Annotated in this window: 59 protein-coding genes, 1 tRNA gene, 1 pseudogene and 1 riboswitch (2 of these 62 running past the window's edge); of the genes and pseudogenes, 32 read left to right on the top strand and 29 right to left on the bottom strand. The window is 72.4% G+C overall.

All coding sequences use genetic code 11. The annotated features are described in order from the left end of the window. The 3 genes in view from ACFU9A_RS19000 to ACFU9A_RS18990 are tightly spaced (at most 30 nt apart) and all read left to right on the top strand, a layout consistent with a single transcriptional unit that may run on beyond the window. A protein-coding gene (locus tag ACFU9A_RS19000; protein WP_430576848.1) for a LuxR C-terminal-related transcriptional regulator crosses the window boundary here: on the top strand, positions 1–520 show its 3' portion. It extends 143 nt beyond the left edge of the window; the window shows 520 of its 663 coding nt (coding positions 144–663); the start codon falls outside the window, past its left edge; it ends in the stop codon at positions 518–520. Then, the gene (locus tag ACFU9A_RS18995; RefSeq protein ID WP_430576847.1) at positions 517–1,377 is read left to right on the top strand and encodes a DUF4097 domain-containing protein; all 861 of its coding nucleotides are present in this window, start codon (positions 517–519) and stop codon (positions 1,375–1,377) included. Before ACFU9A_RS19000 ends, ACFU9A_RS18995 begins: the two co-directional genes overlap by 4 nt. Before the next feature lie 30 nt (positions 1,378–1,407). Continuing rightward, positions 1,408–1,767, top strand: coding sequence for a hypothetical protein (locus ACFU9A_RS18990; protein ID WP_430576846.1), 360 nt, complete (start codon positions 1,408–1,410; stop codon positions 1,765–1,767). A gap of 16 nt (positions 1,768–1,783) precedes the next feature. Here the strand turns inward: ACFU9A_RS18990 and ACFU9A_RS18985 are convergent, their stop codons facing one another. From ACFU9A_RS18985 to ACFU9A_RS18970, 4 genes are all read right to left on the bottom strand, one after another. Continuing rightward, positions 1,784–2,692 carry an NAD-dependent protein deacetylase gene (locus tag ACFU9A_RS18985; protein ID WP_430576845.1) on the bottom strand — a complete coding sequence of 303 codons (909 nt, stop codon included), beginning with the start codon at positions 2,690–2,692 and terminating at the stop codon, positions 1,784–1,786. Between the two features lie 63 nt (positions 2,693–2,755). Further along, positions 2,756–4,489: a carbohydrate-binding domain-containing protein gene (locus tag ACFU9A_RS18980; RefSeq protein ID WP_430576844.1), complete on the bottom strand. Its 1,734-nt coding sequence runs from the start codon at positions 4,487–4,489 to the stop codon at positions 2,756–2,758. 33 nt (positions 4,490–4,522) lie between these two features. Then, the gene (locus tag ACFU9A_RS18975; RefSeq protein ID WP_430576843.1) at positions 4,523–5,350 is read right to left on the bottom strand and encodes a polyphosphate polymerase domain-containing protein; all 828 of its coding nucleotides are present in this window, start codon (positions 5,348–5,350) and stop codon (positions 4,523–4,525) included. Next, entirely contained in the window at positions 5,347–5,952 is a 606-nt protein-coding gene (locus tag ACFU9A_RS18970; RefSeq protein ID WP_430576842.1) for a DUF4956 domain-containing protein, read from the bottom strand. Before ACFU9A_RS18970 ends, ACFU9A_RS18975 begins: the two co-directional genes overlap by 4 nt. Before the next feature lie 178 nt (positions 5,953–6,130). Here ACFU9A_RS18970 and ACFU9A_RS18965 point away from each other — a divergent pair, with 178 nt between their 5' ends. From ACFU9A_RS18965 to ACFU9A_RS18940, 6 genes are all read left to right on the top strand, one after another. Next, complete coding sequence (locus ACFU9A_RS18965) at positions 6,131–6,631, top strand: hypothetical protein (protein ID WP_430576841.1); 501 nt, start codon at positions 6,131–6,133, stop codon at positions 6,629–6,631. Next, complete coding sequence (locus tag ACFU9A_RS18960; RefSeq protein WP_430576840.1) at positions 6,628–7,857, top strand: NRAMP family divalent metal transporter; 1,230 nt, start codon at positions 6,628–6,630, stop codon at positions 7,855–7,857. Before ACFU9A_RS18965 ends, ACFU9A_RS18960 begins: the two co-directional genes overlap by 4 nt. Beyond that, positions 7,854–8,228 carry a hypothetical protein gene (locus tag ACFU9A_RS18955; protein ID WP_430576839.1) on the top strand — a complete coding sequence of 125 codons (375 nt, stop codon included), beginning with the start codon at positions 7,854–7,856 and terminating at the stop codon, positions 8,226–8,228. The genes ACFU9A_RS18960 and ACFU9A_RS18955 overlap by 4 nt, the downstream gene beginning before the upstream one ends. Then, positions 8,225–8,647 (top strand): PRC-barrel domain containing protein, encoded by a 423-nt coding sequence (locus ACFU9A_RS18950; protein WP_430576838.1) that lies wholly within the window; start codon positions 8,225–8,227, stop codon positions 8,645–8,647. The genes ACFU9A_RS18955 and ACFU9A_RS18950 overlap by 4 nt, the downstream gene beginning before the upstream one ends. Beyond that, on the top strand, positions 8,644–9,711 hold the full coding sequence (locus ACFU9A_RS18945; RefSeq protein ID WP_430576837.1) for an aromatic acid exporter family protein: 1,068 nt from the start codon (positions 8,644–8,646) through the stop codon (positions 9,709–9,711). Before ACFU9A_RS18950 ends, ACFU9A_RS18945 begins: the two co-directional genes overlap by 4 nt. A 273-nt stretch (positions 9,712–9,984) precedes the next feature. Beyond that, positions 9,985–10,653 (top strand): PAS and ANTAR domain-containing protein, encoded by a 669-nt coding sequence (locus tag ACFU9A_RS18940; RefSeq protein ID WP_430576836.1) that lies wholly within the window; start codon positions 9,985–9,987, stop codon positions 10,651–10,653. Positions 10,654–10,661: 8 nt separating this feature from the next. Here the strand turns inward: ACFU9A_RS18940 and ACFU9A_RS18935 are convergent, their stop codons facing one another. Beyond that, the gene (locus ACFU9A_RS18935) at positions 10,662–11,228 is read right to left on the bottom strand and encodes a DUF2231 domain-containing protein (RefSeq protein ID WP_430576835.1); all 567 of its coding nucleotides are present in this window, start codon (positions 11,226–11,228) and stop codon (positions 10,662–10,664) included. Between the two features lie 206 nt (positions 11,229–11,434). Between ACFU9A_RS18935 and ACFU9A_RS18930 the strand changes: the two genes are divergently transcribed. From ACFU9A_RS18930 to ACFU9A_RS18910, 5 genes and pseudogenes are all read left to right on the top strand, one after another. Further along, positions 11,435–12,160: a PAS and ANTAR domain-containing protein gene (locus tag ACFU9A_RS18930; RefSeq protein ID WP_430576834.1), complete on the top strand. Its 726-nt coding sequence runs from the start codon at positions 11,435–11,437 to the stop codon at positions 12,158–12,160. Positions 12,161–12,217: 57 nt separating this feature from the next. Further along, positions 12,218–13,081: an SDR family oxidoreductase gene (locus ACFU9A_RS18925; RefSeq protein ID WP_430576833.1), complete on the top strand. Its 864-nt coding sequence runs from the start codon at positions 12,218–12,220 to the stop codon at positions 13,079–13,081. A gap of 122 nt (positions 13,082–13,203) precedes the next feature. Beyond that, positions 13,204–14,169: pseudogene (locus ACFU9A_RS18920) on the top strand (glycoside hydrolase family 18 protein); the annotation flags it as partial. Continuing rightward, positions 14,121–14,930, top strand: coding sequence for a glycosyl hydrolase family 18 protein (locus tag ACFU9A_RS18915; RefSeq protein ID WP_430576832.1), 810 nt, complete (start codon positions 14,121–14,123; stop codon positions 14,928–14,930). The pseudogene ACFU9A_RS18920 and the gene ACFU9A_RS18915, both read left to right, overlap by 49 nt. Before the next feature lie 103 nt (positions 14,931–15,033). Then, a tRNA-Ser gene (locus tag ACFU9A_RS18910) sits at positions 15,034–15,123 on the top strand. A 57-nt stretch (positions 15,124–15,180) separates the two neighbouring features. On the opposite strand, the gene ACFU9A_RS18905 is transcribed toward ACFU9A_RS18910, so the two are convergent. The 3 genes from ACFU9A_RS18905 to ACFU9A_RS18895 all read right to left on the bottom strand — a co-directional run bounded on the left by ACFU9A_RS18905 (position 15,181) and on the right by ACFU9A_RS18895 (position 17,740). Further along, entirely contained in the window at positions 15,181–15,432 is a 252-nt protein-coding gene (locus ACFU9A_RS18905) for a hypothetical protein (protein ID WP_430576831.1), read from the bottom strand. Between the two features lie 203 nt (positions 15,433–15,635). Next, on the bottom strand, positions 15,636–16,628 hold the full coding sequence (locus ACFU9A_RS18900; protein WP_430576830.1) for a hypothetical protein: 993 nt from the start codon (positions 16,626–16,628) through the stop codon (positions 15,636–15,638). Next, positions 16,625–17,740 (bottom strand): DUF262 domain-containing protein, encoded by a 1,116-nt coding sequence (locus ACFU9A_RS18895; protein WP_430576829.1) that lies wholly within the window; start codon positions 17,738–17,740, stop codon positions 16,625–16,627. Before ACFU9A_RS18895 ends, ACFU9A_RS18900 begins: the two co-directional genes overlap by 4 nt. Before the next feature lie 342 nt (positions 17,741–18,082). Between ACFU9A_RS18895 and ACFU9A_RS18890 the strand changes: the two genes are divergently transcribed. Both ACFU9A_RS18890 and ACFU9A_RS18885 read left to right on the top strand, forming a co-directional pair. Further along, positions 18,083–19,534, top strand: a complete 1,452-nt coding sequence (locus ACFU9A_RS18890; protein ID WP_430576828.1) for an Eco57I restriction-modification methylase domain-containing protein — start codon at positions 18,083–18,085, stop codon at positions 19,532–19,534. Positions 19,535–19,553: 19 nt separating this feature from the next. Beyond that, positions 19,554–20,501 (top strand): BsuBI/PstI family type II restriction endonuclease, encoded by a 948-nt coding sequence (locus tag ACFU9A_RS18885; protein ID WP_430576827.1) that lies wholly within the window; start codon positions 19,554–19,556, stop codon positions 20,499–20,501. Between the two features lie 129 nt (positions 20,502–20,630). On the opposite strand, the gene ACFU9A_RS18880 is transcribed toward ACFU9A_RS18885, so the two are convergent. The 6 genes from ACFU9A_RS18880 to ACFU9A_RS18855 form a co-directional block, all read right to left on the bottom strand. Beyond that, entirely contained in the window at positions 20,631–21,644 is a 1,014-nt protein-coding gene (locus ACFU9A_RS18880) for a helix-hairpin-helix domain-containing protein (RefSeq protein ID WP_430576826.1), read from the bottom strand. 1,394 nt (positions 21,645–23,038) lie between these two features. Beyond that, positions 23,039–23,338, bottom strand: a complete 300-nt coding sequence (locus ACFU9A_RS18875) for a hypothetical protein (RefSeq protein WP_430576825.1) — start codon at positions 23,336–23,338, stop codon at positions 23,039–23,041. Between the two features lie 5 nt (positions 23,339–23,343). Continuing rightward, positions 23,344–23,526 (bottom strand): hypothetical protein, encoded by a 183-nt coding sequence (locus ACFU9A_RS18870; RefSeq protein WP_430576824.1) that lies wholly within the window; start codon positions 23,524–23,526, stop codon positions 23,344–23,346. Positions 23,527–23,671: 145 nt separating this feature from the next. Next, positions 23,672–24,316 (bottom strand): hypothetical protein, encoded by a 645-nt coding sequence (locus ACFU9A_RS18865; protein ID WP_430576823.1) that lies wholly within the window; start codon positions 24,314–24,316, stop codon positions 23,672–23,674. A gap of 28 nt (positions 24,317–24,344) precedes the next feature. Beyond that, the gene (locus ACFU9A_RS18860) at positions 24,345–24,935 is read right to left on the bottom strand and encodes a TIGR03086 family metal-binding protein (RefSeq protein WP_430576822.1); all 591 of its coding nucleotides are present in this window, start codon (positions 24,933–24,935) and stop codon (positions 24,345–24,347) included. A gap of 2 nt (positions 24,936–24,937) precedes the next feature. After that, the gene (locus tag ACFU9A_RS18855; protein WP_430576821.1) at positions 24,938–25,369 is read right to left on the bottom strand and encodes a MarR family winged helix-turn-helix transcriptional regulator; all 432 of its coding nucleotides are present in this window, start codon (positions 25,367–25,369) and stop codon (positions 24,938–24,940) included. 162 nt (positions 25,370–25,531) lie between these two features. On the opposite strand from ACFU9A_RS18855, the gene ACFU9A_RS18850 reads away from it, so the two are divergent. Further along, the gene (locus ACFU9A_RS18850; protein ID WP_430576820.1) at positions 25,532–25,876 is read left to right on the top strand and encodes a hypothetical protein; all 345 of its coding nucleotides are present in this window, start codon (positions 25,532–25,534) and stop codon (positions 25,874–25,876) included. Between the two features lie 231 nt (positions 25,877–26,107). Further along, positions 26,108–26,830: a hypothetical protein gene (locus ACFU9A_RS18845; protein ID WP_430576819.1), complete on the top strand. Its 723-nt coding sequence runs from the start codon at positions 26,108–26,110 to the stop codon at positions 26,828–26,830. Here ACFU9A_RS18845 and ACFU9A_RS18840 read toward each other — a convergent pair. The 4 genes from ACFU9A_RS18840 to ACFU9A_RS18825 are packed head-to-tail and all read right to left on the bottom strand — an operon-like array spanning position 26,797 to position 28,966. Beyond that, positions 26,797–27,423 (bottom strand): dihydrofolate reductase family protein, encoded by a 627-nt coding sequence (locus tag ACFU9A_RS18840; RefSeq protein WP_430576818.1) that lies wholly within the window; start codon positions 27,421–27,423, stop codon positions 26,797–26,799. The two genes, ACFU9A_RS18845 and ACFU9A_RS18840, sit on opposite strands and share 34 nt — an antisense overlap. Before the next feature lie 59 nt (positions 27,424–27,482). Beyond that, positions 27,483–28,019, bottom strand: coding sequence for a toxin (locus ACFU9A_RS18835; protein WP_430576817.1), 537 nt, complete (start codon positions 28,017–28,019; stop codon positions 27,483–27,485). Positions 28,020–28,049: 30 nt separating this feature from the next. Next, entirely contained in the window at positions 28,050–28,502 is a 453-nt protein-coding gene (locus ACFU9A_RS18830; RefSeq protein ID WP_430576816.1) for a hypothetical protein, read from the bottom strand. Positions 28,503–28,561: 59 nt separating this feature from the next. After that, a complete protein-coding gene (locus ACFU9A_RS18825; RefSeq protein ID WP_430576815.1) occupies positions 28,562–28,966 on the bottom strand; it encodes a hypothetical protein in 405 nt (134 codons plus the stop codon). A gap of 112 nt (positions 28,967–29,078) precedes the next feature. Between ACFU9A_RS18825 and ACFU9A_RS18820 the strand changes: the two genes are divergently transcribed. Next, on the top strand, positions 29,079–29,720 hold the full coding sequence (locus ACFU9A_RS18820; RefSeq protein ID WP_430576814.1) for a PAS and ANTAR domain-containing protein: 642 nt from the start codon (positions 29,079–29,081) through the stop codon (positions 29,718–29,720). Positions 29,721–29,724: 4 nt separating this feature from the next. Here ACFU9A_RS18820 and ACFU9A_RS18815 read toward each other — a convergent pair whose 3' ends face one another. The 4 genes from ACFU9A_RS18815 to ACFU9A_RS18800 form a co-directional block, all read right to left on the bottom strand. Next, positions 29,725–30,432 (bottom strand): ANTAR domain-containing protein, encoded by a 708-nt coding sequence (locus tag ACFU9A_RS18815; protein ID WP_430576813.1) that lies wholly within the window; start codon positions 30,430–30,432, stop codon positions 29,725–29,727. A 117-nt stretch (positions 30,433–30,549) separates the two neighbouring features. After that, positions 30,550–31,221, bottom strand: a complete 672-nt coding sequence (locus ACFU9A_RS18810; RefSeq protein ID WP_430576812.1) for an ANTAR domain-containing protein — start codon at positions 31,219–31,221, stop codon at positions 30,550–30,552. A gap of 77 nt (positions 31,222–31,298) precedes the next feature. Then, positions 31,299–33,134, bottom strand: a complete 1,836-nt coding sequence (locus tag ACFU9A_RS18805) for a choice-of-anchor I family protein (RefSeq protein WP_430576811.1) — start codon at positions 33,132–33,134, stop codon at positions 31,299–31,301. A 123-nt stretch (positions 33,135–33,257) separates the two neighbouring features. Next, entirely contained in the window at positions 33,258–34,550 is a 1,293-nt protein-coding gene (locus ACFU9A_RS18800) for a glycosyltransferase family 87 protein (RefSeq protein ID WP_430576810.1), read from the bottom strand. Between the two features lie 221 nt (positions 34,551–34,771). On the opposite strand from ACFU9A_RS18800, the gene ACFU9A_RS18795 reads away from it, so the two are divergent. Further along, entirely contained in the window at positions 34,772–36,031 is a 1,260-nt protein-coding gene (locus tag ACFU9A_RS18795) for an Nramp family divalent metal transporter (protein WP_430576978.1), read from the top strand. 18 nt (positions 36,032–36,049) lie between these two features. Here ACFU9A_RS18795 and ACFU9A_RS18790 read toward each other — a convergent pair whose 3' ends face one another. Continuing rightward, positions 36,050–36,532, bottom strand: a complete 483-nt coding sequence (locus ACFU9A_RS18790; RefSeq protein ID WP_430576809.1) for an NUDIX domain-containing protein — start codon at positions 36,530–36,532, stop codon at positions 36,050–36,052. A 173-nt stretch (positions 36,533–36,705) separates the two neighbouring features. On the opposite strand from ACFU9A_RS18790, the gene ACFU9A_RS18785 reads away from it, so the two are divergent. Beyond that, positions 36,706–37,950 (top strand): acyl-CoA dehydrogenase family protein, encoded by a 1,245-nt coding sequence (locus ACFU9A_RS18785; RefSeq protein WP_430576808.1) that lies wholly within the window; start codon positions 36,706–36,708, stop codon positions 37,948–37,950. Positions 37,951–38,029: 79 nt separating this feature from the next. Here ACFU9A_RS18785 and ACFU9A_RS18780 read toward each other — a convergent pair whose 3' ends face one another. Further along, positions 38,030–38,206 (bottom strand): hypothetical protein, encoded by a 177-nt coding sequence (locus ACFU9A_RS18780; RefSeq protein WP_430576807.1) that lies wholly within the window; start codon positions 38,204–38,206, stop codon positions 38,030–38,032. Positions 38,207–38,257: 51 nt separating this feature from the next. Here ACFU9A_RS18780 and ACFU9A_RS18775 point away from each other — a divergent pair, with 51 nt between their 5' ends. Continuing rightward, complete coding sequence (locus tag ACFU9A_RS18775) at positions 38,258–38,950, top strand: hypothetical protein (RefSeq protein WP_430576806.1); 693 nt, start codon at positions 38,258–38,260, stop codon at positions 38,948–38,950. A 24-nt stretch (positions 38,951–38,974) separates the two neighbouring features. On the opposite strand, the gene pnuC is transcribed toward ACFU9A_RS18775, so the two are convergent. The 4 genes from pnuC to ACFU9A_RS18755 form a co-directional block, all read right to left on the bottom strand. Continuing rightward, on the bottom strand, positions 38,975–39,685 hold the full coding sequence (gene pnuC, locus ACFU9A_RS18770; protein WP_430576805.1) for a nicotinamide riboside transporter PnuC: 711 nt from the start codon (positions 39,683–39,685) through the stop codon (positions 38,975–38,977). A gap of 125 nt (positions 39,686–39,810) precedes the next feature. Then, positions 39,811–39,942, bottom strand: a riboswitch (FMN riboswitch). A 78-nt stretch (positions 39,943–40,020) separates the two neighbouring features. Then, complete coding sequence (locus ACFU9A_RS18765) at positions 40,021–40,821, bottom strand: TetR family transcriptional regulator (RefSeq protein ID WP_430576804.1); 801 nt, start codon at positions 40,819–40,821, stop codon at positions 40,021–40,023. Between the two features lie 10 nt (positions 40,822–40,831). Further along, on the bottom strand, positions 40,832–42,049 hold the full coding sequence (locus ACFU9A_RS18760; protein ID WP_430576803.1) for a class I SAM-dependent methyltransferase: 1,218 nt from the start codon (positions 42,047–42,049) through the stop codon (positions 40,832–40,834). 132 nt (positions 42,050–42,181) lie between these two features. Continuing rightward, on the bottom strand, positions 42,182–42,415 hold the full coding sequence (locus ACFU9A_RS18755) for a hypothetical protein (RefSeq protein WP_430576802.1): 234 nt from the start codon (positions 42,413–42,415) through the stop codon (positions 42,182–42,184). Positions 42,416–42,463: 48 nt separating this feature from the next. Here ACFU9A_RS18755 and ACFU9A_RS18750 point away from each other — a divergent pair, with 48 nt between their 5' ends. The 10 genes from ACFU9A_RS18750 to ACFU9A_RS18705 all read left to right on the top strand — a co-directional run bounded on the left by ACFU9A_RS18750 (position 42,464) and on the right by ACFU9A_RS18705 (position 54,188). Next, on the top strand, positions 42,464–43,114 hold the full coding sequence (locus ACFU9A_RS18750) for a disulfide bond formation protein DsbA (RefSeq protein WP_430576801.1): 651 nt from the start codon (positions 42,464–42,466) through the stop codon (positions 43,112–43,114). 46 nt (positions 43,115–43,160) lie between these two features. Then, positions 43,161–44,084 carry an LLM class F420-dependent oxidoreductase gene (locus tag ACFU9A_RS18745; protein ID WP_430576800.1) on the top strand — a complete coding sequence of 308 codons (924 nt, stop codon included), beginning with the start codon at positions 43,161–43,163 and terminating at the stop codon, positions 44,082–44,084. A gap of 347 nt (positions 44,085–44,431) precedes the next feature. Continuing rightward, positions 44,432–45,091: a DUF624 domain-containing protein gene (locus ACFU9A_RS18740; RefSeq protein ID WP_430576799.1), complete on the top strand. Its 660-nt coding sequence runs from the start codon at positions 44,432–44,434 to the stop codon at positions 45,089–45,091. Between the two features lie 32 nt (positions 45,092–45,123). Continuing rightward, entirely contained in the window at positions 45,124–46,671 is a 1,548-nt protein-coding gene (locus tag ACFU9A_RS18735) for an extracellular solute-binding protein (protein ID WP_430576798.1), read from the top strand. A gap of 78 nt (positions 46,672–46,749) precedes the next feature. Beyond that, entirely contained in the window at positions 46,750–47,724 is a 975-nt protein-coding gene (locus ACFU9A_RS18730; RefSeq protein WP_430576797.1) for an ABC transporter permease, read from the top strand. Further along, a complete protein-coding gene (locus ACFU9A_RS18725) occupies positions 47,724–48,644 on the top strand; it encodes a carbohydrate ABC transporter permease (RefSeq protein ID WP_430576796.1) in 921 nt (306 codons plus the stop codon). The genes ACFU9A_RS18730 and ACFU9A_RS18725 overlap by 1 nt, the downstream gene beginning before the upstream one ends. 1 nt (position 48,645) lies before the next feature. After that, positions 48,646–49,350: a rhamnogalacturonan acetylesterase gene (locus ACFU9A_RS18720; RefSeq protein ID WP_430576795.1), complete on the top strand. Its 705-nt coding sequence runs from the start codon at positions 48,646–48,648 to the stop codon at positions 49,348–49,350. Continuing rightward, a complete protein-coding gene (locus ACFU9A_RS18715; RefSeq protein WP_430576794.1) occupies positions 49,347–50,048 on the top strand; it encodes a DUF1961 family protein in 702 nt (233 codons plus the stop codon). The genes ACFU9A_RS18720 and ACFU9A_RS18715 overlap by 4 nt, the downstream gene beginning before the upstream one ends. Next, positions 50,045–52,750 (top strand): Tat pathway signal sequence domain protein, encoded by a 2,706-nt coding sequence (locus ACFU9A_RS18710; protein WP_430576793.1) that lies wholly within the window; start codon positions 50,045–50,047, stop codon positions 52,748–52,750. Before ACFU9A_RS18715 ends, ACFU9A_RS18710 begins: the two co-directional genes overlap by 4 nt. Before the next feature lie 133 nt (positions 52,751–52,883). Then, on the top strand, positions 52,884–54,188 hold the full coding sequence (locus ACFU9A_RS18705; protein ID WP_430576792.1) for a uracil-xanthine permease family protein: 1,305 nt from the start codon (positions 52,884–52,886) through the stop codon (positions 54,186–54,188). A gap of 32 nt (positions 54,189–54,220) precedes the next feature. On the opposite strand, the gene ACFU9A_RS18700 is transcribed toward ACFU9A_RS18705, so the two are convergent. After that, positions 54,221–54,853, bottom strand: the 3' portion of a protein-coding gene (locus ACFU9A_RS18700) for a LytR C-terminal domain-containing protein (RefSeq protein ID WP_430576791.1). Its footprint extends 12 nt past the window's final position; 633 of the gene's 645 nt are visible here — the last part of the coding sequence; the start codon falls outside the window, past its right edge — the gene reads right to left on this strand; its stop codon occupies positions 54,221–54,223.

Below are 54,853 nucleotides of genomic sequence, written 5' to 3'. Positions count from 1 at the left end.
CGACCTGCTCGTCACCGACGTCCGCATGCCGCCGTCGCACACCGACGAGGGGCTCCGGGCGGCCCTGCACCTGCGTAGCCTGCACCCCGACCTGCCGGTCCTCGTGCTGTCGCAGTACGTGGAGCAGCGCTACGCCGCCGAGCTGTTCGCCCGTGGCGCGCACGCCCTGGGCTACGTCCTCAAGGACCGGGTGGCCGACGTCGACGCGTTCCTCGACGCACTCGCGCGCGTCGCCTCCGGCGGCACCGTCATCGACCCCGAGGTCGTCACGCAGGTCATCGCCCGCAGCCGGCGCTCCGACCTCGACCAGCTCACGCGGCGCGAGCGCGAGGTGCTCGCGCTCATGGCCGAGGGGCGCTCCAACACCGCGATCGCGGACCGGCTGGTCGTCGGCATGCCCGCCGTCGAGAAGCACGTCACCAGCATCCTCACCAAGCTCGGCCTCCCGCCCGACGCCGACGACAACCGCCGCGTGCTCGCGGTGCTGCGCTGGCTCGACCAGAACGGAGCACGACCATGACCACGACCGGCACCCCGCCCGCTCCCGCCCCGGCGTCGCCCGAGCCGCACCGCGGCCCGGTCGGCCGCGCCCTGCTGGTCCTCGGGGCCGTGGTCGCGGTCCTGGCCGTGCTGTGGGGCGCGCTGTTCCTCGTGGACCGCGCCGTGGCGGGCACGACGACGCAGCACGAGACGTACGCCCCCGTCGGCACGGTCGAGCTGGTGGCCGACGGCGACGTGACCGTCAGGGCCGCCGAGGGCGGTGACGTGGAGGTCGACCGCATCGCGCGCAGCGGCCTCACGAGCCCCACCTACCGCGCGGACGAGCGCTCCGACCGGCTCGTCCTGACGCACGAGTGCCAGGGGTGGCAGTGGGTCCCCGGCCGGTGCGCCGGCCAGCTCGCCGTCACGCTCCCCGCCGACACCGCCGTCGTGGTGCGCACGTCCAACGGGGACGTCCTCGCCGCCGGCGTCGCGGGGGACGTCGAGCTGCGCTCCAGCAACGGCGACGTCGAGGCCACCGGCACCGGCGCCCGCCTGGACGCCGGCACGTCCAACGGCGACATCACGGTCGACCGCGCGGCGGGCGGCGACGTCGTCGCGACCTCGTCGAACGGGTCGATCGAGGTGACCGGCGTCGACGGGAGCCTCCAGGCGGTGACGAGCAACGGGCGCGTGGAGGTGTCCGGCGTGACCGGCGACGTCCGCGCCGAGTCGAGCAACGGCGACGTCACCGTCGTCGGCGACGGCGAGCCCGTGCGCCTCACGATCGACACGTCCAACGGCGACCGGACCGTCGAGGGTCCCACCGACCCGGCCGCGGACCGCACCGTGCAGATCCGGTCGTCCAACGGGGACGTGGCGTTCCTGGCCGACTGACCGGGGTGCCTGCGGCTATCGTCCTCGGCCATGGGGATCTTCTCGCGCCGGGGCGCCGCCGCCGACGGGCCGCACGAGCCGTTCGAGCTGGTGGTCGACACCGTCTTCGTCGTCCCGACGCGGGGGCACGTCTTCACCGGCACCGTGACGTCCGGGCGCGTGCGCGTCGGCCAGCGCGCCGTGCTGCACCTGCCCGCCGGCGAGCACGCCGTCACCGTCTCGCGGATCGACGTGCGCCGGCGCAAGGCGGACGTCGCCGAGGCGGGCGAGGAGGCCGGCGTCTACCTCGGCGGGCTGGCGCGCGGCGCGCTCCCCGTCGTCGCCGGCGGCGACGGCAGCCTGCTCGACGCCGAGGCCGTCGCGGGCTCGCGGCTGGTCGCGGCCCCGTAGGGCCGCCCGGCCGCGTCTAGAGCCGGTCGGCGAGCGCGACGAGCGTCTCGGTGACCCCGTCGTCCACCTTGAGGGTGGCGAGCGGGTCGCCGCGCGTCTCGCCGCGGTTGACGATGACGACGGGTTTGTCCGCCTTCGCGGCGTACCGCACGAACCGCAGGCCGCTCATCACGGTGAGGGACGTGCCCGCCACGAGCAGCGCGTCGGCGTCGTCCACCAGCGCGTAGGCGCGCTCGACGCGCTCGCGGGGCACGTTCTCGCCGAAATAGACGATCTCCGGCTTGAGCACCCCGCCGCAGAACTCGCACGGCGCGGGCACGAAGTGGCTGGTCTGCTCGATGACGGCGTCCGCGTCGGGCGCGGTCTCGATGTCGGCGACGGTGGCGCCGTCGTCGAGCACCGACTCGACGAACCCGGGGTTGAGCGCGTCCAGCCGCTCCGCGAGGTGGGCGCGGCTGATGACGCGCCCGCACTGGAGGCAGATCACGCGGTCGTAGCGGCCGTGCAGGTCGATGACGTGCCGCGAGCCCGCGTCCTCGTGCAGCAGGTCCACGTTCTGGGTGATGACGCCGCGGACCACGCCCCGGTCCTCCAGCGCGGCGAGCGCGCGGTGCCCGGCGTTCGGCTCCGTGCGGTGCACGACCTGCCAGCCCACGTGGTTGCGGGCCCAGTAGTGGCGGCGGAACGCCTCGTCGGCCACGAACTGCTGGTACGTCATCGGGGCCCGCTTCGGCGAGTCCGGGCTGCGGTAGTCGGGGATGCCGGAGTCCGTGGAGACGCCCGCGCCGGTCAGCGCGGTGACGGTGCGGTGACGCAGCAGCCGGACGGCGTCGTCCACCGTGCCGCGGTGCACCACCGCGTCCGGCGGGAGCTCCCAGCGGCGGTCCTGGTAGGTGGGGGCGAGCGGCCGGGGCACGGGTTGCACGCCTTCGAGCGTACGTCGCCCCGCGGGCCACCACCGCTCGCCGTGAGGGACCCCACCTCGCCGTCAGCTCGTGGCGGTGCCCGACGACGACTGCTCGCCCTGGGCGCCCTGCGGGCCCTGGCCGTCGGGGGCGTCCTGGCCGGGCTGGCCGCCGCCTCCGGGGCCGCCGCCCATGCCCCCGGCGGGCGCCTCGCCCGCGGCGGCGGTGCCGACCTCGGTGCCGTCGGCGGTGAGGGTGTACGTGTCCCCGGAGGTGATCTCCGGGCCGCTGTACACCACCGACTGCGCGGGCTTCGTGAGCGTGAGGGTGGCGACCTGCGTGCCGTCGGCGTCCACCACCGCCACCTCGGTGCCGGCCTCGAGGGTCGAGTCGGCGGTCAGCGCCACCCAGCCCTGCGACGAGTCCGTCCCGGGGGCCTCGGCCATGCCCGACGACCCGACGGCGAGCAGCGTGCCGCCCGAGACGGTGAGGCCGCCGGCGGAGTCGAGCGCGCCGTTGCCGCCGTTCGTCGGGCCCTCGATCACGACGTCGCCGCCGCTGATCACCGCGACGCCGTTGGAGTCCAGCCCGTCGCCCTCCGCGTCCACGTGCAGCGTGCCGCCCGTGACCGTCAGCGACGCCCCGTCCTGGACCTCGTCCATGCCGCCCCCGCCGCCCCCGCCGCCCTGGGGCGCCTGGCCGTCCGCCGGAGCCTCCGGCGCTGCGCCCTGGTCCGGCGCGGCCTGGTCGTCCGTGCCCGTCGCCGAGTCGTCGGTGGCGGTGTCGTCCTCCGCCTCCTTCACCGTGGCGTTCAGGCCGTCGTCGGACGACGTGATGTCCACGTCGCCGCCGGAGATCGCGATGGTCGCGGCCTCCAGGCCCTCGACCGACTTCTCGATCGTCAGGGAGCCGTCCGTGATCGCGATGTCGGTGAACGCCTGCGCGCCGTCGTCGCCCGCCTCGACGGTGACGTCGCCGCCGGTGAGCGCGACGTACCCGGCCGTGGCGTCGTCGTCGGCGTCGGACTTCAGCCCGTCGCCGCCGGCCTGGACGTCGATCGTGCCGCCGGAGACGACGAGGTAGTCCTTGCCGCGGATCGCGTCGTCGGCCGCGGTGACGGAGATGTCCCCGCCCGCGAGGACGAGGCCGTCCTTGCCGGTGATGCCGTCGTTCGCGTTGCCCACGACCTCCAGCGCGCCGGTGCCGGAGACCGCCAGGTCCGCGGTGGAGTACAGGGCGGCGTTGGCCGCGTTGTCCGACGTCGTGTCGGCGTACTCGGCCGCGTCCTCGAGCCGGTTGGTGGAGCCGTCGGCGAGGACGACGGACACCTGGTCGGCGTCCCGCACGTCGATCGCGGCGCCGGTGGAGCTGGTGATCTCCGCGCCGTCGAGCACGAGGCGCACCACGCCGTCGGCCGACGCGTCGACCACGACCTGGCCGTCGTCGAGCGTGCCGGAGACCCGGTAGGTGCCCGGCTGCGTGATCGTGACGGTCGAGCCGTCCACGGTGACGCCGTCGCCCGACGCGGTCGCGGTGTCGCCGTCGAGCGCGACCGCGACCTCGTCGGCCGTGTCCCAGGTCTGGTCGGCGAGCGCCGCGGTCTCCTCGGACGACAGGTTCGCGGCGAGGACGTCCTGTGCGGACCGACCGGAGTTGTCCGTCGCGGCGATCTCGGCCGCCGAGGTGTCGGAGCTGCCGGTCGAGGCCGAGCCGGCGGAGTCGGCGCCGCACGCCGCGAGGGCGCCGGCGGCGAGCGTGCCGGCGGCCGCGAGCGCGACGGTGCGGGTCCAGAGCTTGGTCGGGCGGGGGATGCGCATGGTGGGTCCTCTCGGGGGTGTGCGAGGTCGGGGTCAGGCGACGCCCAGCCGCTCGCGCCGCAGGCGGCGCCAGGGGTGGTCGGGCAGGTCGGGCCGCAGGGTGGCGAGCCCGGTCGCGTACTTGGAGATGCGGTCGGGGCGGTGGCCGGCGCGCCACAGCGCGCGGTCGGCGGACGACGGCGCGGTGCCGGCCTTGGTCTCGACGACCACGAGGTCGCCGACGTCGGCCGTGCGGACGTCGTCCGGTGCGCCGGGGCCGTCGAGGTGCCAGCGCAACCCGGTGTCGAGGGTCAGGCGGGCGTCGGGCAGCAGCACGGTGGTGCGGCGGTACACGGAGCGCAGCACGGGGGCGAGGTCCGCCGACGGGGGAGCGTCGAGGCGCGCCGCGGCGAGCCGGTCGTCCACGAACTCCAGCCCGGCGCCCTCCAGCGGGGCGGCGAGCTCCCACGGGCACCGCTCCTTGACGGTGACGCCGCGGGCGGCGCGCGTCTTGACCTCGAGGAACGTCGTGTTCCCCGTGTCGACGTAGGTGCGGGTGCGGACCTTGAACCGGCGTCGCCGGCGGCGCGCGGCCTGCCGGAACGTGAGCAGGTCGGCCGTGTCGTAGTAGGTGGACGCGTACGTGAAGGAGCGGTCGCCGCCGATCTCCAGCACGCGGGGCGCGTCGTGCGCGGAGCCGGCGGTGAGCGCCGCGAGCATGGCCGCGACCTCCGCGGGCGTGAGCACGTACTTGCGGTCCACGCGGGTCTGCAGGGCGGCGGTGGCGTCGAGCTCCTCGAGCGTCACCGGGTCGCCGGCGGCGAGGCCGTGCGCGACGACGGCGTCCGCCGTCGCCCCGGCGACCTCCGCCGGGGCGCTCATCGCGTCACCGCCAGGTGGTCGTGCGCGCCGGTCGGGGAGGGGGCGGGCCGGCTCCCGGCGCGGGGCAGCTCGTAGCGGACCTCGACGCGCGTCGTGTCGTTGGCGAGGTCGATCGACTGCACGCTCACCGAGTGCACGTGGGCGCCGAGCAGGGCCTCCAGGTGCGCGGTCAGCTCGTCCCGGTCGACGACGGCGCGGTCGAGGACGATCGTCTGCGCGGCGTGCCGGGCCAGGAGCCGGGGGTGGTCGGCCACGGCCATCACGACCAGGATCAGCGCGGAGCCCGCGACGCCCAGCCAGCCGACCGACGTGCCCAGGCCGCCGAGCAGGCCCAGCGCGAGCGCCGCGAAGTAGTACGCGACCTCGCGCTGCGACAGCTCGTCGGACCGCAGCCGGATGATCGACAGCACGCCGAACAGCCCCAGGCCCAGGCCGGCGGCGATCGTGCTCGACGAGAGCACCGCGGACACCGCCAGCACGCCGACGTTGACGCCCAGGTACGCGACGACGAGGTCGCGGCGGCGATGCCGGGGGAAGTAGAGCGCGAAGGTCAGGATCGACACGGCGACGAGGTCGATGGCGTACAGGGCGACGGGAGGCATGCGTGCTCCGGGGGTCGTGAGGGACCGTTCACGGTCCGTTGGTGGGGACGTCACCCAGTGGACACCGTCGGCTCCGGCACCCACTGAGGGGCGCCTGAGAATCCACTGCGAGCGATGGGACGCGGCTGGGAGGCGGCGCCCGCGTGCGTGCATCGGGCCTGGTGGCGAGCATCAGGTCGTGAGGACGTTCGGGTGGGAGCGACGAGGCGCCGCGGCGGCGGCCTCGCTCGCCGTCGCCCTCGGGTGCGCGGGGTGCGTCGCGAGCCGGCAGGAGCCGGGCCAGGCGACGGCGGCCGTCGCGGACGCGGCCGCCGAGGCGGCCTCCGCCGGCGAGACCGCGCGGATCACGGTCGGGCTGCTCGACGAGGGCCGGCTCACCGGGCCCGTCGCCGACACCGCCCTGCTGGACCAGCTGCACGCCCTCGACGAGGCGGAGACGGCGCTGACCACCCTCGTGCCGCCGGACGCGGCGTCGGCGGCCCACCGGGCCGCGGGGCTGGCGGCCGTCGGCGACGTGTCGGACGCCGTCGTCGCCGCGCGCTCCTGGGTGGCCGCGCGGTCCGGCGGGGACCTCGTGGGCGCCGTGGGCGTCCCCTCGTCCGCGGACGCGCTCCTGGCCGACCTGGCGGACGCCACCGGCGCGGCCGAGGACGCCCTCGCCGGGGCGGGCGGCCCATGAGCAGGCTGCTCGCCCTCGCGCTCGGCATCCTCACCGCGATCGGCGGTTTCGTCGACATCGGCGACCTGGTGACCAACGCGGTCGTCGGCTCGCGGTTCGGCATGTCGCTGGCCTGGGTGGTGGTGCTCGGCGTCGTCGGGATCTGCCTGTTCGCGAACATGTCCGGCCGCGTCGCGGCGGTGAGCGGCCGCGCCACGTTCGAGGTCATCCGCGAGCGCCTGGGGCCGCGGGCGGCGGGCGCGAACCTGCTGGCGTCGTTCGCGATCAACCTGCTCACGCTCACCGCGGAGATCGGGGGCATCGCCCTCGCGCTGCACCTGGCCAGCAGCGTGGAGCCGCGGCTGTGGGTCCCGGTCGCGGCGCTTGCGGTCTGGCTGGTGCTGTGGCGCGTGAAGTTCCAGGTCCTGGAGAACGTGGCCGGGCTGCTGGGGCTCCTGCTCGTCGGCTTCGCGGTGGCCCTGTTCCTGCTCGGGCCGGACTGGGGCGAGCTGCTGCGCCAGGCGGTGCCGCCGTCGCCGCCCGGCGCCGAGTCGCCGGCGTCGTACTGGTACTACGCGGTCGCGCTGTTCGGCGCGGCGATGACGCCGTACGAGGTGTTCTTCTTCTCCTCCGGCGCGGTCGAGGAGCGGTGGACGGCGAAGGACCTGTCGACCAACCGGTTCAACGTCATGGTCGGGTTCCCGCTGGGCGGCCTGCTGTCGCTGTCCATCGCCGCGTGCGCGGCCGTCGTGCTGCTGCCGGCCGGCATCGAGGTCACCGCGCTCTCGCAGATCGTGCTGCCCGTGGCGCAGGCCGGCGGGGTGCTGCTGCTCGCCGTCGTCCTCGTCGGCATCGTGGCCGCGACGTTCGGCGCCGCGCTCGAGACCGCCCTCTCCAGCGGCTACACGCTGGCGCAGTACCTGGGGTGGTCGTGGGGCAAGTTCCGCCGCCCGGCCCGGGCCGCGCGCTTCCACCTCACGATAATCGTGGCGCTGCTGCTCGCGGTCGGGATCCTCATGACCAGCGTCGACCCGGTGGCCGTGACGGAGATGTCGGTGGTGTTCTCCGCCGTCGCGCTGCCGCTGACGTACGTCCCGATCCTCGTGGTCGCCAACGACCCCGGCTACATGGGCAGGCACGTCAACGGGCGGGTGGTGAACGCCCTGGGCACGGTGTTCCTGGTGATCGTGGTCGTCGCGGCGGTCGCGGCGGTCCCCCTGATGATCGCGACGGGAGCGGGGTCATGACCGAGCGGATCGTGGACGCCCGCCTGCACCTGCTGAGCCGGCAGGTCCTCGACGCGGACGGAGAGCCCGTCCGGACGGTGGACGACCTGGAGCTGGCCGGGCCGGACGGCGGCGAGGTCGAGGTGGGTCGGGAGGCGCACGTGTCCGCCATCCTCGTCGGCCCGCTCCTGGCGACGCGGCTCTTCGGCGGCCGGGTGCCCTCCTCGCGGATGCCGCGCATCGCGTGGGAGGACGTCGGCCACGTGGGGACGGCGGTCGAGCTCACGGTGCCCTCCGACCGGCTCGACGCCGACTGGGTGGAGCACTGGCTCCGCGAGCGGCTGGTCGGGCGCATCCCCGGCGGCCGCCACGACCCGGAGGCCGGCGGATGAACGTGGGCGACCTGCTCGACGCACCCGTCCTCGACCACGACGGCGCCCCGCTCGGGGTGGTCGTCGACGTGCGCCTCGCGCTGGAGGTCGTCGACGAGCCGGAGGGCGCCCCGGGCGAGGGGGAGGATCGCGAGGAGGCGGAGCACGACGCCCCGCTGAGCGCGCAGGCCCGGCGTGACGCCGTCGGCCGGGCGCGGGTGGTGGGGCTGCTGGTGGGGCCCCGCGGCGCGGGCTCGTTCCACGGCTACGAGCGGACCGACGTGCGGTCGCCGTGGCCGGTCCCGCAGCTCGTGCGCCGCCGCCACCGCGGCACGTTCCTCGTGCGGTGGGAGGACGTCGAGGCGCTCGACGGCACGGAGGACGGCGGGAGCGTGCGCCTCGTCCAGGGGTACGAGCAGCTCCCGCCGGACCTCGCATGACGGGTGCCGGGACGACGCGGCCGCGGGTCGTGGCCGTCGTGCACCGTGCCTGGGTGCTGCACCCGCGGTGGTCCCTCGCGGTGCGGGGCGCGGTGGCGGCCGGGCTGGCGTGGGCGGTCGCCGTGCTGGCGCCGGCGCCGTTCTCCGAGTACCCGTTCTACGCACCGCTCGGAGCCGTGGTCGCCACGACGGCGACCCCGGTCAGGTCCCTGCGCGAGTCGCTGCAGACGGTGGGGGCGCTGCTCCTCGGGGCGCTGATCGCGCTGGTCGCCGACGTCGTGCTCGCGCCGAGCGTCCTCGCCGTCGCGCTCGTGGTGGGCGTCGCCCTCCTGTGCGCCGGATGGCGCGTGCTCGGCGGCGCCGGGGTGTGGGTCGCGAACTCCGCGATCTTCGTGCTGGTCCTCGGCCAGGGCGAGGACGCGAGCTACGTGGCCGCGTTCGCCGGGCTGATCCTCGTCGGGGCCCTGATCGGCACGGGCGTCAACCTCCTGCTCCCCTCGCTTCCGCTGGCGCCGTCCGACGTGGCGCTGGACGCCCTGCGTGACGCTCTCACGGACCAGCTCGACGCCCTCGCCGACGGGCTCGAGCACGAGGGAGCGCTCGACGCCGACGAGTGGGAGCGTCGGCGGGAGGCATTGTTCCCGACCATCGAGCGCGCCCGGCGGGCGGTCGACGTCGCGCGGGAGTCGTCCCGGGGGAACATGCGGGCGCACCGCCACAGCGCCTGGGCGTCGTCCCAGGGGAGGCGGGCGCGGACGCTCGGCACCGCCGCGGGCGTCGTCGACGAGGTGGTGCGCCTGCTGGTGGACTGGGAGGCCGCCGGCCGCGACGACGTCGCGCTGGGGCCGCCGCTGCGTCCCGTGGTGGCCCGTGCGCTGCGGGCCCTGGCCGCGGCCCTCCAGGACACGACGGAGGGTGACGAGGCCGCGGGCCGGTTCGCCGCCGCGGTCGACGACCTGCGGGCCGAGGTGCGGGACTCGCGCGACCGGTCCGGCGACGACCACCTCGTCGCGGGGGCGCTCGTCGTCGTGCTGGGGCGGGCGGCGGAGGCCGTGGCGGGGTGACCACCGGGGAGCGGTGGGCGGGGCGGGCCCCCGCGGTCTCGCCGGTCCGGGAGGGAACCGGGTGCCGCGCTGCTGGACATCCGGTCCGCGGCCCCGCGGAGCGGTGGTCGCACCGACATCGTCACCAGGGACGGAGATGGTCGCCACCGCGGCGGACCGGGGCGCCGCCTCGCGGCCTCCCTGTCGCCCGGCATGCGAAAGGGGCTACGGTCGGGAGGAGTCATGAGGCGGCTCGGCTGGGCGGCGGACGCCCGCAGCGGGAGGGACACCACCATGACCGACAGCAGGAAGTGGGACATCGAAGGCACGCTCGCCCTCGGCGCGAGCCACCCCGTCGGGCGCTATCGCCACGACCTGGCGACGGGCCGCTGGTGGTGGTCGGACGAGACGTACCGCATCCACGGCTTCGAGCCGGGGGAGGTCGTGCCGACCACCGAGCTCATCCTGGCGCACAAGCACCCCGACGACAGGGACCGCGTGAGCCAGGTGCTCCGCCGCGCCTGCGTGACGGGCGAGCCGTTCAGCAGCGTGCACCGCATCATGGACGCCCACGGCGACGAGCGGACCCTCGCCGTCGTCGGGGAGGGGCGCACCGACGAGGCGGGCGCCGTGTGCGAGCTCGTCGGGTTCTTCACCGACGTCACCCCCGCCGTCGCGCGGATCGCCGACGCGCGCGCGACGTCCAGCATCCGGGCCTCCGCCGCGAGCCGGGCCGCGATCGAGCAGGCCAAGGCGATCGTCATGTGCGCCGTCCGCACGGACATGGAGGGGGCGTTCGACTGGCTGCGGGAGGCGTCGAACCACTCGAACGTGCCGCTGCGCGACCTCTCCGCCCGGATCGTGGCGCTCGCCTCCGCCAGCAACGGGGACATGCGCGTCGTCGCGGAGGCGCTGGCCGACCTGCTCGTGCCCCGGTCGGAGTCGCCGACCGCGCCGCGGTAGCCGCCGGGTCAGGCGGCGCCGGGAACGTGCCGCGGCTCGCGCATCGCCTGCGCGACGTGCCCCCCGAGGAAGCCCCCGGCGCCCACCGCGCCCATGCCCGCCAGGCTCAGCAGCGTGCCCAGCCCGGTGCGCCCCGCCCGCCGCGCGCGCCACGAGGCGAACGCCAGGAGGGTGCCGGCGCCCGTGCACGAGGCGTGGACGGCGGCCACGCGCCGGGCGGGCGCGCTGAGCGCCCGGTAGTCGGCGAGTCCCGTGAGAGCTGTCGGCGGCGCCGCCAGCAGACCCAGGCCCACCAGCCGCCGGGCGGCGTCGGCGTGGCCCTGCGGGCGGGTGAGGTCGAGCGCGACCGCGCTCGTCCACAGGCCGATCGGCAGGTCGGTGAGCACGGCGTGCACGGGGTGGCCGACGGACCTGCCGCGCAGCTCGTCGCGCACGCGGCTCGGGCCCGGCACCACGGTGCGCGAGATCCGCTCGTACAGGCCCGCCAGCGGGTCGAGCCCGGGGGAGCGCTCCAGCGCCTCGGCCAGGCGCGGCAGGGGTCGGTCGGCGGACGGTGTGGAGTGGTGGGCGGGCATCGTGCCTCCTCCTGACGCCCTCGGACGTCGCGGCATCGGCCGGGCGCCCGGACTCGACGCCACCCGACGACCGTAGGACGCCCGCCGTCAGCTCGCCGCGGCGGGCGGGCGGTGGTGAGCGGTGGACTACTCCCGTCCGCGGGGCTAGCGTGAGGAACCGGCGTCAGGAAGCGGCACCATCCCTCCTTCTTCATCCGGAGGTCATGATGACGACCACCCCTCCCGTCGACTCCGACCACCCCACCGCGGAGCAGGCCGTCGAGGCGCTCGCGGTCGGGACGAACCTCCTGACCGGCAGCTACCGGGCCGACCTGGCCTCGGGGCGCTGGTGGTGGTCCGACGAGGTCGACGCGATGCTCGGGCACAAGCCCGGCGAGCTCGAGCCCGGCGCGGCGACGCTGGACGGCCGCCTGCACCCGGACGAGCGCGAGCGCGCGGTGCGCGGCGCCGTCCGCACGCTGGCCCTGGGCGGCCCGGTCACGACCGCCCGCCGCGTCGTCGACGCCCACGGCCGGACCCGCACGCTGCTCTTCACGGCCCAGTCCCGCCGGAGCCGCGACGGCGGAGCGTCCGAGGTGGCCGGGTACGTCGTCGACGTGACCCCGGTGCAGCGCGAGGCCGTGCAGCGGGACGTGCGGCGCGCGCTCGACAGCGCGTTCGTCTCCGCCGCGTCCATCGAGCGTGCCAAGGGCGTGCTCATGGCCGTGCACGGGGTGTCGGAGCAGCAGGCCGAGAGCCTGCTCACGGAGGCCGCCGGCGCGACGGGCGCGACCCTGCGCGAGGCGGCCACCCAGATGATGGCCCACCTGGCCGACGCGGACGGGTTCGGCCGTCGCGCGAAGGAAGGGGTGCGCGACGCCCTCGACACGGTGAAGCCGGCCAAGCGGCCCCACGTGCACGAGGCGCAGCTCGCGCGCCGTCGCGCCGCGTGAGGCCACCGCCGGACCGAGGACCGCACGACCGAGGACCGCACGACCGAGGAGGACCGCATGGCTGACGACCAGCAGTCGTTCCCCGCCCAGCAGCAGGACCCGCCGGGGCTGACGAGCGCGATGACCCCGACGCCCGACCACGGCGAGGAGAGCTACCGCGGCTCGGGCCGCATGGACGGCCTGCGGGCCCTGGTGACCGGCGGGGACTCGGGCATCGGCCGCGCCGTCGCGATCGCCTTCGCGCGCGAGGGCGCCGACGTCGCCATCGGCTACCTGCCCGAGGAGGAGGACGACGCGCAGGAGACGGCGCGCTGGGTCCGCGAGGCGGGCCGCGCCGCGGCCCTGCTGCCGGGCGACATCACGGACGAGGCCACGGCGCGGTCGCTCCCCGACCGGGCGGCCGAGCAGCTCGGCGGCCTCGACGTCCTGGTGAACAACGCGGGGTTCCAGATGGCGCGGCGGGAGTCCGTCGAGGACATCACGACGGACGAGATCGACCGCGTGCTGAAGACGAACCTGTACGCCCTGCTGTGGATCACGCAGTCGGCGCTGAAGCACCTGGGCGAGGGGGCGAGCATCGTCAACAACTCGTCCATCCAGGCGTTCCAGCCCTCGACGTCGCTGCTCGACTACGCGTCGACCAAGGCCGCGATCAACAACCTCACGGTGAACCTGGCGGCCGAGCTGGGGCCGCGGGGGATCCGCGTGAACGCCGTCGCCCCGGGCCCGATCTGGACCCCGTTGCAGCCGGCCACCCAGCCCGAGGAGAAGGTGCAGAAGTTCGGGCAGGACACGCCGCTCGGTCGCGCCGGGCAGCCGGGCGAGGTCGCCCCGGCGTTCGTCTTCCTCTCCTCGCCGCGCGACGCGAGCTACGTCTCGGGCACCGTGCTCGGGGTGACGGGCGGCAAGCCGGTGTTCTGACCCCTCTCGGAACCACCCCTGACCTGGGCAGGGGCTGGCCACCGCCGGACGGTCACGATATTGTGCAGGAGCCCGAACAAACCCGTATCCGGGTGCGCCCGGAGGAAGCAACGAGGCTCCCGATGAGACACCGACCGTCCCCGCGCCGTCACGGCGCCCTCACGCTCGTCGCGGCGGCCGCCGTCGTCGGGCTCACCGCCGCCGGGGCGTCCGCCGCGCCCCGGCCCGCGACGCCGGCGCCCACGTCCAGCGGCGCGTCCGCGCACGACGCCGACGGCGTCAACGGCTACAAGACCCTCGGCTACTACCCGGCCTGGGGCACGGAGACCCACGACTTCGAGGTGGCGGATCTGGCGCGCACCGGCGCCGCGGCCGACCTCACGCACCTCACGTACGCGTTCGGGAACGTCACGTCGGACCTCGTGTGCGACATCACCGACGCCGAGGGGCCGGAGGGGCCCGAGGGCGACCCGCAGAACGACTACCTGCGGATCTTCGGCGCCGAGGACTCCGTGGACGGCGTCGCGGACTCCGCGGACCAGGCGCTCGCCGGCAACTTCAACCAGCTCCGCAAGCTCAAGGCGGCCTACCCCGGGCTCAAGGTCATGATCTCGCTGGGCGGGTGGACCTGGTCCGACCACTTCGCCGAGGCGACCCTGACGGCCGGGTCGCGCGAGCGTCTCGTCGACTCCTGCATCGACACCTACCTCGACGGCGACCTGCCCCAGGTGGGGGCGCAGGGCGGCGCCGGCGTCGCGGCCGGAATCTTCGACGGCTTCGACATCGACTGGGAGTGGCCCGCCGCCGACGGCGAGCACGCGCCCACGTACCCGGACGTCGAGAAGGAGAACTTCCTCGCGTTCATGGAGCTGTTCCGCGAGAAGCTCGACGAGCGCGCCGCGACGACGGGCGACGACTACCTGCTGACCGGCTTCGCGCCCGCGGGCTGGGCGCCGCGCACGCAGGGCGGCTGGGACGACCCGCGCCTCGCCGCCGTCGTCGACTTCCTCAACGTGCAGGGCTACGACTACACCGGGCCGTGGGCCGCCACGCAGACGGGTCACCAGGGCAACCTGCACCCGTACAGCAACCCGGACGGGTCGTCGGCCAACTGGGGCCTCGCCGCCGACGGCTGCTCGGCGCCTACCGCGCCGCCGGGTACGACGGCGACCAGCTGGTGCTCGGCATGGCCGCGTACGGGTACGGCTGGGAGGGCGTCGAGGACGCGACCCCGGGCGCCGCCGCGATCGGCTCCCTCGGGCAGAAGAACTACTCCCAGCTGCACGACCTCGGCCGCGAGTACTACGACGAGACCGCCGCCGCCGGCTACCGGTACGACGGCGACCAGTGGTGGAGCCTCGACACCCCGCGCTCCGTCACCGCCAAGGCCGAGTGGCTCGCCGAGAACGGGTACGGCGGCGCCTACTTCTGGGACATCGCGGGCGACTACCGCAACCAGCTCGGGTCGGCGCTCGCCGGCACCCTCCGCGCCGCCACCCCCGGCCCGCAGGTCGTGGGCGAGGGCGCGGACCCCTGGTACGCAACCGGCGTCTACACGAAGGGCGACGTCGTCGCGCACGACGGCGTGGAGTACCGCGCGCAGTGGTGGACGCGGAACCAGGAGCCGGGCGACCCGCACGGGCCGTGGAAGGAGATCGGGCCCCGCGGCACCGTCCCCGCCCCCGCGGCCGCCGACTGCGCGCCCGCGTGGGACGCGGGCACCGTCTACCGCAGGGGCGACGTCGTCTCCCGCGCAGGGGTCAACCACACCGCCCTCTGGTACGCCAAGGGCGAGCGCCCCGGCACCGACGTGACCGGCGCCTGGGACGCCGGCGCACCCTGCGCCTGACCCCCTGAACCGTCGGCGGCGGCGGTCCGTCCCGCCCGCCGCCGACCGGATTTCGGGTCTGCCGATCCATTGGGTATCCTCGGTGGGCCGGTCCGTCCGGCGAGGTAGCGTGTCCGAGCGGCCTAAGGAGCACGCCTCGAAAGCGTGTGTGGGTGAAAGTCCACCGTGGGTTCAAATCCCACCGCTACCGCCACCCGAAGGGCCCCACCCGCGAGATTCTGCGGCTGTGGGGTCCTTCGTCGTTTCCAGGTCACCGGAAACTCACCGGATTGCGCCGTGGCCGGACTGGAGCGCGGGATAGAGCGGGACGAGCCGGGATCAGAGCCTCGAGGTCGAGGTCCGCCTCCCGCAGCGCCAGGCACTCACCGATTCGCAGACCGGTGCCGAGCATCGTGTCGACGATCTGCGGCAGCAGGGTGATGTTCCGCTTACCTCGGGGGAGCGCGGGACGGTCCTTCCACTCCCGCACGGCCTTCCGCAGCAGGGCGATGTCCTCCAGCACCCCCTCCGGCACACCAACTTTCTTGGCTATACCGGCCACTGCTTGGGCGATGCGGACGTGCGCGGAGGCCCGCCTCGGGCTTGCCGTCGCCGTTTCGGGCGTAACCTTGGTGCGCGGGGCAGTCCGAGTTGTGACCTTGCAAGCGACAGTCAACGCCAGCGCCCGTGATGGCTTGCCGGACTACGGCCCGCCCAAGATCTGGACTAGGGTAAAACCACGGCGCCGCGGGCCTCCGCCTGTTCAATCCCGAGCCTCGCAAGCGTTTCCGGATATACTAACACTTTCGCTTTCTGCGACTGGCCACCATTTCGAAGTCGACGACTTAGCCTTTGACTATGGTCGTCGGCAATGTAGTTCAATACGGATCTGTACGGAGACCAGTCCAAACTGTGAGCACCCGCATTCCTTTGGCTTCCGCTCAATAGCAACGCTCGCAGAATCTCAACCCTATCCGCGGCCGGTGAACCGTCAACGATCTTTAGGAGATTGTTGACAGATTCCGCAAGGCTGCGAACGTTGCGTGGAAGCGCGGCTGCATCCCATTCCGTATTCAAGACATCGATTATTTCGTTGAGTTGATCGATTTCAGGATTTGCACTTGGCAACACATCACTTGCCGCCAGCGCCTCGATACCGGCGATCGTAACTTCAGCTTGCTCCAGCGTCGCGCGAACCTGATAGGCAACACGCTCCCGTCGCCAGTCGCGCTGTTCGGACTTATAGATTAGATCATGCGTCGCTACGGCCCAAGCATGTTGAAGGAACGTTTTTATCTGAACCTCGAAGAGCGTCCCGTCAGGTATCGCCGTCCGTTCACCCTCAGTGCGCTCGTACCGAACATAGAGGCGCACGTCGTCGAACAAGAAGTCGTGCGGTCTCTTTGTAGTCCCTGTTGCTGTCGGCGGCCGTCGCTCGTGCACGGAGTACCGTTGTGTGACAACCGCTTCCGCCTCCGGTAGGCGAGTTGCGTTAGGGACAACAAGCGTAGCCCCGAACACATCTTCCATCCGGTTTGGGTCGGGGACCCTCCCTGACTCGACCTTTATGGCGAAGCTCTCATCGCCCTTGACGCGGCTTTCGTAATGCCACGATGAATGCTTCCGCTTTTGTAGGTCGATGTCGACTTCACCTTTTAGTTGGCGTGCTATCCGCGCTTGACGCTCATAACTTTCGCGGATCGCTGCATCGATCTTCACGAAGCCGGCAACCTGTGGGCCATGGCGCGGCGCAACGCGTCCAGGCGAGACTGTCGCTGTGGCTGCTCGGTGGTCGCTCCGCGAGAGGCTACCTTGTAACGCTTGATGCATTCCTCGTACTCGTCGGGCACTGAAGTCGAGTCCTCGACACCATAGTCTGACGGATCAATTTCGTAAGCGGCAACCTTCATCATGAAATTTCGGTATCTGGATCCGAATGTCGCAATATTGGGAAGAGCATCGAGCGACGAACTCACAAGCGCCCAGAGCGTGTAGAAATGCATGAACGGCTGCGCGTTCTGCTCAACTACACGCGTATCGCGGTTCAAATCGGCGAGCCAGTCACGCACTTGGAAGAACTTCGTGGTGAACTCGTCCTCGTCAAACTCGATCTCGTCGTTCTCAACTTCGTCATACTGCGCAAAGAAGCCGTCGATGTCCTCCTGGTCGAATCCCGATATCTGGCGCCGCAGGCTAACCATGGCGAGTTCAGCCAAGTTCTGGACGTCAGTCATTCTCCTTTCCTTAGCAGTGGTGCTGATCTTAAAGTTGGTCCACACTGGTTGAGTGACTTCCTCTTCGAGAAAGCGAATCATCCAGCCATCGAAGCGAGCATGACGCAACTCTTGTGCTGTGAGTTTTCGCGAGTTCTTGTTGAGGCGCTCGAATACCTCTTGCACGAAAGTCGGAGAAACGTCGTCAATCTCTTCGATTGTGACACGATAGTTCCAAAGGCGGGATTTCGCGTCGTCGTCAACGAGGTCGCGCCATCGCTTGCCGTCAAATCGGGTGTCGCCAAAGTCGCGCGGCAAGTAGACCTTATTCTTCAGGAAGAGAAGGATTGTGCTGATCCGCTGTTTGCCATCCACGACGTGATACATTGACTCGCCGGTCGCAAGGTCGATGGTCTTGTGCAGGAATACCGCAGGTGAAGGGTAGTTCTTAAAAACTGTATCCATAAATGACCGCCGGTCGCGCGGGGTCCAAACGCTTCGCCGCTGGTATGGCGGGTCGAGGTCCAGTTGTCCACGACGGTGCTGTTCCAAAAGCCAACTGAGATCTTGCGTGCCAACGATACGGTTGACTGTCGCGTATCCCGATTCTGTCGTCATTTGTCCTCGTTTCAGCGTCCGCGAGCGTATAGCTCTCCAAGCCTCGAGCTGACGGTAGCAGTGCGAGGACCCCGACAGTTCCGCTCGGGCGCATGGTCCACGGCCCGATGTCGACTGGCAGCGGTAGTCCGCGGGACATCCCCGGTTGGCCGCACAGCGAATCGCGCGGGACGAGTACTAGCCGTGGCGCACCGGCCGATCAGAGCGAGGAAGCCCCAGGGCGCGTCCGCCCTGGTCAAGATAGGGCGGTCTAGCAGCTCCTGGGGGGCAACCCGGCCGAACGGCCCCCCGACGAGCGCGCCCTGGTCAACGTGTGTCGGTGCTGGAACGTAGATTGGGCGGGTGAGTCTGAAGGAGCGCACGGAAGCCAGGCGTCGCGATGCGCTGGGAGGACTCGACCCAGCGAAGCAGTCGGCCATGGGCCAGTTCTTCACGCCAGCGAAGGCCGCTGACCTCATCGCGTCTATGCTGCGGGTCGACGGCCTCTCCGGTGTGGTTCGGGTCCTGGACCCTGGCGCTGGGGCAGGCTCGCTCACGGTGGCACTACTCGAGCGCATCACGTCTGAGCGGCCAGACCTCGACGTCGAGGCCACGGTGGTTGAGGTCGACCCGCACGTGATCCCGGCACTGCGTTCGACCCTCGGAGACCTCGAATCCACGCACGGCGTGAGGACACGTCTGGTCGAAGGAGACTACGTCGCCCTCGCGACCATGGGCGACCCCCGGGTGACAGGCCCATTCGACTTGGTGATTCAAAACCCGCCGTATGGCAAGCTGCCGTCTGCGGACCCACACCGTGTTGCGACAGCGGTCAAGACAGTAGACACGCCCAATGTCTACTCGGCGTTCTGGGCCCTCGCTGTAGATTCCCTCGCACCTGGCGGGCAGTGCGTGACGATTGTCCCAAGATCGTGGGCAAACGGAACCTACTTCTCCGCATTCAGGAAATGGCTCCTGAGCCAGATAGGGCTCGACAGGCTCCACGTTTTCGAGAGCCGCAGTACCGTCTTCGCGGATTCGGGCGTGCTTCAGGAGAATGTCATTGTCTCGGGTACACGAGGAGCTTGGCCCGACGAGGTCGTACTTTCTGCAAGCGTCGGCCACAACGACCATGTTGACATCAAGTCGGTTTCGTCAAAGATCGTTGTCGTCCCCGGAGATAAGCACCAATTTGTGCGATTCACTGACGGGGCGACGAATGTGCCGGCCGCAGCCAAGTTCACGCTTGCAGATCTCGGTATAAAGGCGTCGACAGGGCGCGTTGTCGACTTCCGCAGCCGTGACTGGCTCGTCACCGAGCCGACTGATAATACCGTACCGATGGTGTATCAGGCCAACGTCCGCCATGGGCGAATCACTCACCCGTTGTCTCGCGCGCCAAAACCGCAGTGGTTCGTGGTGGAGGTGGACAGAGCCAGGAAACTTACGAATGTTCCCGGCAATTACGTCGTGATTAAGAGATTCTCCGCCAAAGAGGAGCGGCGCCGCGTCGTCGCTGGAGTCTGGGATCGGCCCGGCGTAGTCGCGTTCGACAACAAGACCAACTACCTTCACGAGAATGGAAGTCCGCTTGAACCCTTGCTCGCCCAGGGGCTCGCAGTTTGGCTCAACTCGACTCCACTGGATGAGGTGTTTCGGACCTTCTCGGGCCACACGCAGGTCAACGCAGGCGACCTTGGGGTCCTCCCTTTCCCAAGCCGCGACGATCTTGTAGAGCTGGGCGCAGCGCTTCCGGGTGAACTCTCGGACCAAGACCTCATTGACAAGGTCGTAGAGCAGGTGCTGTCCGCCTGATTCCGGTATTGTGACGTTCGTGCCTGCAACGCTGGAGTCCGCCCGGAAACTGCTGAAGTCACTCGGATTCGATCGGGTAAGGTGTAACGACCGCTCGGCCTGGACGCTGCTGGCGTTGCTCGGATTGACGCCAGGCGAGCCGTGGATTCACGCCACGAACGATGCGAAGACGGTCAATCGGCTCATCGATGAGATCGCGTCCAATTGGGGCAAGTCCTACGCCGTGGGGTCACGGGAAAGTGTCCGGAAGTTCACCCTCCACCAGTTCGTCGCGGCTGGGCTTGTGGAGTACAACCACGACAATCCCTCCCGTGCTGTCAACGACAAGTTCAACAATTATCGAGTATCGCCCAGCGCGATCACGATTATCCATGCCTACGAGACCGGCGAATTTCAAGCGCTCCTAGATGAGTACCTGGTGCTACTCCCAGGCCAGCTTGCAGCCCGAGAAGCGGCACGGGAGATGCACCGCCTCCCGGTAACCATGCCGGCGGGGGATACGGTGACGCTCTCGCCCGGCGGACAGAACTTTCTGCTGGTGCGGATGGTTGAGGAGTTCTGCTCCCGCTTCGCACCCGGGGGTATCGTGCTTTACCTCGGTGACGCGGATGAAAAGTACGCGTTCTATCATCCCGACCTGCTCGCCGGACTGGGAGTGGTCATCGATGACCCGCACGGGAAGATGCCCGATCTTGTGGTCTATCTGCCGAGCAAGAACTGGCTATTCCTGATGGAGGCTGTTACCACCCATGGCCCCATTGACGGACCTCGCCGGGACGCGCTCGGTGCGCTGTTCGCTGACTCAACTGCCGGCTTAGTCTACGTGAATTGTTTTCCCGACCGCGCTACCATGCGCCGGTATCTGGCGGAACTGGCGTGGGAGACTGAAGCCTGGGTTGCCGACAACCCGGACCACATGATCCATTTCAACGGCGACCGATTCCTTGGGCCGCACGTTGCCCCTTAGTCTTCGGGCCCGGGCGTTCTCCGTACTGCTCATGCCGAGCGATATCAAGGAAGTGCGTGCTGGTGTAGCCAGATTTGACTCGGAGGGATGATTCTCTTACCGCCAAGTATCGACATTGGTCGATTGCGTCTATCTTTGATAGAGTGGCGGAAATCCCTCGTCTGTCATCCGGCGGCGATCTTGTTCGAGTTCTGTCTCAAGATACGCGGGTATTTCGGAGAAGGGTCGGAACATCTTGGTCTTGAAGTAGGCGGCGTCTCGCGTTTCTCGGGGGCGCTGGCGTACGGCTTCGAGACTGTCAAGCATCTCCCAGGGGCGCGCAAACCATAGGCCGACTCCCACGTACCGTTCGGTCGGCGCCTCCGCGCGCCCGATAACTTGAGCGTGTACCAGTAGGACTGGTGCAGCTATCGTGTTCGCGGCCGTGGTGATATCGTCGCAATCCGTCGTGTCGAGTTGGAACTGAGACATCGGTGTGCCAACACCATCCCGCGGGAGCGCACTGCGTCCGCTCTTAAGCTCCAGGCCGAGGATGACCTGGCCGTCAGGAGTGTGAACTTCAAAGTCTACGGTCGGCTTTCTCTCCGGATCGGAACGCTTACCCCGCGGCCGAAGAGCTACAGGATCAGTCTCGACGAGGCGGTATTCCGTAGTGTGCTTCACGGAACGAGCCCATGACGCTTCGACGAACCTTGCGGAGGAAATGCTCCGTCCGATAGACCTCATTACGCGATCACATGTGCCGCACGCGAACCACTGCGAGAGTCGAACGACAAGTAGCTCGTTGCAGTTTCCGCAGTATCCGTCGATCCGTTCGCCTGAGACCCACTCGGGTGCTAGGCCGCTGAACGCATCGGATGAGTAGGCGTTGCGGCACGCGTCGCAAAGGAAGTAGGAGCGGAGTTCGGCGTCGCGCGCGGTGTCCGAGTGTCGCGCGCACTCGTACGCAGCGTAGGGGTCGACCGCGAGCTTCCGGTCCCTGGCTGCGAGGAACGAACCGATTCTTGCAACGGCCCCGGGGCCGATCCCGGGTAGGGCCAATAGCTGTCGTTCGTTCAAGGCTGCCAGTTCTTCGACGTCTCGTAACCCGAGTGCGGTCAGCCTCTTCCCGAGGCCACGAAGCTCGTCGAGTGCGCTGCTCACAGGGCCACACGCTATCCGAAGGCTAGCCCGAAGGCTCTGCGCTTCGGACGCCTCAGGCTCGATAGGTGCCGCTCGCACTGCGCTCAGGCGCAGCCAAGGCCAGTGGCCGAGCCGGTATCACCGCAAGGCTCACGAGGCGGGCGCTCGTGCGAACGTATCTTGAAGCGGGACGTGCTTGTGAGGACTTTCCTTACTGGCTCAAGGCGCGGCTCCGCCGCGCGGGAGGCTGAGCGGGCGGGGCCCCGCGCTCCGCTCGCAAGCTCGCTGCGCGCACCCCACCCGCTCGGTCTCCCGGCATGACGAAGGCGGTCCCGAGTCAGTCTCGGAACCGCCTCGCTATATGGCCGTCAGGACAAGCGGATGGCGCTGCAATCACTCCACAATCGTGGCGCGCGCCGCTGCATCCCGTCTCCGTTGCCGGGCGTCCAGCTGCGCGGCCACGTGCCGGGCTGTCACCCACACGAGTAGGTAGTAGGCGACTGCCGCGATGGCGCCAGCTACGGGGCCCCACTCGCGCATTGCGTAGAACGCTGCAACTAGCAGCAACGCGACCGCGCTGAGGCCCACCGCGATTCGAACGAAGTCCACTCGTCCGCCACGGGATGCAGTCGCCACTTCCGCGCTTGCACCCACATCAGGACCAGCGTCCCGGGCGTCAGGGCGGCGAGGATGAGACAGAACCATGCTGGCGGGAACGGAGCAAGGAGCGCCAGGACGAGAAAGGGCGGTCCCAACAACGGAGTCACCCAGAGCCGAAAGTTGTTGTCCCAGGCGCTTAGACACTCCACCCATGCTGGCTGATTCACTGCTGACCCCACTGCAACCGCCCTTCCGGCCTGAGAGCCGGCGAGGCTGCCGGTGGCTGGACGATAGCGGAACGTCGCGGTCCGGCCCCGCACCGACCGCCGAGCATCCGGCCGACTCCGGTCCGCGTCAAGGGCGCCTGCGGCGTCGCTACGCGATGGCCTGCGGCCACCCTTGACCCGGACCTTCGCCGACCTCTTGTGCTCCGCTATCGGTACGGCGCCTCCGAGTGTCCCCACCGGCTGAGGTGCCGACAGGTCGCCGAATTGCCTCCGTTTTGAACGGCGGATCGGTGCCGGCGGGTGCAAGGCGGTCCAATGAGCAGCGCCGCGAAAGAGCAGGTCAGATGCCAGAACGACCCGAGCGAGCAGGGCGGCCCAACGCGCCGTTTTCAAGCCCACCGCTACCGCCACCCGAAGGGCCCCACCCGCAGCACGCGGACGTGGGGCCCCTGGTTGTTTCCCCGTACGCCGTTTTCATCGTCAGATGCGCCCCCGACCGGCGCGCCCGTTGCTCGTGATCGGATTGGCTACAGCGGCTGTCGTGGTCGTTCTGCTTCAGGGAACCTGGGGCTTCTAGCGACCGCGCGGCTAGTTCAGTTGCGCCGGGCGGTCTACGACCTCCACGTAGCGGATCACGGCGTCGACGACGTCGACGATCAGCAGTCCCGGCCACGGCGGCTCCAGCCAGACGTTCCGAAGCCCGGGCCCCCACTGACCGTCAGGAGCGGGGCCGGTGAAGAAGCTCTGGCAGAGGTCGTCGCCGCAGTCGCATCGCTCGGCGACTTCGAGTTCGCGCGCGCTCGCCGCGAGCTCCTCCTCGCCCTCCGCGATCAATGCCGCCCGCAGTTCTTCGGCGAATACGGGCCACTGATGGGTAAGACGTTCCATCTCGGCTACCGTCCTCTGCGCTGACGATGCAGCCACCGGCCGATGTCGCGGACGACCTTGCCGAACTCGCGCGCCTTGATGATGTCGACGCGCACCACGTCTCCGAGCCGGCTCCACGGGGTCCCGGCCAGGGGATCGCCGAGATGACGGATGTGCCGCGGCCGGGGCGACTCGTCATCAACCGACATGTCGAGATCGTAGTGCCGCGTTCCTGCGCTCCCCAGGCAGGGTCTTGCCTGGTGGCGAGACTATGCAGGACGAGAACAGCAGGAGCGCGCAGCGACCCGCAACCCGCTCCCTAGATGAAGGTCTTCATCGGTGAACTGGCGATCCTCAGCTCTCGCACAGCTGCGAGAGCTCCGACTTGAACTCCTCCGAGTCGCTGGTGAGCTCGCTCTGCCAGAGCGTGCCGTAGAAGGCGACGTCGGCGTCGCGGCGGATTCCGAGCGACCAGACCTGCACGGTTGCGCTCTCGACGCCGATCCGGTCGCCGGCACCCATCTGACCGCCGCGCGTGAACTCGTTCTCGGGACGGAACGGGTCGATGATCCACATCGAGGCCTCGCGGCCGGGCGGGATCGTCACGCGGTCGGACGTCTCGTCGTCCGGCGGTGCGCCGAGCAGCGGGTCGGACGGGAACGTGGCGTCGTACCTCGGGTCGTCGGGGACGGGGCTGAAGCGGTACGCCTCGGGCCTGGTGCTGATCACCTCGACAGGCCAACGGCCCTCGTTGCGCACGGTCTGGACGGCGACGGGCGCCTCGTCCTTCGCGTATACGGCCCAGAATTCCTCGTCCGGGTAGTCGCAGTCGTCCCCGTGCCCCACGCCCGACGACGCCGCCGAGCCCTGGGCCACGGCGGCGGTCCCCGAGACCGCCCACCACGCCACGAGGAGTGCCAGGACGGCGACGACCGCCAGGGCGATCCTCCCGCTCCGACGGCGGAAGCGGACCTTGAACTCGACCACGTCGTCGCTCACGAGCCAGACAGTAGCGGCACGGGACCGGTCAGGGCGTGCGGCCGGACAGCACGACGATCTGCTCGAGGGGGCCGGCGCCGGGTCGGGCGCCGCTGCGGACCTCGGCGAACGCGCGGCCGGGACCGCGGGCGGTGTCGGGCACGGCCTGCATGCGGCGCAGCACGCGCTGCGCGAGGGTGGCGTCGACGTCGTCGTAACCAAGGTCGAGGGCGCGGGCGAGGTCCCAGGTGTGGATGACGGTGTCGCAGAGCTGCATCTCGTACAGGTCCTCGACGGTGCGCTCGCCCGGGACGCCGGGCACCGCCCTCCGCTGCGTGGCGTCTGTGGCGGCGGCGAACGCGCGCTCCATGAGGTCGGCGGTGCGGCGGTAGCTCGTCTCCAGCCCCGGCCAGGCCGGGCCGACCCGGTCGAGCGCGGGCAGCCGGAGCGGGTCCGACGACGCACCCTCGGTTCCCGCGACGGCCTGACCGAAGTGGATGTTCTCGGTGACGACGTGCCGGTACAGGTCCGCCACGTCCCACCCCTCGCAGGGGGTGGACGCCGCGAGGTCGCCGGGCGTCACCTCCGACGCGAGGGCGGCGAACGCCTCGGTGGCCGTGTGCAGCGCGGACGTGTCCATGGTCAGCCTCTCGGTTCGGGCCGCGCCCCGACGTGCTCGAGGAGCGACTGCAACGAGGCGCGGCCACCCGCCGGGAGATCGGCCAGCAGCTCGTCCTCGGCGGCCCAGATGGCCCGCTGGATCTCGGCGACGACGGCTGCCCCTGCGCGGGTCGCGTGGATGGAGTTGCGGCGCCGGTCAGCGTCCGTGCGGCGCTCGGCGAGGCCCCGGGCCTGCAGCACGTCCAGGTCGCCGACGATCCGGTTCCTGCTGTACCCGAGGCGGTCGGCGAGCTGGGTCTGGCTCTGCCCCTCCTCGCGCGCGGCGACCGACAGCACCGCGTACTGCCACATCGACAGCCCGGACTCCTGCGCGCAGCGCTCCTCCGCGCGCCGCAGGTTGCGGTAGAGCGGGCCGAGCAGCCCGAGCAGGTCACGACGTTCCGGTGCGGCCATGGATCGAAACTATCACCAGGTAGTGATCGTTGTCAGGAGATGATGAATGGTCGCCGGCCGACGACGTCGGAGGTTGTACTTTCGCGCCCCCGCGCCGGACACTGGTCGGCCAGGCGCCGGGGGACCGGCGGCCGCTCACGACCACCCGGGAGACGACCGACGATGGCAGCGCGACGCACGGACGGCTACGAGCTCGCGGGGGCGGACGCGGACGACCGCGGCGACCGTCTGCTGCGGGGGGCGGCGGTCGCGGGCCTGGCGCTGATCCAGGCGGGCGTGGCGGGCCTGTTCGTCAGCGCGTGGTGGCGCCACGTCCTCAACGTCCTCGACGCCCCGTCCGTGGGCGGGGTGGTGTGGCGGCTCCTGACGGCCGGGCTGTTCGTCTGGGTGCTCGTCGCGGAGATCGGCGCCCTTCGCCGTCGCCGCCGGTCGCCCGTACTGGTGATCTCGCTGGCGCTCGCCGCGATGGTCGGCGCCATCCTGCTGGAGACGCTCGCGCCGTTCTAGGCGTCGCCGCGCCAGCAGCATCGCGTGGCGGCACCCAGGAGGGTGGTACGCAGGGCGTCGCGGCATCGACGTTGCACCTGGCGTCAGTTCCGCGCCGTGAACCGTCAGTGGGTACGACGTCGGCGAGCGTGGCGGCGTCGTTGCCGACACGTCGTCCACGGCACGTCGTCGCGCCGGTCCTGGCGGGAAAAGGACCTGACGGCGTCGCTCGCGCCGGCGGATCCTGGGGCCGTGCTCCCGACCATCGCCCCCGACACCACCGCCGCCGACGCGCGCGCCCTGCTCGAGTCGCACGGCTGGACCCTGGTCGGGACGGGCGACTGGGCGTGGGTGCTCGCGTCCCCGGACGGCACGCTGGCGGCGCGGGTCACGCCGTTCGACCCGGCGTTCCGGCTCTTCGCGGACGCGTTCGCCGCGCGGCCGCACCCGTTCGTCGTGCGGATCGACGACGTCGTGCCGCTGCGGCACCGCGGCTACGTCGTCGTCATGGAGCGCCTGCACCCGGCGGACCGGGACCGGGCGCTGCGGCTCGTGCGGTCCCTCGGCGTCACCAGCGCCACCGACGCCCCGCCGCCCGACGACGTGCCCGCCGACCTCACCGACCACCCCGGCGTCGTCGACCTCCGCCGCCGCGTCGAGGACCTGCTCGCCGACGGCGCCCGGCGCTACCGGCTCTGGGGCGGCGCCGACATCCGGCCGGGCAACATCCTGCAGACCGGCGACGGCCGGCTGCGGCTCACCGACCCGGTCTTCGTGCACGGCCCGACGGTCGTCGAGTCGATCCGCGACGCCCGCGCGGAACGGCTCGCCGACTTCTCCCGCGCCGACCTCGAGGACTTCCTGCGCATCCCCGCCTTCGCGCCCGGGCCGGGCACCGACGCGTTGCGCGCGGCCCTCGCGGACCTCGTGCTCCCGGAGGATCAGCGCCCGGAATCCTGCCGGCCGACGTCGTAGACGGCGTGCACGGCCGTCGTCGACGGCGTCACCGCCCGCTGCGTCAGGGAGTGCGTGCGGCCGCCGACGAACAGTGGCGTCCCGGACCCGAGGACGACGGGGGACAGGTGCAGCACGAGGACGTCGAGCAGCCCGGCGTCCAGCGCCGACCCGACGGTGAGCCCGCCGCCCATGAGCACGACGTCGCGGTCGTCGCCGGCCTCCGCGGACAGTTGGTGCGCGGCCGCGCGAGCCTGCTCGACGGCGTCATGCAGGCCGGTCGTGACGAAGGTCCAGAACGCGAGCCGCGTGCGGGTGGGGGCGTGGTGCGTGACGACGAAGAACGGTGGCGTCCCCACCTCGCGCGCGCCGTAGCCCACCTCGTCGTTCCAGCCCTGCGGGCCGTCGACGACGTCGAACAGGTGCCGCCCGAGCACGACGGCGCCGCTGCGCTCGGTGGCGGTGCGGAGCTGCTCCCGGTCGACGGGGTCGTCGCTGAACGCCCAGGTGTGCAGGGCCTCGCCGCCGTCGCCCAGACCGTTCTCGGGACCCGGGTGGGGCCCGGTGACGTACCCGTCGAGGGAGATCGAGATGTCGCCCACCACTCTGGTCATGCAGGGTGGACCGCCCCGGCGGCGCGGAGTCATCGACCCGTGGTCGTCGAACCTCGGGATCAGCCGGCGGCGGCGAGGAACGTGTCGACCGCGCCGCGCGACCGCAGCCGGTGGAACGCCAGGTGCGCGTGGGCGGGGTCGGCCATCGCCGTGCCGTACCGCTCGGGGTAACGCCCCACCTGGTCCCACGACCAGCGCACGATGCCGTCCCTGCGCCAGGGCGCGAGGACGTCGCGCCACCGCTGCCGGTTGCCGGTGCCCGGCCAGAGCTCCGTGCGGTCCACGGCGCGCGCCAGCGTGCGCCGGTACACCTGCGCCATGACGACCGGCCTCGGCGGGTCGAGCCAGACGACGGCGTCCGCCCGTGCCCAGATCTCCGCCTGCAGGGCGGAGTAGTTGCCGTCGATCACCCACGCGTCGCCGCCGATCTCGCGCCGGGCGTCCGCCAGGAACTCCTCGCGCGGGCGGGGCGTCCAGTCCGGGCCCCAGAACAGCGCGTCCAGCTCGACGCGTCGCACGCCGAGCCGTGCCGCCAGCTCCCGGGCGAGCGTCGACTTGCCGGACCCTGCCGCACCGACCACCGACACCCTGCGCACCCGCGGCAACCTAGCAGCCGGGGACGGCGGTCAACCGACGACGTCGATGGCGGCCGACGGGTTCATCGGGCACTGCATGCTCGGGTCGATCTCGCACAGGGTCTTGGCGTTCTCGAGGTCCACCGAGATCTCGGCCGGCCCCGGCGGCATGTCCTCCGGCACGACGACGGTGGTCCGCGCGGCGCCGTCCTCGTCCGGGTCGACGACGACGAGGTCCGCCGAGTAGTAGTGGCTGCCGACGTCGTCGTTTCCCGTGCCGTCCACCAGCGACATGATCGAGATCTCGTACCGGGCGTGGTCCGGCAGCTCCGTGGAGCAGTCCAGGCCGCCGACCCCGTCGACCCGGACGTCCACCTCGTCGCCCGGGCTCACGCTCGTCGGCGTGACCACCGGGTCGTTCGCGGCGCAGTACGCGTTCTGCGGGAAGACCCCGCACCCGGACGACAACCCTGTCGTCGCGAGGAGGGCGACGACGGCGAGCATGCCTCGCACGATGTGCGGCACGGCCGTCGTCTCGCCTGGGCGCCGGCGTCGCGCTCGCATCACGGGCCTCCCGGCGCCTGGACCATGATCGCCACGTCGGTCAGGGCGCCGCCGCCATCGACCGACACCTCCGAGGGCAGGGACGACACATCGCCGACGTGCGCGACGACCTCGAAGACGCCGACGGAGTCCGTGTGGAACCGGGCGATGCCGTCGGCGTCGGTCACCTCGTTGTCGACGGATGACGAGCCGAGCAGCAGCTCGACCTCGGCACCGACGGCGGGAGCGGCCAGGCAGCCGTCGTCGCCGCACTCGTTGGACAGGACCTGGACCTCGACCGAGCCGCCCGCGGTGGGGGTTTCGACGCTGCACGCCGCGGCGCCGGCGACGGCGAGGACCGTCGCAAGCCCGAGCGCGGTGCGGCGGGCGGGGCGGAGGAGCGGGGGCGACGTCGGTGTCGGCACGCGCCCAACGTAGTGGCTCGGGGCGCCCGTCGTCCCGAGTGCGGCCGCTTGCTAGGGTCGGCATCATCGGTCAAGCAATGGCCGGTGCAGTCGATCCGGTCGGAGGCGACCTTTGCCCGTAGACACCCTGGCAGCCGAGGCGCAGACGCTCGAGCCCCCGCGCCTGGTCGGTCAGTTCAGGCTCGAGCCGGCGTCGGACCGGTGGACCTGGACGGACGAGGTGTACGCCCTGCACGGGTTCGCCCCGCACGAGGTGGTGCCCACCACCGGGCTGGTGCTCTCCCACGTCCACGCGGAGGACCGCGAGCGCACCGGCGAGGCGCTCGCGGCGGCGATGCGCACGGGCGAGGCGTTCTCCGTCGTCCACCGGCTGCTCGACGCCCGCGGACGCGAGCTCACGATCGCCGTCGTCGGCCGCGGCGTGCGTGCCGAACAGGGTCCGGGCGCCTTCGCGCTCGAGGGGTACTTCGTCGACCTCACCGCCGTCGTCGCCGAGCGTGCCCACGCGCGCGCGACCGCCGACATCCGGGCGTCGGCCGAGAGCCGCGGGGTGATCGAGCAGGCGAAGGGCATGGTCGCCGTGCTCTACGACGTGGACCCCGCCACCGCGTTCCAGGTGATGCGCCGGACCTCCAACGACCACAACGTCCCGATCCGCGACCTCGCGCAGGCCATCGTCGCCGTCGCGCACCGCCAGGACCTGGACCGTCGCTCGGCGGTCCGCGGGCTGCTCGCGGCGCCCCGCACGGACTGAGCGCTCAGGCCTCGTCGGCGGTGTGCGACTGGACGGGCTCGTGCCCGTCCCCGGCGAGCGACAGCCGTCGGGCCACGACGTCGTCTGCCACGGCCTCGAGCGTCGTGCCCTGCACGAACGCGTGGGCGCGGAGCACCGCGAGCGCGTCCGGCGGCGACAGGCGCAGCTGGATGGAGACCATCCCCGTGGCCTGGTGCACCTGTGCCCGGGTGGACGACCCGTCCTCGTCGAGCTCGCCGAGGACGGCGGTGCCCACGGCGTCGGCGAGGAACTGCGCGTCCTCGAGGCTGCGGGCCAAGGTCCCCACCACGTAGAGCCCCAGCGCGCCGACGGGGACCCCGCCCACGCGCATCGGCACGGCGTACCAGGTGGCGTCCTCGACGTGCTCGTCCCCGGCGGCGAAGAGGGAGAAGACGTCGCCGGCCCCGGTGCTCGGGCGCAGCGGGGTGACCACGATCCTGTCCTCCGCGATCGCGGTGTGCCCGGGACCGTCGCCCAGCAGCTCCTGGATGCTGCTGAGCTCGGCCGACGCCCCTCCGGAGGTGGTGATCGTCAGCTGCTCGCCGGGCGGTGCGGCCACCGTCACGGTGCCGCCCTGCGCTCCCAGGACGTCGAAGCACGCGCGGCACAGCCGTGTCGCGGGGGTGAGCTCGGCGCCCTCGACCTCGGTCAGGGCGCGGGCGAGGAGTCCCAGAAGCTCGGAGGTGTTCACCGGGGGCTCCGTCCTGTCGCTCCGGACCCAGTGTCCCACCGTCGGCTCACGCACGTGTCGAGGCGTCGCGCGCGGACGGGCCGCCCCGCGGTGGCGCGGCGGTGCTGGCCTCGGGCGTCAGCGATCCGACCCGCCGATGACGTCGTCCTCGCCGCCGAGGACGAGGGACCGGACGACCGTGTCGGCCACCTCCCGCAGGGGGAGGTCACGCCCCTGCGAGGCGGTCAGGAGCACCCGCCGGGCGTCGTCCTCGGTGCAGTCGTTCGCCGCCATCAGCACCCCGACGGCGCGCTCGACGGCGACGTCGTCGGCGATCTTCCGGTGGAGGGCGGCGACGGCCGCCCCGAGGTCGGCGAACTGGAGCTGGAGGCGCACCGCGTCCGCGGTCAGCAGGGCGTAGGCGGTGCAGGTCGAGACGAAGTCCGCGGGCCAGTCCCCGCCCGTGCGCGAGTACACGTTGAGCGCGACCTGGACCCCGGGCCCGACCACGGCCGGCGCGCCGAGCGCCTGCACGAACCCCGCCTCCTTCGCCGCCGTGGCCCAGGCCTCCCAACGGGCGGGCGCCGTGGCGACGTCGGTGGTGAGGGCCTCCCGCACCCGCATCGCGTCGATGCAGGGCCCCGTGTCCGCGCGGGCCTCGGCCTGGTCGCAGCGCGCCGCGGCGCGGGAGCTGCTCCCCGCCTTGAGGGAGATGCCGTGCTCGCGGATCGACACGCTGACCTCGATACCGTGCCCGAGGACCAGCGCCGCGCGGGTGGCGCACTCGTCCAGGTACTGCGAGAGGGTCATGACAGGCACGGTACCCGGGAGTCGGGGGTGCCTGCGCCCCCGGCCGCGGGGCGGCCGGGGGCGCCGTTCGCCCGGGGTCAGCGACGCCCGGTGAGGCGGTCGACCTGGAAGAGCGTCGTGGTGCCCGACACCTCGTTCGCGACGGCGAGCAGCGGCCGGTGCGTGGGGGATCCGGAGGCGGGGACGAACGCCAGCCCCTCGGGGCCGAGGTCGCCGGCGCCGGCGAGCGCGGCGGCGGGGTCGGCCCCGTCCTCGATCGCGTCCTCGACGGACACGGAGTAGTCGCGGTTCGAGACGTAGGTGACGAACTCGGAGCGCTGCGGCCGCGTGATGTCGTAGACCATCACGCCGCCGGCGCGCTCCAGCCCCACGAACGCGTAGGTGCGGCCCGAGACCTCGCCGATCGCGAGGTTCTCCGGCTCGGGGCCCTTGTCGTCGCTGCGGCCGTCGCCCTTGGTCTCGATGTGGTTGGTGTTGAAGGCGTCGCCGAGGGCCCCGGCGGTCACCTGCTCGAACTGGTCGCCGGAGTCGAAGACGAGGTCGCCGTCCGTGGTCCACACGGAGAAGGACCGGCCGCCGAACGAGTAGAGCTGCTCGTAGCAGGAGCCGTCGGCGCGCAGCCCGGACGCGGTGGTGACGGTGAGGCGGCCCAGGTCGGCGTCGCCCCGCAGGCCGAACGCGGGGGAGTCGGCGCAGACCGGCGCGAGGCCGCCCTTGCCGAGGTCCTTGACCCGCGCGGGCTCGGCGTAGTCGCCCCACTCGCGGGCGTCGCCCTCGTTCGCGGTGACGAGGTAGGTCCGGCCGTGCGAGGTGTACGACGCGATCCCGTCGGGCATGTACAGCCCGCGGACCGGCACCTCGCGGATCGCGGCGACGCCGTCCTTGTCGGACGGGTCGATGCCCTGGCCGGGCACCGCGTGGTCCTTGCTGCCGAGCGACCACAGGTCGGTGGTGCGGGCGCTGCGCAGGTCCACCTCGGCGACGGCGTTCGCCTCCTGCAGCGCGACGTACGCGGTGCGGGAGTCCTTCGACACCGTCACGTACTCCGGCTCGAGGTTGCGCGACACGCGGTGCTCCAGCGACCCGTCCGGGCCGGCCACGTCCGGCCCGAAGACCCGCACCCCCTCGGGCAGCGCGTCGCCTTCGAAGGCGTGGAACGTCGCGGTGCGCACGGCGGACTGCTCGACCGCCGGCCCCTTCGTGCCCGACCCCTTGCCGGACACGCGGTCGGGGAGCGCGACGACGGACACGGTGCCCTCGGGGTCCACGCCGAAGTCGTCGGCGGGTTCGCCCTCGTTCGCGACGACGGCGCTGCGCCCGTCGGGCGTGATCGTCACCATGTCGGGCAGGGCGCCGACGCGCCACGCGCCGAGGGCCCGGCCGTCGCCGGCGGCGTCGAACAGCACGAGCCAGCCGTCGGAGACCTTGTCGGGGGACTCGACGGCGACCACGCCGAGGCCGTCGGACCGGACGGCCACCGAGTTCGCGATCGCGCCGTCGGGCACGGTGGTGCCGTCGGCGGCCCGCACGCCCGTGGTCCGGAGCGCGAAGAGCTGGCGCGGCGCGGACGGCCGCGCGACGTCGAGCACGGTGACCTCGCCCGCCTGCGCGTCCACCGAGAACAGGCGCTGCGAGCGCGCGTGGTAGGCGACGATCTCCGCCGCCGAACGGTCGAAGACCCCCGTGGCGTACGAGCCGAGCGGCGAGAGGGCGATGCGGGCGTCGTCGGCGGACGTCGTCACCGGCTGCGCGACGACGCCCGCGCCGGGCTGCGTGTCGCGGTGGGCCGACGCGGTGAGCGCGAGGGGCACGGCCAGCGCGACGGCGAGAGTCGTCGCGCAGGCTCCGACGACGGCGCGCCGCCGGGGCCGGGGGGTGAGGTGGTCGGGCACCGGGGTGCGGGCGTTGCGCAAGGGGTCCTCCGTGGCGGGCCGGTGGCGCGCGCCTGCGCGCCCTCGGGGTGACCGTAGGGAGGACGGATGGCCGCCCGGGGAGGTCGCGGTGAACGCGCGCCGGCCTGCCGGTGAACGCCTGGCTCAGGCGGTCGCGTCGCCGGCGACGTCCCGCACGCCGTCGCGCCCGAGCTGCGCGATCCGCCAGACCGCGCCCCCGAGGAGCACGACGAGCGCGAGGTTGCGCAGCCCCTCGACGGCGATCATCGCGGGCTCGCCGGCGAGGAACTCCCCGTAGGCGACGGGGTAGACGATCTGCGTGCCGAGCGCGGCGAGCAGCGCCCCGACGGCGGGCGGTCCCCAGAGCCGGCGCGTGCCGGGGCCGGCCAGCGCGAGCGCGGCGGCCAGCGGCGGCCCGATCCACGCGACGAACTGGGGCGACCCCACCTTGTTGAACACGATGAGCGCGAGCAGCAGGGCGGCGGTGCTGAGCAGCAGGATGTCGCCGGCGTGGTCGGGGCGGCGGTGCGCCGTCCACCAGGTGAGGGCGGCGAGCAGGAGCACCACGAGGGGCAGCAGCCAGTCGAGAGCCGTGGCGACCTGCCGGGCGGCCTCGCCCTGCACCTCGTACGTGTAGATGACGTCGTTGTAGTCGATGCGCACGGTCGGGTCCCACAGGCGCGCCACGCTGAACCAGGTCGCGAACACGGACTCGGCCTGCAGCGTGCGCGCCTCCTGCTGGCCGAAGACGGAGAACGCGCGCTCGCCCGCGCCGCCCGCGAGGGCGAGCCCGACGACGACCACGCTGACGGCCGCCCCCGGCACGACGACGTGCCGCAGCAGGTCCCGCCAGCGCGCGCGGGTGGCGGCCAGGGCCACGACGACGGCGCCCGGCGCGATCTTGATCCACGCCCCGGCGGTGGCGACCGCCGTCGCGAGCGCCGGGCGGCGGGAGGCGACGACCAGCGCGACGAGGATGAGCGGCGCGACGACGCCGTCGAGCCGCCCCACGAAGATCGGGCCGAGCGCGACGAGGAACGCGAGCCACCACCAGGCGCCGAGCACGCCGCGGGGGGCGGACCGCACCAGCACGATCGTGGCGACGGCGTCGAGCGCCACGACCATCGCCGTCCAGACGATCTCGTACCCCAGGACGCCGTGCGACAGGAGGGCGGGCAGCGTGACCGGGACGAGCGCGCCGGCGGGGTACACCCAGTCGTAGTCGAGCACGGGCCACTGCCCGGTGGTGAGGCCGTGGCGGGCCCACCACTCGTACAGCGTCACGTCGCCGTAGATGGTGTTCCCCCAGGTGATCGCCTGGTTCACCACCCACGCGTGGACCGCGACGAAGCCGAGCGCCAGCAGCCACGGGGACCTCAGCACGGCGCCGAGGGGACCGGGGTCTCGCCGCGCGGAGGGCGGCTGCGTGGTGGGCACGACCGACATCGTGGCAGACCGGTCTCGGAGGCGGCCCCGGACGCAGGCAGGGATGCGAGATACGGTGATAGACGTCTAGAGTTTCGGACACCCGAAAACTATCCGACCGAAGGAGTCCCGTGAGCCGACCGACGCCCGCCACCGCCCCGGCGCCGCCCGCGCCCGGCGCCGACGGCACCGGCGCGAGCGGTGCCCGCCACCGGGGCGCCCGCCCCGCCCGGATCGTGGCGCTGCTCGGCCCGGCGTTCGTCGCCGCCATCGCCTACGTGGACCCGGGGAACGTGGCCGCCAACCTCACCGCCGGCGCGCGGTTCGGCTACCTGCTGGTGTGGGTGCTGGTGGTCGCGAACGTCATGGCGGTGCTGGTGCAGTACCTGTCGGCCAAGCTCGGCGTGGTCACCGGCCGGTCGCTGCCCGAGGTGCTCGGCGAGCGGCTCTCCCGGCGCGGCCGCGTCGTCTACTGGGCGCAGGCCGAGGTGGTCGCGATGGCCACCGACGTCGCCGAGGTGATCGGCGGCGCCATCGCCCTGCACCTGCTGTTCGGCGTCCCGCTGGTGCTGGGCGGCCTCATCACCGGCGTCGTGTCCATGCTGGTGCTCACGGTCCAGCAGCGGCGCGGGCAGCGCGTCTTCGAGTCGGTCGTGACGTCGATGCTCGTGGTGCTCACGATCGGGTTCTGCGCGGGCCTGTTCTTCTCGCCGCCCGACCTGGGCGCCGTGCTCGGCGGGATGGTGCCGCGCCTCGAAGGCCCCGAGTCGGTGCTGCTGGCGGCGTCGATGCTCGGCGCCACGGTGATGCCGCACGCGATCTACCTGCACTCGTCTCTCGCGCGCGACCGGGTGCGGCACGACGCGCGCGTGCAGCGTCAGCACCTCCTCGCCGCCGGGGTGGCGGACGGCGACGACGAGCCCGCGCCGCCGTCGACCGCCACCGTGCGCCGCCTGCTCACCGCCACGCGCTGGGACGTGGTCGCGGCGCTCGTGCTCGCGGGCGGGGTCAACATCGCGATGCTGCTGCTCGCCGCCGCGAACCTCCCGGGCCGCACCGGCACCGACTCGATCGAGGGCGCGCACGCCGCGATCGAGTCGTCCCTCGGGCCGGCGGTGGCCGTCCTCTTCGGCGTCGGCCTGCTGGCGTCCGGGCTCGCGTCCACGTCGGTCGGCGCCTACGCGGGGGCCGAGATCATGTCCGGGCTGCTCCGCGTCCGGGTCTCCTTGCTGGCCCGGCGCCTGGTCACCCTGGTGCCCGCCATCGTGCTGCTCGCCACGGGGGTGTCGCCCACGTGGCTGCTGGTCGTGAGCCAGGTGGTGCTGAGCTTCGGCATCCCGTTCGCGATGGTGCCGCTGGTGCGGATCACCCGCGACGCCGGCCTGCTGGGCGGCTTCCGCAACGGCGTCCTCACCCAGGTGGCCGCCTGGGCCGTGGCCGCAGTCATCGTGGCGCTCAACATCGCGCTCCTGTGGCTGACGTTCACCGGCTAGCGGCGGTCGAGGCCGGGGTCAGGGGGCCAGCGCGGCCTCGAGGCGGTCGACGAGCGCGGCCTGCGCGCTGACGACGAGGCGGCGCGCGTCGTCGGGCCCGAACCAGGCGACGCGGTCGATCTCCGGCACCTCGATCCGCTTCCCGGAGCGCGGCGGCCACTCGATCTCGACGGTGTTGCTGCGGGCCGTGGCGAGGTCCGGCTGCGGGTCCGGCCACGGACGGGCCCACGCGACCACGCGCTTGCCGGACCTCTGCCGCACCTCGCCGAGGTCGACGTCGGGGGACGACGGCTCCGGGAGCGGCAGCCCGAGCTCCTCCGCCGCCTCGCGGAGCGCGGCCGCGTGCGGCTCCTCGTCCGGCTCGAGCTCGCCCTTGAGCACGGTCCACGCGCCCTCGTCCTTGCGCGCCCAGAACGGCCCGCCCATGTGCCCGAGCAGCACCTCGAGCCCGCCGTCGGGCGTGGTCCGGTAGAGCAGCAGCCCCGCGCTGGTCGTCGCCATCACCCCAGGATCGTCGACCGCGCGCCCTGAGACCGAGTATCGCTTGACCTGAGACGCCGTCGCGGGTCACCATGGGGGCAGGTCGGCGTCGCCACACCACCAGCCTCGTGGCGGCGCCGGCCCTCCTTCTCCGGGCCCGGAACGCCGGACCCCCGTGCAGAGAGAGGTCGTCGATGACCCGCACCGCCCCCGTCATGCCCGGCGTGACCGCCCCCGACTACGACGTCTCGCAGCCGCTGGACCTCGACTACGTGGGCGCCTTCGCCGGCGTCGCCCCCGAGGAGCGCGCGCACCAGCTCGCCGTCCGCGAGTTCGTCCAGGACGAGGTGCTCCCCGTCATCGACGGCTACTGGGAGCGCGCCGAGGTGCCGTTCGACCTCGTGAAGAAGCTCGCCGAGCGCGACTTCCTGCGCGACGGCGTCGACGTGCCCGGCCGCCCGTCCGTGTCGTTCATGGCCGAGGGCCTCGCCAGCATGGAGATGTCGCGCGGCGACGGCTCCGTCGCCACCATCTGCGGCGTCCAGGGCGGCCTCGCCCTGCGGTCGATCATCATGCACGGCTCGCCGGAGCAGATCGAGCAGTACGCCGAGCCGATGGCGCGCGGCGAGATCCTCGGCGCGTTCGCGCTCACCGAGCCCACGCACGGCTCGGACTCCGTCTCGCTCGAGACCACCGCCCGCAAGGAGACGCGCGACGGCGTCGAGGGCTACGTGCTCGACGGCGAGAAGAAGTGGATCGGCTTCGGCTCCTGCGGCGACATCACCGTCGTGTGGGCCCGTCTCGTCGGCGACGACGGCGACAACCAGGTGCACGGCTTCATCGTCCCGCAGGACGCCCCCGGCTACGCCGCCACCACGATCGAGGGCAAGGTCTCGCTGCGCGCCATCTGGCAGGCGCACATCGTGCTCGACGACGTGTTCGTCCCCGCGGACGCCGCGCTGCCCGGCGCGACGTCGTTCAAGGCGACCGCCGCCGTCCTCTTCGCGACCCGCCTCGCGGTGGCCTGGTCCGCCGTCGGGCACGCCGTCGCCTGCTACGAGGCCGCCGCCGCGTACTCGACGCAGCGCATCCAGTTCGGCCGCCCGCTGGCCAAGAACCAGATGGTGCAGGAGCGGCTCACCCGCATGCTCTCGCTGGTCACGCAGATGCAGCTGCTGGTCGCGCAGATCACGCGCCTCGCCGACGCCGGCACGCTGACCGGCGAGCAGGCGTCCCTCGCCAAGTACACGACGACGCGCCAGGCCCGCGAGGTCGCGTCGATCGCCCGCGACATGCTCGGCGGCAACGGCATCCTGCTCGCCAACCGGGTCGCGCGGCACTTCGCCGACCTCGAGGCGCTGCACACCTACGAGGGCACCGAGTCGATGCAGGCGCTCATCGTGGGCCGCGACATCACCGGGGTCTCCGCCTTCGCCTGAGCCCAGCACCCTCCGCACGACGGGGACCCGCGCAGCCGCGAGGGTCCCCGTCGTCGTGTGCGGGCTCTGTGCGGGCTCGTCAGAGGGCGAGGTCGACGGGGACGACGTCGGGGAGCCCGAGCCGCGCCCAGGTCGTGCCCGCGGGGAGGCGGAGGTCGCGGGCCGCCGCTCGGCCGGCGGGGGACAGCGGCCACGCGGCGGGGTCGACGCCGGCGGACACCTGCGGTGCAGCATGACGGACCAGGGTGACGCGCACGGGGCCAGTATGTCCGGGCCTCGGTGGCCTGGATGCTCCTAGGGTCGGGGCATGACCGACGCCGACGACCTCGCCCGCGCGGGCGCCCGCTGGGACGACGACCCGAGCGCAGGGGAGTGGATCCTGCCGCTGCTGGGGGACTTCGGGCCGACGCTCGGTCACGCCGTCCCGCAGCGGTACGCCGCGTACGCCGTCGTCCCGCTGAGCCGGGACGACGAGGGGGACGTCGACCCGGACGGCATCGCCGAGCGCCTCGGCGTCCTGCTCGACGCACTCGCCCCCTGGACGGGGGAGCGGGTGCTGCACGGCACGCTCTGGGAGGGGTGGCCGTCGTTGTACGACCGCGCCGGCGGTGTGGGGTCGTCGGGGACGGCCGTCGGGCTCGCGTGGGACCCGGACGGGCCCGAGCCCACCGCCGAGGAGCTGTCCCTGGCTCGGCGCGCTGCGGAGGCGGACCTGCTCGCCGAGCTCGTCGCGCGGCCGTCGGCCGAACGGCTCCGGCTCCCTCATCGGGACTATCACGTGTGGACGGGCACGACCCGGTCGGTCATCGCGCTCCGGGACGTCGTGGAGCTGCCCTCGCACGTCTGGCCCGAGCACCGCGCGTGGTTCCTCGGGGCGCCGATCTACACGGCCGAGGTGGCGGTCGGCGGCCCTGCGGACCTGGTCGACGCCGTCCTGGCCGAGGAACGGCTCGAGGCCCGGCCGGCCACGCCGTCGACCGTCCTCGACGGCGACGACTGAGGACCACCGCCGCGCCGTCGGGCGTCAGGCGGCGATCGTCGACTCCGCCTCGGCCTGCTCGCGGCGGTGCACGCGCCACCAGACGAAGAACCCGGTCAGCGTGAAGGCGCCGTAGAACACGTACATGAGTGCGGTCGCGTAGTACTGCGCCGACCAGAGGAGCGGCACGCCCACGACGTCCACCGCCACCCAGACCAGCCAGAACTCGACCCAGCCCTTGGCCATGCCGTAGGTGGCGACGAGGGAGCCCATGAAGATCCAGGCGTCCGACCACACCGGCTCGTACGAGCCGAGCGCGCGGAACAGCGGCGTGAGCAGCAGGGTGCCGCCCACCATCACGACGACGATCCCGACGCGCTCCCGCCAGGAGGCCCAGTGCGGGTGCACCGCGGCGCCGCCGTCGGCGGGGATCCTGCCGTCGGCGCGCACCTCGAGGGCGGCGCGCTCGGTGCGCCGCCACTGCACCCAGCCGTAGATCGACACGATCAGGAACATCACCTGGCGGCCGGCCTGGCCGAGCATGTCGGCGCGGCTGGAGTCGCCGAACCACGAGCCCATGAACACCGTGAACAGCAGCAGGTTGCCGACGATGCCGACGGGCCAGGCCCACACCTTGCGCCGCATGCCGCCCAGCGCCGAGGCCAGGCCGAAGCCGTTGCCGACGATCTCGCGCCACGACATGTGCTGGTCACCGATGGTCAGCGTGGCGTTGAAGAACGCGTCGATCGCGTCCATCGTTCACTCTCCCGGTCCGAGGGTGCGGCGTCCGGGGTGAGGGCTGACGTCCGCCGAGGGCGGACCGGGGCCCGCCGTCGACGACACGACGCCCGGCGGCACCCACCCGTCACCGGGCGCGTGCCGCACGTGCTTCCTCCCATCCGGACTTTGACCGTCGGCCCTGGAATCTCACCAGGTCAACCGGCCTCCCGAGGGAGGCCGGGTCGCGGGCTGTCACCGCCGGCTCGGAATTTCACCGACCCCGGAGCACGTACGTGCGTGTCTTCCACCGCCGGAGGTCCCGGCGGCGTCTTGCACAACGCAGGATGCCACAGGGGCATTCCGGCGTGCGCTCAGGAGAGGGCGTCGCGGACGGCGCGGGCCACGTCGTCGGGCCCGGCGCCGGGCTCCAGCACGGTGACGACGACGCGCCGGCCGTCGGCGCCCGTCACCACGGAGCGCCCGCCGTCGCCGTCGGTCACCGGCACCTCGCCCGCGGCGGCGAGCTGCTCGTCGGTGTGCGGGAAGGGGGTGATCGCCGCCCGGCGCAGGTCGGCGAACGCCTCCTCCAGCTCGGGCCGGAGGTCCAGGTGGGGGTTGCGCAGCCAGCGCCGCAGGATGGCGTTGTGCACCGCGACGACGGACGCGGCGAACGCGATCGACATCGTCGTGGTGGAGCGGTCCGGGGGCAGCGTGTCGCGCAGGTACGCGGTGAAGGCGCGCTCGTAGCGGTGCGTCGTGACGAGCTCGCGGTCGCGCAGCGCCGGCACCTGCTGCAGCAGCTGGTGGCGGGCGATCGACGTCTCCCGCTGGCCCACGTGATGGTCGAAGACGAGGCGGGCGGCCCGGCAGACCTCGAGGTACGGGTCGGTCGCCGGGTCCCACGCCCGCTCGGGCGCGCGGCCGGACTCCTCGCTGGCCCGGGCCTCGGGCCGCGTCTCGGCGAGCATCACCACGACCTCCTCGAGGAGGAGCTCGTGGTCGGCGAAGACCACGTCCTCCTTGGAGCGGAAGCGGCGGAAGAAGGTGGCACGGCTGACGCGGGCCGCATCGGCGATCTCTTCGACGGTGGTCTGCTCGTAACCCTGCCGGGAGAAGAGGTCGATCGCGGCGTCGACGGCCTGGGCGTGGGTGTGCGTCCGGACGGCAGTCATGCCACGGAGATTACTCCGGCAGGCCGTCCTCACCCGCCGGCGTCCGCCCGCCCTCGGTCCCGAGCAGGAGGCGGTAGAACCGGAAGAGCCCGAAGTCGTCCACGGGCAGCACCTCCACGCCGGCGAAGCCCGCCTCCCGGGCGTACCGGCGCACGGTGGCGGGGCGCATCACCGTGCCCGTCGCCGCCGACGGCCACGACGACAGGCTGTCCGGCAGGCACACGAACAGGCTGTAGCCGTACATGATCCGGTCGACGTCGTCGGCAGGGGCCTGGAACTCCTCGGCGACCGCCTCGTCCATGACGACGACGACGCCGTCGGGCCGCATCGACTCCCGCACGGCCTCCAGCACGGCGACCGGGCGCGGCATGTCGTGCAGGCACTCGAAGGCGAACGCCGCGTCGAACGGCTCGGCCGTGCGCAGCTCCGCGGCGTCGGACAGGTGGAACACGACCCGTTCCTCCAGGCCGCGCTGCGCCGCGGCGACGCGGGCGGCCTCCACCGACGGCCGGTCGAGGTCGACGCCGTGCAGCTCCGCGGTGGGGAAGGCGCGCGCGAGGGCGAGCGTCGACCAGCCGAACCCGCAGCCGACGTCGACCACGCGGGCGCCCGGACGGCTGAGCACCTGCCGCACCGGCTCGATGCTCGCCAGCGCCGAGGCCAGCCGCTGCTCGAACCACGGCCGGTTGACGTCGGCCTGCGCGTGGCGGGCGTCGTCGCCGAGCTGGTCCCACGACACCCCGCCGCCCGTGCGGTACGAGCGCAGCAGGTGGGGGAGCTGCGGCCCGACGGCCCCGACGAACCGCGCCAGGGGCGCCAGGTAGCTGAGCGACTCCGGGTCGGCCAGCACCTCCGCGTGCGCCTCGGGCAGCTCGAACGTGCGCGCGGCGGCCCGTGCGGCCTGGCTCAGGCCGTCGGTGGCGCCGTCGGGCTCGTGCGCCACGAGGATGCCCGTCGCGGCCTGCTGCTCCAGCCACTCCCGGGTGTAGCGCTCGGACGTGCCCGTCACGGCCGCCAGCTCCGCCGAGGTCTGGGGGCCGCACTCGTCGAGCGCGCGGTACCAGCCCAGCGAGTCGCCGACGTAGACCGCGAGGGTGTCGATCGCGCCGAGCGCCGCGCCGAAGAGCCGGTCGGCGAACTCCGCCGCGGACGGCGAGGGCGGGCCCGGCTCGTGCGCCTCCGCGGCGCTGGTGCTGGTCCTCCCGGTGGTCCGGGTCACGTCTGTCATGCCGACGCCTCCGTCGCGACGCCCGCGCCGTCGCGGGCTCCCCGTGGGCGTCGTCGGGAAGACGCCCGCCTTCGACGCTAGCCCGGGGCCCTGCGCCGCGTCGATGCCCGGAGCGGGTGACTCCTGGCGGGGTCAGCCCTGGCGCGGTCCCGCGCCGGGCTCATCCCGCCGGGGCTCGTCGAACCCGGCGTCCGCGGGGCGGCGCGTGCGCTGCAGGTAACGGATCTCGCGGACGGCGACCCCGGCCGCGAGGATCAGCGGGATCCAGGCCCACATCCGGCCGCGGAGCACCACCGAGAGCATGGCGACGGCGACGACGCACGCCCCGAACACCGTCCACACGCTCGCCCACCGCACCCTGCGCACGTGGCGAGGCTACCGCGCCGCCCCCGCCGCCTGGGTAGGGTGGCGGGCGTGACTTCCGGGACCACCACCGCGCCTGAGACCACGTCCACCCCCTCGACCGCCCCGGTCGTCGACGTCTACGTCGACCCGCTGTGTCCCTTCGCCTGGATCACCTCCCGGTGGGCGCTGGAGGTCGCGGAGCACCGCGACGTGCGTCTCACGTTCCGCCTCATGAGCCTGTACCTGCTCAACGCGGACCGGGACCTGCCGGCGGACTACCGGGCCAAGATCGAGTCGTCGCGCGGCATCGGCCGGGTCGCGGCCGCCGTCCAGACCGAGCACGGCCCGGAGGCGTTCGGCGCCTTCTACACGGCGGCCGGCACGCGCATCCACCCCGGCGGCCGGTCGGACCTCGACGCCGTCGCGCGCGAGGCGCTCGCGGAGGCGGGCCTGCCCGCCGAGCTGGCGGACGCCGCGACCTCGGACCGCTACGACGCGGCCCTCGCCGTCTCGCACGAGGAGGGCATGAAGCCCGTGGGCGAGGACGTCGGCACGCCGACCATCCACGTCGACGGCGTGGCGTTCTTCGGGCCCGTGCTCACGCGCGTGCCCCGCGGCGAGGACGCGGTGCGGATCTTCGACGGCGCGGTCGCGCTGGCGTCGTTCCCCGACTTCTTCGAGCTGAAGCGCTCGCGCACCTCCTCGCCGACCTTCGACTGACCGTCCGGCGTCGCGCCGGCCCACCGCTCCACCCGAGAGGCGAACCATGACCCTCGACCTGCGTGTCTTCACCGAGCCCCAGCAGGGCGCGTCGTACGACGACGTGCTCGCCGTCGCGAAGGCGACCGAGACCCTCGGCTTCAGCGCGTTCTTCCGCTCCGACCACTACCTGGCGATGGGCGGCGACGGCCTGCCCGGGCCCACCGACGCCTGGACCACGCTGGCCGGCCTCGCCCGCGACACGTCCACGGTGCGGCTCGGCACCCTGGTCACCTCGGCCACGTTCCGGCACCCGGGCGTGCTGGCGATCCAGGTGGCGCAGGTGGACCAGATGTCCGGCGGCCGCGTGGAGATCGGTCTGGGCGCCGGCTGGTTCGCGCGCGAGCACGAGGCGTACGGCATCCCGTTCCCGGCGAAGCGGTTCGGCCTGCTGGAGGAGCAGCTCGAGATCCTCACCGGGCTGTGGGGCACGCCCGTGGGCGGCTCGTACTCCTTCGCCGGCGAGCACTACACGCTCACCGACTCCCCGGCTCTGCCGAAGCCGGCGCAGGCGAAGATCCCCGTCATCGTGGGCGGCGGCGGCCCTCGCCGGACGCCGGCGCTCGCCGCGCGGTTCGGCGACGAGTACAACCAGGCGTTCCCCGAGCTCGACACCGTCGCCTCCCGGATCGGCGTGATCGACGACGCGCTCGCCGCCGTCGGCCGCACCCCGGACTCGATCGTGCAGTCCGTGGCCCTCGTGCTCGCCGTGGGCAAGGACGAGGCGGAGTTCGCGCGCCGCGCCGCCGCCATCGGCCGCGAGCCGGCGGAGCTGCGCGAGCACGGCGTGGCCGGCACGGTCTCCGAGGCCGTGGACCTCCTCGGCTCCCTGCGCGACCAGGGCGTGCAGCGCGTGTACCTCCAGGTGCTGGACCTGGACGACCTCGACCACCTGGACCTCGTCGCGCGCGAGGTCGCGACGCAGCTCTGACCCGTCGCCCGGGTCCGTCCGCCTCCCGCCGAGGCCGTCGGGACCCGCGCGAGGTGGTGCGATCCACGCCGGGGTGGTGCGCACGACCTCGGGAGCGCCCGGCCCGCCTCGGCACGGTGCGGACCACCGGGCGCTGACGGACACCTGCCGCGGCGGGGGCTGCCTCGTGGCGGTGTCGAGGCGTGTCCGCGAGATGTCGTCGGGATGTTGACGAGGGAAACCCCGACCCCTACGGTGAATCCATTCAACCCGGGAAGGCCTTTCCCGAACGCTGGCCGGCGGTGCCGCCGACCAGGAGCCCAGGGACGAGCCACGACGGCTCGTGCATCGATGGAGATGGGACCGACATGGCGACGGTGGACGACGCGCGAGCCCGCGGCACGCGGCTCGACCGCTGGTTCGGCTGGGTCGACACCCTCGCCTACCTCGGGCTGCTCAACCTCCTGATCCTGGCCGGCACGCTGACCGGGGGAGTGGTGCTCGGCCTGGCGCCCGCGCTCTCCGCCGCCGCGACCTGCAGCCGCACCCGGCTGCGCGGGGACGCCCAGCGCACCGTGCGGGCGTTCGTCCAGGCCTGGTCGGCCGGCTTCGGCCGCGCCAACCTCGTCGCCGCACCGGCCCTGGCGGTGCTCGTCCTCACCGGGACGAGCCTGGCCGCGCTCGACGGCGGGCCCGTCGTGCTGCGGGCCGCGCTCGCCGTCGTCGGCGGCCTCGCCGTCGTGCACCTGCTGCTCGTCCTGACGATGGACGCCCACTACGACCTGCCGCGCGGCGCCGTGCCGCGGCTGGCCTGGTCGTTCCTGCTGCGCTTCCCCGGCGCACCCCTCCTCCTCGCGGCGACGACGGCGCTGGTCGGCGTCGTCACCGCGTTCGTGCCCGGACTCCTGCCCGTCGTGTCGATCGGCGCGTGGGTGCACCTGTGCACGGCGCTCTGCCTGTCCTTCTACGCCGCCAACGACCGCAACCTCGAGCACCACCCGGCGGACCCCGACCCCCTCGACGAGTGAACGACGACGTGCACTCCGACGAAAGGACCACGATGAACTCACGACGGCTGGCACCCCTGGCCCTCCTGGCCGCGGGCGGCCTCCTGCTCTCCGCCTGCAGCAGCGCGGGGGGCGGCGACGGCGACGGTGGCGGCAGCGGCGAGAAGCTCGCCTCGCTGTCGATCATGGCGCCGTACCTCTCGGCGACGCCGCCCGAGGCGGACGACCCGGTGGGCGAGAAGCTCTCCGAGCTCGCGGGTCTCGACCTCGAGATGCAGTGGGTGCCGAACGCCGAGTACGGCGACCGCACCAACGTGGTGCTCGCCGGCGACGACATCCCCGACGTCATGGTGATCCAGCAGAAGAGCCAGGGCTTCGTGCAGACGGCGGAGGCCGGCGGCTTCTGGGACCTCACGGACTACCTCGCCTCGGGCGACTACCCGAACCTCGTCACCGAGAACGAGGACGTGCAGCAGGCGTCCAGCGTCAACGGCAAGGTCTTCGGCGTCTACCGGGCGCGCGACGTGGTGCGCACGTCGATCAGCATCCGCAAGGACTGGCTGAAGAACCTCGGCCTCGAGGAGCCCACCAACACGGACGAGCTGATGGAGGTCGCCCGGGCCTTCACCGAGGACGACCCCGACGGCAACGGCAAGGACGACACCTACGGGATGATCATCCCCGCCTGGGGCGCGACGATCGGCACGGGCAGCCCGTACGACGCGATCGAGACGTGGTTCGGCGCGGGCAACGTGTGGAAGGACGACGGCGGCACGCTGGTCCCGTCGTTCACCACACCCGAGTGGAAGCAGGCGCTCGACTACGAGAAGACGCTGATCTCGTCGGGCTACGTCAACAAGGACTACGCCACGATGGACGGCACCACGGGGTGGAACGAGCCGTTCGTCAACGGCAAGGGCGGCATCATCATCGACGTCCAGTCGCGCGCCGCCCAGCTGGCCGGCCTGTTCAAGGACCAGGACCCGAAGACGTACGACCAGAAGGTCGCGCTGGTGGGCAACATCGCCGGCCCGAACGGCGACTTCGCGCTCCCGACGCCGGGCTACAGCGGGTTCCTCGCGGTCCCCAAGGCGTCGGTGCAGACGGAGGACCAGCTCAAGCAGGTGCTGACCGCCCTCGACGCGCTCGCCGGCAAGGACGGCCAGGTGCTCGAGAACAACGGCATCGAGGGCGACAACTTCACGGTGGAGGACGGGTACGCCGCCTTCGACGAGTCCAAGCAGGACTACACCGACGTCGTCTCCGGCGCGTGGGCCCAGATCGGCACGAACGTGGCCGGCTACGTGGCGTACAAGCCGAAGCCGGAGACCGCGTACGACGCGGAGCTCGCCCAGGAGCGGCTCGACCTGCAGGAGAAGGACCTGGAGAAGGCGGTCTTCAACCCGGCGGGCGCGCTGGTCTCCAAGACCTACTCCACCAACGGCGTGCAGCTCGACCAGGTCATCGCGGACGCCCGCATCCAGTACATCAGCGGACAGATCGACGAGTCCGGCCTCGACGCGGCGATCGCGCAGTGGAAGTCCTCCGGCGGCGACCAGGTGACGTCCGAGATGAACGAGCTCTACGGCCAGCTCGGCTGATCCCCTCCGGCGCGGGGCCGGACCGGCCCGCACGGGCCACCGGCCCGGCCCCGCGCCCCGTCCGAGATGGAGGCTGCGATGACGACCGTCGTCGACGTCGAGAAGGCCGGCACGCCGGCCCCGACCGCCCCGGTCCCGCGCCCGCGACCCCACCGCCGGTGGGCGCGCGTGGTCCGGTTCCGGTGGCTGCTGGTCATGCTGCTGCCGGGGGTCGCGTACTTCCTGCTGTTCCGCATCTGGCCGATGTGGGGCGCGCAGATCGCGTTCAAGAACTACGTGCCGTTCCTGGGCATCCAGGGGTCGGAGTGGGTGGGCTGGCAGCACTTCGCCGAGTTCTTCTCCAACCCCGACTTCCCGCGGCTGCTGGGCAACACCCTGATCCTGGCCGCGCTGAGCCTGTTCGTCGCGTTCCCCCTGACGATCGTGCTGGCGCTGCTGCTCAACGAGGTGCGCCTGTCGGTGCTCAAGCGGACCGTGCAGACGCTGGTCTACATCCCGCACTTCCTGTCCTGGACGGTCGTGGTCTCCCTGACCGCGCTGCTGTTCGCGATCGGGACCGGGCCGCTGTCGTCGTTCCTCGACGGGCTGACCGGCCAGGAGACGAACTACCTCGCCGACCCGTCCTGGTTCCGGCCCCTGATCCTGCTGCAGACCGTCTGGAAGACCACCGGCTGGGGCACGATCATCTTCCTCGCGGCCCTGGCGAGCGTGGACCAGGAGCAGTACGAGGCCGCCGTGATCGACGGCGCCGGCCGCTGGCAGCGCACCTGGCACATCACGCTGCCCGCGATCCGCCCCACGATCATCGTGATGCTCATCCTGCAGACCGGGGAGATCCTCAACACCGGCTTCGAGCAGATCTACCTGATGTCCAACGCGCTGAACCGCACGGTCGCGGACGTGTTCGACACGTACGTCTACTTCACCGGCATCCAGCAGGGCGCCTACTCCTACTCCACCGCGGTGGGCCTGTCGAAGGCGATCGTCGGGCTGGTGCTGATCTTCGGCACCAACTGGCTCGCCAAGCGCTTCAACCAGCAGGGGATCTTCTGATGGCCACCACCACACCCGTGCTGCGCCGGGCCTCCAAGCCGTCCACCCAGCACCAGCGGTTCAACACCCGCGCCGGCCGGGCGTTCGACGTCGTCAACGTCGTGCTGCTGGTCGCGGTCGGGCTGCTCGCGCTGCTGCCGTTCCTGTACGTGCTGGCCGGGTCGTTCGCCACCGAGCTGGAGATCACCACCCGGCCGTTCTTCCTGTGGCCCCGCGAGTTCACGACCGACTCCTACGCCTCGATCCTGTCCTCGACGGCGTTCGTGCGCGCCTTCGTCACGACGGTCGTCGTCACCCTTGTCGGCACGCTGGTCCAGCTCGCCCTCACGGCGCTCATGGCCTACCCGCTGTCGAAGGTCGAACTGCCCGGGCGGCGCACGATCATGACCGTCGTCGTGTTCACGATGGTGTTCTCCGCGGGCATGATCCCCACGTTCCTGGTGGTCAAGGAGCTCGGCCTGCTCAACACCTACTGGGCGCTGATCCTGCCGATGGCGATCAACCCGTTCAGCCTCATCATCATCAAGAACTTCTTCCAGCAGCTGCCGCAGGAGCTGGAGGAGTCCGCGAAGATCGACGGCGCCCACGAGCTGCAGATCCTGCGCCACGTCGTGGTGCCGCTGTCCAAGCCGGTGCTCGCGACGTTCGCCCTGTTCTACGCGGTGGGGATCTGGAACGACTACATGTCGCCGCTGCTGTACCTGGGCGACCAGGACATGTGGACCCTGCAGATGTTCCTGCGCCAGGTCACGGCGTCGGCGTCGCTGTCCGCGCAGGACATGGGCAGCGAGCTCCCGCCACCCGCGCAGGGCATCAAGTTCGCGGTGGTCATCGTGGCCACCATCCCCGTGCTCCTGGCGTACCCGTTCCTCCAGAAGCACTTCGCCAAGGGCATGCTCATCGGCAGCGTGAAGGGCTGACATGACGATCCACCTCGCGGGCGACTCGACCGTCGCCCCGACCGACGAGGGCCGGACGTCCGGCCACGCCGAGATCCCGCTGCTGGGCTGGGGCGACGAGCTCGCCGCCCTGCTCGACGTCCCCGTGCGCAACCACGCGATCGGCGGCGCGACGACGGCGTCCTTCCGCGCCGAGGGGCGCTGGGACGCCCTGCTCGCCGAGCTGCGGCCCGGGGACACGGTGGTGGTCCAGTTCGGGCACAACGACCAGAAGGAGCCCGACGAGCTCGCCGCCGAGGGCGGGTACTCCGAGCGGCTGGCGCGGTTCGTGGGCGAGGCGCGCGCGAACGGCGCGCGACCGGTGCTGGCCACGAGCGTCGAGCGGCGCCTGTTCGACGACGCCGGCGGGCTGCGCTGGTCGCACGGGCCCTACCCGGCGGCCGTGCGCGCCCTCGGGCACGAGCTGGACGTGCCCGTCCTCGAGCTGACGGCGTTCACCCGCTGGCTGTACACGTGGCTCGGGCCCGAGGCGTCGGCGGCGCTGTTCCCGCACGGGGCCGCCGTCGCGGCCGGGCTGGTGGTGGACGACGCGCTCGCCAAGGACAACACCCACTACACGACGGCGGGGGCCCGCGCGGTCGCGCGGTACGTCGCGGAGGCGCTGGCGACGGTCGACGGCGCGCACGACGGCGAGGCGCCGCTGGGCGCGTGGGTGGTGCAGCCGTGACGGCCGCCGCGCCCACCGTCACGGGCACCTACCGCAACCCGCTCGCGTCGCCCGCGGACCTCGACGGCTGGGTCGCGGAGGGACCGGTCGGCACCCGCCACACCCCCGCGGACGGCGCGCTCGGGGCCGGCGTCGAGCTGCGCAGCACGGCCGACGAGGCCGCGCTCGTGGCCGACGGCCGCGGCGACCACGCGCACTTCACGCTCTGGTGCCCGGAGGTGTTCCCGGCCGACGTCGAGGTGGCGTGGGACTTCCGGCCCCTGGCCGGCGACGGCCTGGCGATGCTGTTCCTCGCCGCGACCGGCACCGGCGGGCGGGACCTGTTCGACCCCGCCCTCGCCCCGCGCACCGGCTACTACCCGCAGTACCACTCGGGCGACGTCTCGACGCTCCACGTGTCGTACCTGCGCCGCAAGTGGCCCACCGAGAAGCGGTTCCGCACCTGCAACCTGCGCAAGAGCCCGGGGTTCCGGCTCGTCGCGCAGGGTGCGGACCCGCTCCCCGGCCCCGACGACGCGGACGGCCACTACCGCGTGCGCGTCACCAGGCGCGGCGCCGACGTCGCCTTCGCGATCGACGACCTCACCCTCTTCACCTTCCACGACGAGGCGCCGCTGGGCGCCGGCCGGATCGGGTTCCGGCAGATGTCCCCGCTCGTGGCCCACTACCGCAACCTCGAGGTGACCCCCCTGTCATGACCACCGCCCTCAGCACGGATGCCCCCGCCACCGACGGACCCCGCGCCGCCGTCGACGTCCCGCTGCGCTGGCTGGAGGACGCCGCGCCGGACCTCGCCTCCGGCGGCGTCACGTGCGGCGTCCCGCTGCGGCCGGGCGTCGTGCGCGACGCCGGCGCGCTCGCCGTCGTCGACGCGGACGGCCGCCCCGTCGCCGCCCAGACCTGGCCGCTCGCGACCTGGCCCGACGGCAGCGTGAAGTGGTCCGGCGTCGCGCTGGGCGCGGGCGTCGCGCCCAGCTCCTCGTACCGCGTCGTGGCCGGGCCGGCGGACGCCCCCGCCGCCGGCGGGCCGCGGGTGACCGTCACGGAGCACGCCGACGAGGTCGTGGTCGACACCGGTGCGTGCGTGGTCGTGGTCGGCCGCTCCGGGCCGCACGTCGTGCGGTCGGTGCGCGCGGGCACGGGGGACGCCGCGGTCGAGGTGGCGCGCGCGGGCCGGCTCGTCTCCACCCGGCAGGACCGCCCCGAGCCCGACCACCGGTCGCGCCGGGAGTCGGTGGGCGTGGTGCGCGAGGCCGTCGTCGAGCAGGCGGGCCCCGTGCGCGCCGTCGTGCGCGTGTCGGGCCTGCACCGCGACGTCGACCGTGCCCACGAGGACGGCGCCGCGGGCTGGCTGCCGTTCACGCTGCGCCTGGTGCTCGCGGCCGGGGCCCCGACGTTCCGGCTGGTGCACTCGTTCGTGTGGGACGGCGACCCCGAGCGCGACTTCCTCTCCTCGCTGGGCCTGCGCTTCGACGTGCCCCTGCGGTCCGCGCCGTACGACCGCCACGTGCGCCTCGCGGGGGCGGACGGCGGCCTGGTGCGCGAGGCGGTGCAGGGCGTCACCGGGCTGCGCCGGGACCCGGGCGCCGAGGTGCGCGCGGCCCAGGTGGCGGGTCGCCCGACGCCGCCGCTCGCCGCGTGGGACCCGCGCGTCTCGGAGCGGCTGCGCTGGGTGCCGACCTGGGACGCGTGGTCGCTGCGCCAGCCGACCGCGAACGGCTTCACCGTGCAGAAGCGCACGGCGCCCGACCGGCCGTGGATCGACGTCGCGCAGGGCACGCGGTCCGACGGGCTGGGCTACCTCGGCGACACGGGCGGCGGCATCGCCGTCGGGCTCACCGGGTTCTGGCAGTCGCACCCGACGGGGATCGACGTGGCGGGCGCGACGTCCGACCTCGGATCCCTGACCACGTGGCTCTGGTCGCCCGACGCCGCGCCGATGGACCTGCGCTTCTACCACGACGGCCTCGGCCAGGACACGTACGACGACCAGCTCGACGCCCTCGAGATCACCTACGAGGACTACGAGCCCGGCTTCGGGGACGCGCACGGCATCGGCCGCACGCACGAGCTCACCGTCACCGCGTACGCCGCCACCCCCGACGCGGGCGCGCTGGCACGCCTCGCCGCGGCCACCGCCGTCCGGCCCCAGCTCGTCCCGACGCCGGAGGCCCTGCACGACGCGGCCGTCCTCGGCGACTGGGACCTCGTGGACCGCGGCACGCCGGAGCGGGCGGCGCTCGAGGACCGCCTCGCCACGATGCTGGACTTCTACGTCGGCCAGGTGGACCAGCGCTCCTGGTACGGCTTCTGGAACTTCGGCGACGTCATGCACGCGTACGACCCCGACCGGCACGTGTGGCGCTACGACGTGGGCGGCTACGCGTGGGACAACTCCGAGCTGTCGCCGGACCTGTGGCTGTGGACGTCGTTCCTGCGCACCGGCCGCGCGGACGTCTTCCGGCTGGCGGAGCGCATGACCCGGCACACGGGCGACGTCGACGTCTACCACGCCGGCCCGTGGCAGGGCCTGGGCAGCCGCCACAACGTGCAGCACTGGGGGTGCAGCGCCAAGCAGCTGCGCATCTCGACGCCCGCGTACCGGCGGCCGCACTACTTCCTCACCGGCGACGAGCACACGCGCGACCTCATGGTGGCCCAGCGCGACTCCGACCGGACGTTCCTCGGCCTCGACCCGACGCGCAAGGTGCGGCCCGACGCCGCCACGTACCGCCCGCGGCGGGACGCGCTCGCCGTCGGGCTCGGCACGGACTGGAGCGCGCTGGCCGCGACCTGGCTCGCGGACTGGGAGGTCACGGGCGACGAGCGCTCGCGTGACCGCCTGGTCGGCACGATGACCGACATCGGCGCGCTGCCGCACGGCTTCTTCACCGGCGAGGCCCTGTACGACCTGGACACCGGCCGCTTCGCCACCGACCGCGACCGCGTCACCGTCTCGCACCTGTCCGCCGTCTTCGGGCTGGTGGAGATCTGCTCGGAGCTCGTGTCGCTGGTCGACGCCGGCCTCGTCGACGCCCCGGGCTTCAGGGACGCGTGGCTGCAGTACTGCCGCCTCTACCTCGCGACGCCGGCCGAGCAGGAGGCGGAGCTCGGCGTCGCGCCGTCGGGCACGAACCTCGAGCAGGCGCACTCCCGCCTCGCGGCCTACGCCGCGCAGCGCCTGGGCGACGACGGCCTGGCCGACGTCGCGTGGCGCGCGTACTTCCGCGGCGGCGAGTTCATGGGGGAGGAGGCCTTCCACCCCGTGCCGGTGCTGCCGCCCGAGACCCTCGTCCCGATCGACGAGGCCCGCACCCTGTCCACCAACGACGCCGCGCAGTGCAGCCTCGCCACCCTGCAGAACCTCGCGCTCATCGGCCACCGCCTCCCGCCGGGGTAGCCGCGGCGGCCGGGTGGCCGTGCGGGGCGCCGCGGCAAGTACGCTGTGCGGCGGCAATCTTCACCGGACGTTCACTGTCGAGCATCCACGGTGAGCACGGCGGCCCGGTTCCGGGCCCGACGGACGGAGCACCATGAGCCTCGGCTGGACCAAGCACGGCGACGGGAAGCACGTCGGACCCGGCGACGTCGTCGCCCCCGACGAGCGGCTGAGCTGGCCGCGCACCATCGGCATCGGCATGCAGCACGTGGTGGCCATGTTCGGCTCCACGTTCATCGTGCCGCTCATCACCGAGTTCTCGCCGGCGACGACACTGTTCTTCTCGGCGATCGGCACGGCGCTGTTCCTGCTCATCACGCGGAACCGGCTGCCCAGCTACCTGGGGTCCAGCTTCGCGTTCATCGCCCCGATCGGGGCGGCGACGGCATCGCACGGGCAGTCGGTGGCGGTGGGCGGGATCCTCGTGACCGGCCTCCTGCTCGCGGCGGTCGGCCTGCTGGTGCACTTCGCCGGTGCCCGGTGGATCGACGTCGTCATGCCGCCGATCGTGACCGGCACGATCGTCGCCCTCATCGGCCTCAACCTGGCCCCGGCCGCCTGGGGCAACTTCCAGAAGGCGCCGGTCACCGCCGTGATCACGCTGGCCGCGATCATCCTCGTGACGGTGCTGTTCAAGGGCATCCTCGGGCGGCTGTCGATCCTGGTCGGCGTGCTGGTCGGCTACGTCGCCGCGCTGCTCCAGGGCGAGGTCGACTTCACGGACGTCAAGAAGGCGGACTGGCTCGGCTTCCCGCACTTCGTCACGCCGTCGTTCGACGTCTCAGTGCTCGGCCTGTTCATCCCGGTGGTGCTGGTGCTCATCGCGGAGAACGTGGGGCACGTGAAGTCGGTCGCCGCCATGACCGGCAAGAACCTCGACGGCGTCGCGGGCCGGGCGCTGTTCGCCGACGGCGTCGCGACCACGCTCGCGGGCGTCGGCGGCGGCTCCGGCACCACGACGTACGCCGAGAACATCGGGGTCATGGCGGCCACGCGCGTCTACTCGACGGCCGCGTACTGGGTGGCCGCGGTGACCGCGCTGGTGCTGTCGTTGTCCCCCAAGTTCGGCGCGCTCATCGCGACGATCCCGGACGGTGTGCTCGGCGGGGCGACGACCATGCTCTACGGCATGATCGGCATCCTCGGCGCGCGCATCTGGGTGCAGGCCAAGGTGGACTTCGGCAACCCGGTGAACCTCACCACGGCCGCCGTGCCGCTGATCGTCGGCATCGCGGACTTCACCTGGACGGTCGGCGACATGACCTTCAAGGGCATCGCCCTCGGCACGGCGTCCGCGCTGGTGATCTACCACGGCATGCGGGCCATCGCGCGGTGGCGCGGGACCAGCCAGGAGCCGGTGTCGCCGGCCTCGACGCCCGAGCCGGCGCACGTCGACTGAGTCGACCGACGGAACCCTCAGGCCCCGGGTGGTCAGCCCTTCTTCTTGGTGACGACCACCTGGGGGATGGGCGTGATCTCGTCGGCGGGCACGCAGCCCTCGACGTCCTCCATGGGGGCGTCGGCGGAGAGCAGCACGCGGTCCTGGCTCAACGGGGGGCTGTACTGCTCGCCGACGAGGAGGTCGACGGTGTTGCCCTTGCGGTCGTCGAGGACGAGGCGGACGTCGGGGTACTGGGCGGCGAGCGTGTACGCCCGCGTGATGCCCTTGCTGCCGAACCGGACCTCGGACTGCTGGATCTTCTCGGCCTGCCAGTCGCCGCTCGCGACGACGTCGAAGCCGCGCTCGGAGAGGGCGTCGGCGTTGGCGCCGGCGAGGGGCTCGCTGCCGTCGGCGGCGTTGTAGACCCGCACCTTGACGTTCGAGTACGGCACGGGGAGCGCGCCGTCGGGCTGGCCCTTGACCTGCGGCAGGCAGGGCTCGGGCTGCGGCGCCTCGGCGACGGGCGTGTAGATGGGGCGCGAGAAGGGCGAGCTGAACGCGCCCGTGTACATCGCGACGGCCGCCAGCCCGGCGACCAGCATGAAGACGATGATGACCCCGAAGACGACGGCCTGCCGCTCGTGCTCGCGCTTACGGCGCGTCTCGCGGACCGGGTCAGGGGC

It is taken from the genome of Isoptericola sp. NPDC057653 (assembly GCF_042799955.1).
Lineage (GTDB): Bacteria > Actinomycetota > Actinomycetes > Actinomycetales > Cellulomonadaceae > Isoptericola.
The sequence above is the reverse complement of the archived record's forward strand: the minus strand, read 5'-3'. Positions and strand labels throughout refer to the sequence as shown.

Coding starts and splice junctions, on each gene's coding strand:
- ACFU9A_RS18995 (WP_430576847.1), top strand. CDS start 517: ATGACCACGACCGGCACCCCGCCCGCTCCCGCCCCGGCGTCGCCCGAG.
- ACFU9A_RS18990 (WP_430576846.1), top strand. CDS start 1,408: ATGGGGATCTTCTCGCGCCGGGGCGCCGCCGCCGACGGGCCGCACGAG.
- ACFU9A_RS18980 (WP_430576844.1), bottom strand. CDS start 4,489: ATGCGCATCCCCCGCCCGACCAAGCTCTGGACCCGCACCGTCGCGCTC.
- ACFU9A_RS18975 (WP_430576843.1), bottom strand. CDS start 5,350: ATGAGCGCCCCGGCGGAGGTCGCCGGGGCGACGGCGGACGCCGTCGTC.
- ACFU9A_RS18970 (WP_430576842.1), bottom strand. CDS start 5,952: ATGCCTCCCGTCGCCCTGTACGCCATCGACCTCGTCGCCGTGTCGATC.
- ACFU9A_RS18960 (WP_430576840.1), top strand. CDS start 6,628: ATGAGCAGGCTGCTCGCCCTCGCGCTCGGCATCCTCACCGCGATCGGC.
- ACFU9A_RS18955 (WP_430576839.1), top strand. CDS start 7,854: ATGACCGAGCGGATCGTGGACGCCCGCCTGCACCTGCTGAGCCGGCAG.
- ACFU9A_RS18950 (WP_430576838.1), top strand. CDS start 8,225: ATGAACGTGGGCGACCTGCTCGACGCACCCGTCCTCGACCACGACGGC.
- ACFU9A_RS18945 (WP_430576837.1), top strand. CDS start 8,644: ATGACGGGTGCCGGGACGACGCGGCCGCGGGTCGTGGCCGTCGTGCAC.
- ACFU9A_RS18940 (WP_430576836.1), top strand. CDS start 9,985: ATGACCGACAGCAGGAAGTGGGACATCGAAGGCACGCTCGCCCTCGGC.
- ACFU9A_RS18935 (WP_430576835.1), bottom strand. CDS start 11,228: ATGCCCGCCCACCACTCCACACCGTCCGCCGACCGACCCCTGCCGCGC.
- ACFU9A_RS18930 (WP_430576834.1), top strand. CDS start 11,435: ATGACGACCACCCCTCCCGTCGACTCCGACCACCCCACCGCGGAGCAG.
- ACFU9A_RS18925 (WP_430576833.1), top strand. CDS start 12,218: ATGGCTGACGACCAGCAGTCGTTCCCCGCCCAGCAGCAGGACCCGCCG.
- ACFU9A_RS18895 (WP_430576829.1), bottom strand. CDS start 17,740: ATGACGACAGAATCGGGATACGCGACAGTCAACCGTATCGTTGGCACG.
- ACFU9A_RS18875 (WP_430576825.1), bottom strand. CDS start 23,338: ATGGAACGTCTTACCCATCAGTGGCCCGTATTCGCCGAAGAACTGCGG.
- ACFU9A_RS18870 (WP_430576824.1), bottom strand. CDS start 23,526: ATGTCGGTTGATGACGAGTCGCCCCGGCCGCGGCACATCCGTCATCTC.
- ACFU9A_RS18860 (WP_430576822.1), bottom strand. CDS start 24,935: ATGGACACGTCCGCGCTGCACACGGCCACCGAGGCGTTCGCCGCCCTC.
- ACFU9A_RS18855 (WP_430576821.1), bottom strand. CDS start 25,369: ATGGCCGCACCGGAACGTCGTGACCTGCTCGGGCTGCTCGGCCCGCTC.
- ACFU9A_RS18850 (WP_430576820.1), top strand. CDS start 25,532: ATGGCAGCGCGACGCACGGACGGCTACGAGCTCGCGGGGGCGGACGCG.
- ACFU9A_RS18840 (WP_430576818.1), bottom strand. CDS start 27,423: ATGACCAGAGTGGTGGGCGACATCTCGATCTCCCTCGACGGGTACGTC.
- ACFU9A_RS18830 (WP_430576816.1), bottom strand. CDS start 28,502: ATGCTCGCCGTCGTCGCCCTCCTCGCGACGACAGGGTTGTCGTCCGGG.
- ACFU9A_RS18810 (WP_430576812.1), bottom strand. CDS start 31,221: ATGACCCTCTCGCAGTACCTGGACGAGTGCGCCACCCGCGCGGCGCTG.
- ACFU9A_RS18790 (WP_430576809.1), bottom strand. CDS start 36,532: ATGGCGACGACCAGCGCGGGGCTGCTGCTCTACCGGACCACGCCCGAC.
- ACFU9A_RS18785 (WP_430576808.1), top strand. CDS start 36,706: ATGACCCGCACCGCCCCCGTCATGCCCGGCGTGACCGCCCCCGACTAC.
- ACFU9A_RS18775 (WP_430576806.1), top strand. CDS start 38,258: ATGACCGACGCCGACGACCTCGCCCGCGCGGGCGCCCGCTGGGACGAC.
- pnuC (WP_430576805.1), bottom strand. CDS start 39,685: ATGGACGCGATCGACGCGTTCTTCAACGCCACGCTGACCATCGGTGAC.
- ACFU9A_RS18765 (WP_430576804.1), bottom strand. CDS start 40,821: ATGACTGCCGTCCGGACGCACACCCACGCCCAGGCCGTCGACGCCGCG.
- ACFU9A_RS18760 (WP_430576803.1), bottom strand. CDS start 42,049: ATGACAGACGTGACCCGGACCACCGGGAGGACCAGCACCAGCGCCGCG.
- ACFU9A_RS18745 (WP_430576800.1), top strand. CDS start 43,161: ATGACCCTCGACCTGCGTGTCTTCACCGAGCCCCAGCAGGGCGCGTCG.
- ACFU9A_RS18740 (WP_430576799.1), top strand. CDS start 44,432: ATGGCGACGGTGGACGACGCGCGAGCCCGCGGCACGCGGCTCGACCGC.
- ACFU9A_RS18735 (WP_430576798.1), top strand. CDS start 45,124: ATGAACTCACGACGGCTGGCACCCCTGGCCCTCCTGGCCGCGGGCGGC.
- ACFU9A_RS18730 (WP_430576797.1), top strand. CDS start 46,750: ATGACGACCGTCGTCGACGTCGAGAAGGCCGGCACGCCGGCCCCGACC.
- ACFU9A_RS18725 (WP_430576796.1), top strand. CDS start 47,724: ATGGCCACCACCACACCCGTGCTGCGCCGGGCCTCCAAGCCGTCCACC.
- ACFU9A_RS18720 (WP_430576795.1), top strand. CDS start 48,646: ATGACGATCCACCTCGCGGGCGACTCGACCGTCGCCCCGACCGACGAG.
- ACFU9A_RS18710 (WP_430576793.1), top strand. CDS start 50,045: ATGACCACCGCCCTCAGCACGGATGCCCCCGCCACCGACGGACCCCGC.
- ACFU9A_RS18705 (WP_430576792.1), top strand. CDS start 52,884: ATGAGCCTCGGCTGGACCAAGCACGGCGACGGGAAGCACGTCGGACCC.